The 56,570-nt window shown below is 70.0% G+C and carries 51 protein-coding genes (1 of these 51 running past the window's edge); 40 read left to right on the forward strand and 11 right to left on the reverse strand.

Annotated elements, in window-relative coordinates; translation table 11 throughout:
• Positions 1-305 precede the first annotated feature (305 nt).
• From EV671_RS04580 to EV671_RS04625, 10 genes are all read left to right on the forward strand, one after another.
• A complete protein-coding gene (locus EV671_RS04580; RefSeq protein ID WP_132570116.1) occupies positions 306-1,088 on the forward strand; it encodes an SDR family oxidoreductase in 783 nt (260 codons plus the stop codon).
• Positions 1,072-1,704 (forward strand): YceH family protein, encoded by a 633-nt coding sequence (locus EV671_RS04585; RefSeq protein ID WP_132570117.1) that lies wholly within the window; start codon positions 1,072-1,074, stop codon positions 1,702-1,704. The genes EV671_RS04580 and EV671_RS04585 overlap by 17 nt, the downstream gene beginning before the upstream one ends.
• Complete coding sequence (locus EV671_RS04590; RefSeq protein ID WP_132570118.1) at positions 1,701-2,120, forward strand: acyl-CoA thioesterase; 420 nt, start codon at positions 1,701-1,703, stop codon at positions 2,118-2,120. The genes EV671_RS04585 and EV671_RS04590 overlap by 4 nt, the downstream gene beginning before the upstream one ends.
• A gap of 71 nt (positions 2,121-2,191) precedes the next feature.
• A complete protein-coding gene (locus EV671_RS04595) occupies positions 2,192-3,658 on the forward strand; it encodes a cyanophycinase (protein ID WP_132570119.1) in 1,467 nt (488 codons plus the stop codon).
• A 143-nt stretch (positions 3,659-3,801) separates the two neighbouring features.
• Entirely contained in the window at positions 3,802-5,436 is a 1,635-nt protein-coding gene (locus tag EV671_RS04600) for a cyanophycinase (protein WP_132570120.1), read from the forward strand.
• A 16-nt stretch (positions 5,437-5,452) separates the two neighbouring features.
• Positions 5,453-5,872 carry a hypothetical protein gene (locus EV671_RS04605; protein ID WP_132570121.1) on the forward strand — a complete coding sequence of 140 codons (420 nt, stop codon included), beginning with the start codon at positions 5,453-5,455 and terminating at the stop codon, positions 5,870-5,872.
• Between the two features lie 35 nt (positions 5,873-5,907).
• Entirely contained in the window at positions 5,908-6,411 is a 504-nt protein-coding gene (locus EV671_RS04610; protein ID WP_132570122.1) for a YbaK/EbsC family protein, read from the forward strand.
• On the forward strand, positions 6,408-6,635 hold the full coding sequence (locus tag EV671_RS04615; RefSeq protein WP_132570123.1) for a DUF1289 domain-containing protein: 228 nt from the start codon (positions 6,408-6,410) through the stop codon (positions 6,633-6,635). Before EV671_RS04610 ends, EV671_RS04615 begins: the two co-directional genes overlap by 4 nt.
• Positions 6,632-7,291: a 2-hydroxychromene-2-carboxylate isomerase gene (locus EV671_RS04620; RefSeq protein WP_132570124.1), complete on the forward strand. Its 660-nt coding sequence runs from the start codon at positions 6,632-6,634 to the stop codon at positions 7,289-7,291. Before EV671_RS04615 ends, EV671_RS04620 begins: the two co-directional genes overlap by 4 nt.
• A 234-nt stretch (positions 7,292-7,525) precedes the next feature.
• A complete protein-coding gene (locus tag EV671_RS04625; protein ID WP_132570125.1) occupies positions 7,526-9,205 on the forward strand; it encodes an MFS transporter in 1,680 nt (559 codons plus the stop codon).
• Positions 9,206-9,368: 163 nt separating this feature from the next.
• On the opposite strand, the gene EV671_RS04630 is transcribed toward EV671_RS04625, so the two are convergent.
• Genes EV671_RS04630 through EV671_RS04640 form a run of 3 tightly spaced genes read right to left on the reverse strand, consistent with a single transcriptional unit; the run spans position 9,369 to position 15,485 of the window.
• Positions 9,369-10,880, reverse strand: a complete 1,512-nt coding sequence (locus EV671_RS04630; RefSeq protein WP_132570126.1) for a tryptophan halogenase family protein — start codon at positions 10,878-10,880, stop codon at positions 9,369-9,371.
• A 5-nt stretch (positions 10,881-10,885) separates the two neighbouring features.
• Positions 10,886-12,898, reverse strand: a complete 2,013-nt coding sequence (locus tag EV671_RS04635; RefSeq protein ID WP_132570127.1) for a Sip1-related alpha-galactosidase — start codon at positions 12,896-12,898, stop codon at positions 10,886-10,888.
• A gap of 58 nt (positions 12,899-12,956) precedes the next feature.
• Positions 12,957-15,485, reverse strand: a complete 2,529-nt coding sequence (locus EV671_RS04640; protein WP_132570128.1) for a TonB-dependent siderophore receptor — start codon at positions 15,483-15,485, stop codon at positions 12,957-12,959.
• 454 nt (positions 15,486-15,939) lie between these two features.
• Here EV671_RS04640 and EV671_RS04645 point away from each other — a divergent pair, with 454 nt between their 5' ends.
• From EV671_RS04645 to EV671_RS04710, 14 genes are all read left to right on the forward strand, one after another.
• Positions 15,940-16,851 (forward strand): carbohydrate ABC transporter permease, encoded by a 912-nt coding sequence (locus EV671_RS04645; protein ID WP_243655583.1) that lies wholly within the window; start codon positions 15,940-15,942, stop codon positions 16,849-16,851.
• Entirely contained in the window at positions 16,848-17,738 is an 891-nt protein-coding gene (locus EV671_RS04650) for a carbohydrate ABC transporter permease (RefSeq protein WP_132570130.1), read from the forward strand. The genes EV671_RS04645 and EV671_RS04650 overlap by 4 nt, the downstream gene beginning before the upstream one ends.
• 2 nt (positions 17,739-17,740) lie before the next feature.
• Positions 17,741-19,036 carry an ABC transporter substrate-binding protein gene (locus EV671_RS04655; protein WP_132570131.1) on the forward strand — a complete coding sequence of 432 codons (1,296 nt, stop codon included), beginning with the start codon at positions 17,741-17,743 and terminating at the stop codon, positions 19,034-19,036.
• Between the two features lie 19 nt (positions 19,037-19,055).
• Entirely contained in the window at positions 19,056-20,192 is a 1,137-nt protein-coding gene (locus EV671_RS04660) for an ABC transporter ATP-binding protein (protein ID WP_132570132.1), read from the forward strand.
• A gap of 14 nt (positions 20,193-20,206) precedes the next feature.
• Positions 20,207-22,357, forward strand: a complete 2,151-nt coding sequence (locus tag EV671_RS04665; protein WP_243655584.1) for an alpha-galactosidase — start codon at positions 20,207-20,209, stop codon at positions 22,355-22,357.
• A 20-nt stretch (positions 22,358-22,377) separates the two neighbouring features.
• Positions 22,378-23,391: a UDP-glucose 4-epimerase GalE gene (gene galE / locus EV671_RS04670; protein ID WP_132570134.1), complete on the forward strand. Its 1,014-nt coding sequence runs from the start codon at positions 22,378-22,380 to the stop codon at positions 23,389-23,391.
• Positions 23,388-24,428, forward strand: a complete 1,041-nt coding sequence (locus EV671_RS04675) for a UDP-glucose--hexose-1-phosphate uridylyltransferase (RefSeq protein ID WP_132570135.1) — start codon at positions 23,388-23,390, stop codon at positions 24,426-24,428. The genes galE and EV671_RS04675 overlap by 4 nt, the downstream gene beginning before the upstream one ends.
• Positions 24,425-25,573 carry a galactokinase gene (gene galK, locus EV671_RS04680; RefSeq protein WP_132570136.1) on the forward strand — a complete coding sequence of 383 codons (1,149 nt, stop codon included), beginning with the start codon at positions 24,425-24,427 and terminating at the stop codon, positions 25,571-25,573. The genes EV671_RS04675 and galK overlap by 4 nt, the downstream gene beginning before the upstream one ends.
• Positions 25,574-25,616: 43 nt before the next feature.
• Positions 25,617-26,681, forward strand: a complete 1,065-nt coding sequence (locus EV671_RS04685; protein WP_132570137.1) for a LacI family DNA-binding transcriptional regulator — start codon at positions 25,617-25,619, stop codon at positions 26,679-26,681.
• A 189-nt stretch (positions 26,682-26,870) separates the two neighbouring features.
• Positions 26,871-28,337: a glycoside hydrolase family 32 protein gene (locus tag EV671_RS04690; protein WP_165917471.1), complete on the forward strand. Its 1,467-nt coding sequence runs from the start codon at positions 26,871-26,873 to the stop codon at positions 28,335-28,337.
• A gap of 163 nt (positions 28,338-28,500) precedes the next feature.
• On the forward strand, positions 28,501-29,424 hold the full coding sequence (locus EV671_RS04695; protein WP_165917472.1) for a PfkB family carbohydrate kinase: 924 nt from the start codon (positions 28,501-28,503) through the stop codon (positions 29,422-29,424).
• Between the two features lie 2 nt (positions 29,425-29,426).
• The gene (locus tag EV671_RS04700) at positions 29,427-30,749 is read left to right on the forward strand and encodes an MFS transporter (protein ID WP_132570140.1); all 1,323 of its coding nucleotides are present in this window, start codon (positions 29,427-29,429) and stop codon (positions 30,747-30,749) included.
• Positions 30,746-32,242: a sucrose phosphorylase gene (gene gtfA, locus EV671_RS04705; RefSeq protein WP_132570141.1), complete on the forward strand. Its 1,497-nt coding sequence runs from the start codon at positions 30,746-30,748 to the stop codon at positions 32,240-32,242. Before EV671_RS04700 ends, gtfA begins: the two co-directional genes overlap by 4 nt.
• A gap of 55 nt (positions 32,243-32,297) precedes the next feature.
• A complete protein-coding gene (locus tag EV671_RS04710; RefSeq protein WP_132570142.1) occupies positions 32,298-32,480 on the forward strand; it encodes a hypothetical protein in 183 nt (60 codons plus the stop codon).
• Position 32,481: 1 nt separating this feature from the next.
• Here EV671_RS04710 and EV671_RS04715 read toward each other — a convergent pair whose 3' ends face one another.
• Positions 32,482-34,113 carry a sensor histidine kinase gene (locus EV671_RS04715; RefSeq protein WP_132570143.1) on the reverse strand — a complete coding sequence of 544 codons (1,632 nt, stop codon included), beginning with the start codon at positions 34,111-34,113 and terminating at the stop codon, positions 32,482-32,484.
• 168 nt (positions 34,114-34,281) lie between these two features.
• Here EV671_RS04715 and EV671_RS04720 point away from each other — a divergent pair, with 168 nt between their 5' ends.
• The 7 genes from EV671_RS04720 (at position 34,282) to EV671_RS04750 (ending at position 41,711) form a co-directional block, all read left to right on the forward strand.
• A complete protein-coding gene (locus EV671_RS04720; protein WP_132570144.1) occupies positions 34,282-35,400 on the forward strand; it encodes an ABC transporter substrate-binding protein in 1,119 nt (372 codons plus the stop codon).
• 200 nt (positions 35,401-35,600) lie between these two features.
• Entirely contained in the window at positions 35,601-36,389 is a 789-nt protein-coding gene (locus EV671_RS04725) for an SDR family oxidoreductase (protein WP_132570145.1), read from the forward strand.
• Entirely contained in the window at positions 36,389-38,752 is a 2,364-nt protein-coding gene (locus EV671_RS04730) for a penicillin acylase family protein (RefSeq protein ID WP_132570146.1), read from the forward strand. The genes EV671_RS04725 and EV671_RS04730 overlap by 1 nt, the downstream gene beginning before the upstream one ends.
• A 92-nt stretch (positions 38,753-38,844) precedes the next feature.
• Positions 38,845-39,792 (forward strand): CsgG/HfaB family protein, encoded by a 948-nt coding sequence (locus EV671_RS04735; RefSeq protein WP_132570147.1) that lies wholly within the window; start codon positions 38,845-38,847, stop codon positions 39,790-39,792.
• A 4-nt stretch (positions 39,793-39,796) separates the two neighbouring features.
• The gene (locus EV671_RS04740; RefSeq protein ID WP_132570148.1) at positions 39,797-40,597 is read left to right on the forward strand and encodes an SDR family oxidoreductase; all 801 of its coding nucleotides are present in this window, start codon (positions 39,797-39,799) and stop codon (positions 40,595-40,597) included.
• Between the two features lie 58 nt (positions 40,598-40,655).
• Positions 40,656-41,402: a substrate-binding periplasmic protein gene (locus tag EV671_RS04745; RefSeq protein ID WP_165917473.1), complete on the forward strand. Its 747-nt coding sequence runs from the start codon at positions 40,656-40,658 to the stop codon at positions 41,400-41,402.
• Positions 41,403-41,441: 39 nt separating this feature from the next.
• Positions 41,442-41,711 carry a hypothetical protein gene (locus EV671_RS04750; RefSeq protein ID WP_132570150.1) on the forward strand — a complete coding sequence of 90 codons (270 nt, stop codon included), beginning with the start codon at positions 41,442-41,444 and terminating at the stop codon, positions 41,709-41,711.
• Here the strand turns inward: EV671_RS04750 and EV671_RS04755 are convergent.
• The 4 genes from EV671_RS04755 to EV671_RS04770 form a co-directional block, all read right to left on the reverse strand.
• On the reverse strand, positions 41,708-42,385 hold the full coding sequence (locus EV671_RS04755; protein WP_132570151.1) for a DUF3047 domain-containing protein: 678 nt from the start codon (positions 42,383-42,385) through the stop codon (positions 41,708-41,710). The genes EV671_RS04750 and EV671_RS04755 overlap by 4 nt on opposite strands.
• Positions 42,385-43,296, reverse strand: a complete 912-nt coding sequence (gene rsgA, locus EV671_RS04760) for a ribosome small subunit-dependent GTPase A (protein WP_132570152.1) — start codon at positions 43,294-43,296, stop codon at positions 42,385-42,387. The genes EV671_RS04755 and rsgA overlap by 1 nt, the downstream gene beginning before the upstream one ends.
• Positions 43,297-43,378: 82 nt before the next feature.
• On the reverse strand, positions 43,379-43,711 hold the full coding sequence (locus EV671_RS04765; protein WP_132570153.1) for a 4a-hydroxytetrahydrobiopterin dehydratase: 333 nt from the start codon (positions 43,709-43,711) through the stop codon (positions 43,379-43,381).
• Complete coding sequence (locus EV671_RS04770) at positions 43,708-44,979, reverse strand: M48 family metallopeptidase (RefSeq protein ID WP_132570154.1); 1,272 nt, start codon at positions 44,977-44,979, stop codon at positions 43,708-43,710. Before EV671_RS04770 ends, EV671_RS04765 begins: the two co-directional genes overlap by 4 nt.
• A 52-nt stretch (positions 44,980-45,031) precedes the next feature.
• Between EV671_RS04770 and orn the strand changes: the two genes are divergently transcribed.
• The 5 genes from orn (at position 45,032) to EV671_RS04790 (ending at position 50,221) form a co-directional block, all read left to right on the forward strand.
• On the forward strand, positions 45,032-45,592 hold the full coding sequence (orn, locus tag EV671_RS04775; protein ID WP_132570155.1) for an oligoribonuclease: 561 nt from the start codon (positions 45,032-45,034) through the stop codon (positions 45,590-45,592).
• A gap of 2 nt (positions 45,593-45,594) precedes the next feature.
• Positions 45,595-45,981, forward strand: a complete 387-nt coding sequence (locus tag EV671_RS27200; protein WP_243655585.1) for a hypothetical protein — start codon at positions 45,595-45,597, stop codon at positions 45,979-45,981.
• Positions 45,982-45,992: 11 nt separating this feature from the next.
• Positions 45,993-47,750, forward strand: coding sequence for a chorismate-binding protein (locus EV671_RS04780; protein WP_243655586.1), 1,758 nt, complete (start codon positions 45,993-45,995; stop codon positions 47,748-47,750).
• Between the two features lie 299 nt (positions 47,751-48,049).
• On the forward strand, positions 48,050-49,702 hold the full coding sequence (locus tag EV671_RS04785; protein WP_132570157.1) for a DEAD/DEAH box helicase: 1,653 nt from the start codon (positions 48,050-48,052) through the stop codon (positions 49,700-49,702).
• Between the two features lie 30 nt (positions 49,703-49,732).
• Positions 49,733-50,221 (forward strand): GNAT family N-acetyltransferase, encoded by a 489-nt coding sequence (locus EV671_RS04790; protein WP_165917474.1) that lies wholly within the window; start codon positions 49,733-49,735, stop codon positions 50,219-50,221.
• On the opposite strand, the gene EV671_RS04795 is transcribed toward EV671_RS04790, so the two are convergent.
• Positions 50,215-50,856 carry an NAD(P)-dependent oxidoreductase gene (locus tag EV671_RS04795; RefSeq protein WP_132570159.1) on the reverse strand — a complete coding sequence of 214 codons (642 nt, stop codon included), beginning with the start codon at positions 50,854-50,856 and terminating at the stop codon, positions 50,215-50,217. The genes EV671_RS04790 and EV671_RS04795 overlap by 7 nt on opposite strands.
• A 99-nt stretch (positions 50,857-50,955) precedes the next feature.
• Between EV671_RS04795 and EV671_RS04800 the strand changes: the two genes are divergently transcribed.
• A complete protein-coding gene (locus EV671_RS04800) occupies positions 50,956-51,831 on the forward strand; it encodes a LysR family transcriptional regulator (RefSeq protein ID WP_132570160.1) in 876 nt (291 codons plus the stop codon).
• Positions 51,828-52,415 carry a cold shock and DUF1294 domain-containing protein gene (locus EV671_RS04805; RefSeq protein WP_132570161.1) on the forward strand — a complete coding sequence of 196 codons (588 nt, stop codon included), beginning with the start codon at positions 51,828-51,830 and terminating at the stop codon, positions 52,413-52,415. Before EV671_RS04800 ends, EV671_RS04805 begins: the two co-directional genes overlap by 4 nt.
• Here EV671_RS04805 and EV671_RS04810 read toward each other — a convergent pair.
• A complete protein-coding gene (locus tag EV671_RS04810; protein ID WP_132570162.1) occupies positions 52,405-53,085 on the reverse strand; it encodes a 2-keto-4-pentenoate hydratase in 681 nt (226 codons plus the stop codon). The two genes, EV671_RS04805 and EV671_RS04810, sit on opposite strands and share 11 nt — an antisense overlap.
• A gap of 175 nt (positions 53,086-53,260) precedes the next feature.
• Between EV671_RS04810 and EV671_RS04815 the strand changes: the two genes are divergently transcribed.
• On the forward strand, positions 53,261-55,678 hold the full coding sequence (locus EV671_RS04815) for an MGH1-like glycoside hydrolase domain-containing protein (RefSeq protein ID WP_132570163.1): 2,418 nt from the start codon (positions 53,261-53,263) through the stop codon (positions 55,676-55,678).
• 7 nt (positions 55,679-55,685) lie between these two features.
• On the opposite strand, the gene EV671_RS04820 is transcribed toward EV671_RS04815, so the two are convergent.
• The gene (locus EV671_RS04820) at positions 55,686-56,381 is read right to left on the reverse strand and encodes a Crp/Fnr family transcriptional regulator (RefSeq protein WP_132570164.1); all 696 of its coding nucleotides are present in this window, start codon (positions 56,379-56,381) and stop codon (positions 55,686-55,688) included.
• Positions 56,382-56,505: 124 nt separating this feature from the next.
• On the opposite strand from EV671_RS04820, the gene EV671_RS04825 reads away from it, so the two are divergent.
• A protein-coding gene (locus tag EV671_RS04825; RefSeq protein ID WP_132570334.1) for an HD domain-containing protein crosses the window boundary here: on the forward strand, positions 56,506-56,570 show its start. The gene runs 529 nt beyond the window's last position; 65 of the gene's 594 nt are visible here — the first part of the coding sequence; its start codon is at positions 56,506-56,508; the stop codon falls past the right edge of the window.

A 56,570-nucleotide genomic window follows, 5' to 3' on the forward strand; every position in this document is an offset into this window, starting at 1 on the left:
TAGCGCTCGAACTCCTGCAGTTCCTTCATCAAGGCTCACCTCTTGCTTGAAGAAGTGCGCATAATGCCTTGAATTTACTAACACAGTAAGACTAGGAGGCTGCGCGGCCGAGCGAGGCACCCGCGTTGGGCCTGGCAGGGGCGAGTTGCGGGACCATGCGGTGTTGCCGGCTCGTTGTGGGTCCCGACCCACGCCTCGCCGGCGCCTGGCCTGGCCCCGCAACTCGCCCCGGCTCGGGTGCCTCGCTCGGCCGCGCAGACTCCTGGACCGGTAGGATCGGTGCAACCCACTCAAAAGGCAGTCTCATGAGTTACTCCATCAACCTCGAAGGCCGCGTGGCCCTGATCACCGGTGCCTCCAGCGGCCTGGGGGCGCAGTTTGCCCGCACGCTCAGCGCGGCCGGTGCCTGCGTCGTGCTGGCCGGCCGGCGCGTCGAGAGGCTGAAGGATCTGCGGGCCGAGATTGAGGGCCGCGGCGGCGACGCCCATGTCGTGCAGCTCGACGTGACCGACCTCGCCAGCATCCGCGCCGCCGTGGCGCATGCCGAGACCGAGGTCGGCACGCTGGACATCCTGATCAACAACTCCGGCGTCAGCACCACGCAGCGCCTGACCGACGTCACCGAGAACGACTACGACTATGTGATGGACACCAACACGCGCGGCGCCTTCTTCGTCGCGCAGGAGGTGGGCAAGCGCATGCTGGCGCGTGCGCGCGGTGCGGCGCCGGGCACCTTCATCGGCGGGCGCATCGTCAACGTGGCCTCGATGGCCGGCCTGCGCGTGCTGGGCCAGATCGGTGTCTACGCGATGAGCAAGGCCGCCGTCATCCACATGACCCGCGCGATGGCGCTGGAGTGGGGCAAGTACGGCATCAACGTCAACGCGATCTGCCCTGGCTATATCGACACCGAGATCAACCACCACCACTGGGACACCGACCAGGGCAGGAAGCTCGTCGATCTGCTGCCTAGGAAGCGCGTCGGCCAGCCCCAGGACCTGGACACGGCGCTGCTGATGCTGTGCGCCAACGAGAGCCATTTCATCAACGGCGCGGTGATTCAAGCGGACGATGGCTTCGGTGTCTAAGCGAGACCTGACCCCGCTGGAGGCGCGCGTCCTCGCCGTTCTTGTCGAGAAGGAAGCCACCGTGCCGGACAGCTACCCGCTGTCGGCCAATGCGCTGACCGCCGGCTGCAACCAGAAGACGGCGCGCGACCCGGTCATGGATGTGGGCGAGGCCGAGGTACTGGCCACCGTGGAGGAGCTGAAGTCGCTCAGCCTCGTCAACACGGTGAGCGGCAGTCGTGTGCTGCGCTACGAGCACAACTTCGCGCGGGGCCTCGGCGTGCCGGGCGCCGCCCAGGCGCTGCTGACCCAGCTGATGCTCCGAGGCCCGCAGACGGCGGCCGAGCTGCGCCAGAACACCGAGCGCCTGCATCGCTTTGCCGATGTGTCCTCGGTCGAGGGCTTCCTCGAGGAGCTGGCCGGGCGCGAGCCGCCCTTCGCGATCCGGCTGCCCAAGGCTCCCGGCGCCCGCGAGGCGCGCTGGGCGCACCTGCTGTGCGGGCCGGTCGCCTCCGTCGAGCAGGCCGCCGTCGCGGCCATGCCGCGCGACGAGGAGGTGGCGCTGCTGCGCGCCGAAGTCGCCGCGTTGCGCAGCCTCGTCAACCGCATCGCCGCCGAGCTGGGCATCACGCCATGAGGTATGCGGTCCCTGCGGTCAAGAAGCTCACCTACGAGTGCCGCATCCCCATGCGCTGGGGCGACATGGACGCGATGGGCCATATCAACAACACGCTGTATTTCCGCTACCTGGAGATCGCGCGGGTCGACTGGCTGACGAGCATAGGCGCGCCGCCCAACCCGGGCGGCCAGGGGCCGGTCATCGTCAACGCCTTCTGCAATTTCTACCGGCAGCTCAAATGCCCGGGCGAGGTGATCGCGAAGCACTACGTCAGCGACCCCGGCCGCACCAGCTTCGAGACCTGGATCACGCTGGAGCGGGCCGACGAGCCCGGCCTCATCTGCGCCGAGGGTGGTGCGACGACGCTGTGGTTCGACGCGCAGACCGACAAGGCCATCGTGCTGCCGGACTGGGTGCGCGAGATCGTCGGTTGAGCGGCGGAAGCCGTGCTTGGTGCATGCCGGCTCTGTCATCATTCGCGGACTGATTGAGAAGGACGTTGGGCATGAGGGCATGGATCTGGGCGGGATGTGCGGCGTTGGCCATGGCCATGGGCGTGCAGGCAGCGCCGCCGACGGTGGCGCCGGCCTCGAGTGCGCCGCAGGGCTTCAAGCTGTTCCGGCCAGCAACGCCAGCCTCGGCGGCGCGAGGGACGGCGCCAGCCAAGCCGACGCCGGCAGCGCCGCCTCCTGTGGCGCCAGCGCCTGCAAGCGTCGACACCGAGCCTGCGATCCGCGGCTATGCCGTCCCCATCGGCGGTGCGCTCAAGGCGGACAACGACGAGGTCTGGCAGCGCATCGTGCACCTCGCCGGCGGCAAGGGCGCGCGCTTCGTCGTCTTCGGCACCGCCAGCGAAGACCCCGAAGCCAGCGCCAAGCAGGCGGTGGACCTGCTGCAGCGTCGCGGCGCCATTGCCGAGGCTCTGCCGGTGGCGCCCAAGTTCCTGTGGGTGGACCTGAACAAGGTCGTGCGCGACCCGGCGCTGACCGCCAAGGTCAAGGCCGCCAAGGGCGTGTTCTTCACCGGTGGCGCGCAGGAGCGCATCGTCGACGTGCTACAGCCCGGCGGCCAGAGCACGCCCATGCTGGAGGCCATCTGGGACGTCTACCGCAAGGGTGGCGTCGTGGCTGGAACGTCGGCCGGCGCGGCCATCATGAGCGCGGTCATGGTCCGCGACGGGCCGAGCATCATCGACATCCTGAAGGGCCGCTTCAACGATGGCAAGCAGGTCGACCGCGGGCTGGGTTTCGTCGGGCCCAACCTGTTCATCGACCAGCATTTCCTCAAGCGGGGCCGCTTCGGCCGCATGATTCCGCTGATGATGGCCAAGGGTTACAAGATCGGCCTGGGCGTGGACGAGAACACGGCGGCCATCATCCGCGGCGACGAGATCGAGATCATCGGCGACCGCGGCGCCCTGGTCGTCGACCTGACCGAGGCCAGGACCGACCCGTCGCTGGGTGCCTTCAACGTGCAGGGCGCGCGCCTGTCCTACCTGGAGCATGGCGACCGCTACCACGTGCGCGCCCGCGCCACCACGCCGTCGGCGCCCAAGCTGCGCGGCGAGCTGCACGACGCCGAGTCGCCCAGCTTCAAGCCCTACTACACCGACGACGTCTTCCACCTCGACATGCTGGGCGACTCGACGATCTCCAACGCGATGAGCCGCCTGATCGACAGCTCGCGCAAGGAGGTCAAGGGCCTGGCCTTCGACGTGCTGCCGCGCGCCAACGATCCGCTGGCCGAGCTGGGCTTCCTGTTCCGGCTCTACAAGTCCTCGGACTCCCTGGGCTGGAGCACCGAGGAGTTCGGCGGCGAGCAGTTCACCGTGGCCAACCTCTACCTCGACATCAGCCCGGTGCGCCTGCCCATGCCCCTGTATGGCAGTTGGGCGGCGCCCAGGCAGCCCGCAGCGTCGGCGTCCGAGCCGGCGGCCTCCGCGGGCGGCACGGGAGCTTCGGCGCCGCCCTGATCGTCACCGTTTGCGGTGCTTGTTCACCGACGCTTGCGTTTCCCCGGGCCGGCCCGCTGTCGCGGCGCCCGCCGAGCTGCCAAGATGGCGGCCCCTTCTGACTTCCCTGCGCCCGGCCGGCTGGCCGGGCCTTCCTGCCGATCTTGACCACCAACGCCCCGGCCGGCACCGTCATCGTCATCGGCGGCGCGCTCAAGGCCGACAGCGACGCCGTCTGGCAGCGCATCGTCGACGAAGCGGGGGGCGTCGGTGCGCCCATCGCGGTCTTCCCGACGGCGGCCTTTGAGCCCGAACGCATCGCGGCCCAGATCGTCGCCGCGCTGGGGCGCTGCGGCGCCCGCGCCGAGGTCATTCCGGTCGCGCCTCATCTGGAAGGCGTCGACCTACGGGCCCGGCTGCACGACCCGGCGCTGATCGCCCGCGTGGCCGCCTGCCGGGCCGTGTTCTTCTCGGGCGGCGCGCAGGAGTACATCGTCGACACGCTGATGCCTGGCGGGCGGGCCACGGCCATGCTGGACGCGATCCGGGCGGTCTTCGCGGCCGGTGGCGTCATTGCGGGCACCAGCGCCGGCGCGGCCGTCATGAGCCGCATGATGTTCCGCGACGCGATGGACAACCTGCTCGTCCTCAAGGGCCAGTGGCGAGCCGGGCAGGAGTACGACCGCGGCCTCGACTTCCTGGGCCCGGAACTGCTGATCGACCAGCATTTCATCAGGCGGGGCCGCATCGGCCGCATGCTGCCGGCCATGCGCTCGCTGGGCTATCGCCTCGGCCTCGGGGTCGACGAGAACGCGGCCGTCGTCGTCCGGGGCGGGCGGCTGGAGGTCGTCGGCGGCAGCGGGGCCGTGCTGCTGGACCTCTCCGAGGCCGTCAGCGACGCCGGCCTGCCGGCCTTCAACCTGCGCGGCGTGCGGCTGTCCCATCTCGCCGCGGGCGACTGCCACGACCTCGGCAGCGGCGTGACGACGCCGGCGCCGCACAAGTTGAACGAGCCCTGCATAGCCCCGGCCGTGGCCGGCTTCAAGCCGGGCCTGAAGGCCGACCGCTACTTCCTGGACTTCCTCGGCAATGGCTGCCTGCTCGACGCGATGCTGCTGCTGCTCGACGGCCCTGCGCCCGAGGTGCGCGGCCTGGCCTGCCGGGCCAGGCCGCGGCCCGGCGAGCCGGCGCCCGAGCTCGGCTTCGAGTTCCGCCTGCACCGCGGCGAGGGGCTGCGCGGTTGGCGCGGTGCGGCACTGGGCGGCGAGGACTGCACGGTGCTCGGCATGCGCCTGGACGTGATTCCCGTGCGTGTCGCCACCCCTTTGTTCACGCCGCTGGCTGTGCTGCCTCGTGCCGTGGTCGAATCGGCACAGGCGGGCCGCGGTGGCTCGGGGAGCATGGCGATGGCAAGGGTCAGTGGTGAATTCAGCGTCGGCATGGCGGCCCAGGCCGCCGAGGACGGCAGCGCAGGCATAGGCCGCATGGTGCTGGACAAGCGTTACCACGGCGCACTGGAGGCGCGCGGCGCCGGCCAGATGCTGGCCACGCATGGCAGCGTCGCCGGCTCGGCGGCCTATGTGGCGCTGGAGTCGGTGACCGGCACGCTGCAGGGGCGCGAGGGCAGCTTCGCCCTCGTCCACCATGGGCTGATGACGCGCGGCCAGCCCTCGCTGGAGATCGGCGTCGTGCCCGATTCCGGCGCCGGTGGCCTCGCCGGGCTGACGGGCCGCATGAGCATCCGCGTCGAGGGCCATCGGCACTTCTATGATTTCGACTTCAGCCTGCCTGAGGCTTGACCCCGGAGAAAGACCCATGAAAAAGATCCATCTGCTTGCCGCTGCCGCGGTGCTGCTGGCTGGCGCGGCCCAGGCCGCCGACGTCGGCGTATCCATCCAGGTCGGCCAGCCCGGCTTCTACGGCCGCATCGACATCGGCAATGCCGCGCCGCCGCCCGTCGTGATGGCCGAGCCGGTCTGGGTGCAGCGCCGGCCCGTGCGCGTCGAGCCCGTCTACCTGCGCGTGCCGCCCGGCCACCAGAAGCACTGGGAGAAGCACTGCGCCGAGTACAACGCCTGCGGCGTGCCGGTCTATTTCGTCCGCGAGGACTGGTACCAGCAGCGCTACGGCGAGCGTGACGAGCGCCGTCGCGACGACGATGACGACCAGGGCCACGGCCATGGCAAGGGACATGGCCGCGGCCATGACAAGCACGAGGGGCATGACCGCGACTGAAGCGCAGCAGCCCGCGCCGCGACACAATCGCGGCCATGGCTGAACCCGACTCCCGCCCCGAAGGCTTCCAACGCGTCAGCGCCGCACTCGCGGCCTCTGAACACCCGCACCCGCCGCTGTGGCTGGACGTCGCCGCCCGCACCGCCCAGGAGGCCGCCGATGCCCTTGGCGTCACGCTGGGGCAGATCGCCAAGTCCGTCGTCTTCCGCCGCAAGGCGGATGACTCGGCCGTCCTCGTCATCACCTCGGGCGACAGGCGCGTCGACGAGGCCAAGCTCAAGCCCCACACCGGCCCGCTGGGCCGCGCCGATGCCGACTTCGTGAAGGCCCGCACCGGCTTCTCCATCGGTGGCGTGTCGCCCGCCGGCTTTGCGCCCAGCGCCGGCGCCGCGCCGCCGGCGCTCTTCATCGACCGCGAGCTGTTCCGCTTCGACATCATCTGGGCCGCGGCCGGCCACCCGAACGGCGTGTTCAAGCTGACGCCGGCCGAGCTGGAGAAGATCACCGGCGCGCCGGTCATCGACGTCGTGCAGTCATGAAACCCGCGGTGGTTTCGCCCTGCGTCAACGTCTGCCAGATGGATGCGGCCAGCGGCTGGTGCCGCGGCTGCGCGCGCAGCATCGACGAGATCGCCGGCTGGGGCGGGGCGCCTGCAGACCGGCAACGCCACATCCTCGACCAGTTGCCCGAGCGCCGCGTCGAGATGCATCGCCACGGCCTGTGGCTGGGCCCGTGGCCGCACAGCGAGGACCAGGACCGATGAAGCAGCTGACCTTCTACTTCGACCCCATCTCGCCCTACGCGGCGCTGGCCTTCGAGGCCCTGCCCGAGGCGCTGGCCGGCCACAGCGTCGAGGTCGTCTACCGGCCCATCCTGTTCGCGGCCCTTCTGCAGGCACTGGGGCAGAAGGGGCCGGCCGAGATCGAGGCCAAGCGGCGCTGGACCTTCCGCCAGGTGGCTTGGCTGGCGCATGTGCAGGGCGTCGTGCTGGACCCGCCGGCCCAGCACCCCTTCAACCCGCTGCCGCTGCTGCGCCTGGCCTGGGCCTGTGCGGCGCCGCAGGGGCAGCCGGGCGACACGCCGGGGCGCTGGGTCGCAGAGCAGCTCTTCCACCACGTCTGGCGCGGCGCCGGTGCCGATGCCAACGAGCCGGCCCGCCTGGCCGAACTGAGCCGGCGCCTCGCGCCCGCGCAGGATCCGGCCGGCGAGGCCGTCAAGCAGCGCCTGCGCAGCGAGACCGAGGCGGCCCTGGGCCTGGGCGTCTTCGGCGTGCCCACCGTCGAGCTCGACGGCCGGCTGTTCTGGGGCCAGGACGCCTTGCCCATGCTGCGCGCGGCGCTGGACGGCGACCCGTGGTTTCGCAGCGGCATCTGGGAGTCGGCCGCCCAGCCCCGGCCTGGCGTCGCGAGGAAGCACTGAGGGCCTGTGCCAGGCGGGGGCCGGGGCGCTTCGCGCCGACGCAAACCGTCTCAGGATTTACCCGCTGACCGCATCGATTCCCGCATTGAGAAATGCTGACCCCGGGTTCCTGCGGAGTTTGTCAGCGTCGATTCAGACTCACGTCAGAACGGGGTCAGAGGCCATGTGAATAGTCGCACTGCAAGAGATGCCCCATCCCGCGGGCGTCTCGACATCAGACGGAGACTATTCATCATGGCAACTGCAGCAGCTTCCGCCGCGGCGCCGATGACCGCCGGCGAGAAGAAGGTCATCTTCGCGTCGTCGCTGGGCACGGTGTTCGAGTGGTACGACTTCTATCTCTACGGCTCGCTGGCGCCGATCATCGCGAAGCAGTTCTTCGCGGGGCTGGACCCCCAGGCCGCCTTCATTGCGTCGCTGCTGGCCTTCGCCGCCGGCTTCATCGTGCGGCCCTTCGGCGCGCTGGTGTTCGGCCGCCTGGGCGACATGATCGGCCGCAAGTACACCTTCCTGGTCACCATCCTGATCATGGGCCTGTCGACCTTCATCGTCGGCGTGCTGCCCGGCTACGCGACCATCGGCGCCGCGGCCCCGGTGATCCTGATCGGCCTGCGCCTGCTGCAGGGCCTGGCCCTGGGCGGTGAGTACGGCGGCGCGGCCACCTATGTGGCCGAGCACGCGCCACACGGCAAGCGCGGCGCCTACACCTCGTGGATCCAGACCACCGCGACGCTGGGCCTGTTCCTGTCGCTGATGGTCATCCTCGGCACCCGCTCGGCACTGGGCGAGAAGGAGTTCGGCGAGTGGGGCTGGCGCGTGCCCTTCATCGTGTCCATCATGCTGCTGGGCGTCTCGGTGTGGATCCGGCTGTCGATGAACGAGTCGCCCGCCTTCCAGAAGATGAAGGCCGAGGGCAAGACCTCCAAGGCGCCGCTGTCCGAGTCCTTCGGCCAGTGGAAGAACCTGAAGATCGTGCTGCTGGCCCTGTTCGGCCTGGTCGCCGGCCAGGGCGTGGTCTGGTACTCCGGCCAGTTCTACGCGTTGTTCTTCCTGACCTCGGTGCTCAAGGTCGATGCCTCCAGCGCCAACATCTGGATCGCGATCTCGCTGATGCTGGGCACGCCCTTCTTCGTCGTGTTCGGTTCGCTGTCCGACAAGATCGGCCGCAAGCCCATCATCATGGCCGGCCTGCTGCTCGCGGTCGTGACCTACTTCCCGCTGTTCAAGGCGCTGACCCAAGCGGCCAACCCCGACCTCGCCCGTGCGCAGGAAACCTCCAAGGTCACGCTGACGACCAACATCGCCAGCTGCTCCTTCCAGGGCAGCCCGACGGCGCGTGAGGTGGACTTCACGAGCGCCTGCGACATCGCCAAGCGCGCTCTGGCCGTGTCGTCCGCCAGCTCCGAGACCGTCGAGGCCGCCCCCGGCGGCCCGACCGTCGTGCGCATCGGCGACAAGGAGATCCAGGTGCCGACGGCCACCAAGCTGACCGAGCACAAGTTCGACGAGGCCAGCACCAAGGCCATCGCCGCCTTCAAGAAGGACCTGGGTGAAGCGATGAAGGCCGCCGGCTATCCGGCCAAGGCCGACCCGGCCAAGGTCAACGTGCCGATGGTCGTCGCCATCCTGTTCGTGCTGGTCATCTACGTGACCATGGTCTACGGCCCGATCGCGGCGATGCTGGTGGAGATGTTCCCGACCCGCATCCGCTACACCTCGATGAGCCTGCCCTACCACATCGGCAACGGCTGGTTCGGCGGCCTGCTGCCCTCCATCACCTTCGCGATGGTGGCGCAGAACGGCAACATCTACCACGGCCTCTGGTACCCCATCGTCATCGCCGCGATGAGCTTCGTCGTCGGCATGATCTTCGTGCGCGAGACCAAGGACGTCGACATCTACGCGAAGGACTGAGCAAGGACCGAGGACAGGCCCTTGAGGCCTGTCCGACGCCTTGCGAAGGCCATGCGGCATGCAGGCCGCATGGCATGACGCGGACCGAAGGCCAACCAGCATGCAGGCCGGTTGGCATGAGCGCAAAAAACAAAGAAGCCGGCTCGCGCCGGCTTCTTTCATTTCAAGCCGCGCAATGCCGCGCGACGAAGTCCTCGTGCGTGGGCATGCCCTGCGCCACCTGCGCCATCGCCTCGCGCTGCCGGCGCAGCATCGCGCTGCCATCGATGCCGCGCAGGTCCACCAGTGGGTCGTGCCGCTGCGGCCAGTTGAACTGGCCGATGTGCGCCGCCAGCCAGCTCTGGTTGCCGAACAGGTCGTTGCCCTCGGACACCAGCCGGCCATAGCGCCGGAAGTGGTCGATCTTCCACTGCAACGCGTCCGGGACGGGCATGGCCGCGCAGTAGCGCCACAGTTCGCCGTCGTCGCGTTCGGTCAGCTTGTAGTGCAGGATCAGGAAGTCGCGGATGCGCTCCCATTCCTGGATGCCGATGCGGTTGTATTCGGCGATGGTCAGCGGATCGAAGTCGCGGTCGGGGAAGAGGGCCAGCAGCCGCGAGATGCCCGACTGCACGAGGTGCAGGCTGGTCGATTCCAGCGGCTCCATGAAGCCGCTGGCCAGGCCCAGGGCCAGGACGTTGCGGTTCCAGAACTGGCGCCGCCGTCCGGCCGTGAAGCGCAGCGGTCGCGGTACCGACTGGGCCGGCGCGTCGAGATGGGCCAGCAGCGTCGCGGCGGCCTCGTCGTCGGAGATGAAGCGGCTGCAGTAGACATGGCCGTTGCCGGTGCGGTGCTGCAGCGGGATGCGCCATTGCCAGCCGGCCGCGTGGGCCGTGGAGCGGGTGTAGGGCGTGAAGTCGGGGCCGCGGTCGCAGGGCACGGCCAGCGCGCGGTCGCAGGGCAGCCAGTGGCTCCAGTCCTCGTAGCCGGTGTGCAGGGCCTCCTCGATGAGCAGGCCGCGAAAGCCCGAGCAGTCGATGAAGAAATCACCCTCGATCTCGCGGCCGTCGGCCAAGGTCAGGCGGTCCACATGGCCGCTGTCGGGGTGCAGTTGCACGGCGGCGATGCGGCCCTCGACGCGCTGCACGCCGCGGGGCTCGGCCATCTCGCGCAGGAAGCGGGCATAGAGGCCGGCGTCGAAGTGGTAGGCGTAGTCGTAGGTGGAGCGCACGTCGCGCGGGTCGCCCACGGGTGGCGCGAAGCGGTTCAGCCGCGCGGCGGCCCAGGCCATGGAGTGCTCGTCGATCGACGTGTCGCCGCCTTCGTGGCGGCTCTTCAGCCAGTGCTGGTGCAGCGGCGCGTAGTCGAAGGCCACGCCGTGCGGGCCGAAGGGGTGAAAATAGCGCTGGCCCTGGCGGCCCCAGTTCACGAACTGGATGCCGAGCTTGAAGCTGCCCTGGGTGCGGCGCATGAACTCGGCCTCGTCCAGGCCCAGGCTCTGGTTGAAGGTGCGGATGGGCGGGATGGTGGCTTCGCCGACGCCGACCGTGCCGATCTCGTCCGACTCGATCAGCATGATCGCGCAGCGGCGCGAGGCGAGGGCGGTGGCCAGCGAGGCTGCGGCCATCCAGCCTGCCGAGCCACCGCCGACGATGACGATGCGGCGCAGCGCGCGCGGGGAAGCGGTGTCGTGCATGTCGGTCATCCGAAGCTCAGGCTCAGCATTCTGGGGCCGCCCGTCGGCAGGTCGGCGCCCAGCAGGCCGTCCTGGTGGCGGAAGGGGTGGGGCGCGCCGTCGCAGTGCAGCGCCAGCGGTGCCTGCTCGCACCAGGCGAGGAAGCGGCCGCCGTCGCGCAGGGTCAGGTCGAGCCCGCTATCGCGCCAGCAGCGGCTGGCGACGGCCGCCGTGCTGTTGAACTTGTCGGCCAGGCCGATGACGGCGACGCCGCGTTCTATGGGCGCGAAGGACACGAGCTCCCACTCGCCCGGCGCGAGCTCGAAGCGCGGGGCCGTGTCGGTGCGGCAGCGCCAGGCGCGGCCGAGCCGGTGCGCGAAGGCGATGCAGTCGGCGCCAAGGCCTGGCACGTCGCCGGGCCCGGCATGGCCGGCCAGCGTGGCGGTCTCGCCGGCATTGAAGAGGCCGACGACGGCGGCGTCGCCGTTGCGGTTGAAGATCTTCAGCAGCGTCGCCTCGCGGGTCGGGTCGGCGAACAGGCTGTCGGGGCAGGGGAGGCCGGGGCCGTCGGCGCGCAGCACGCGGCCGTCGCTGAGCACGAGCTTGCGCAGCAGCGCGGCGTCGTGGCGGCCGATGCCGTCGGAGACATAGACCGGCCCGCCGGAGATCGCCCGAGCCGCCGCATGGAAGGCACCGCGCGGATGGCCGGACTGAAACATGTCCCAGTCCGGCAGCATGAACTCGCCGAACCACATCCCGGCCATCGCGTTGGCGAAGAGGTGCAGGCCGTGGCTTTCGGGGCGGTTGGGGAAGAAGTCGTCCGAGGTGCGCAGCAGCACGCTGTCACGGCTCTGGTAGAGGCACTCGGGCGTGCAGGCCATGCAGTTGATGAGGCGGCCGCCGAAGTGGCGCAGCGCCGAGGCTTCGAGTGCGCGACGGCTGGCGGCGCCGAGGGCGACACGCCCGCCCTGGCCGGCCGAGACGCCCTCGAGCAGGCCCTGGGCGTCGACCTTGACGCCGTCCACGCCCTGGCTGGCGAGGCTGCGATGCAGTTCATCGTAGAAGGCGGCGAAGCCCTCGGTGGAGGGGACGCCGAGCTGGGCGCCCCAGGGCCAGACGTTCCAGCGCGGCTCCTGGGCGAGCAGGCCCGGGCCGAAGGAGCGCGCGACGCGGCGCACGCCCCAGGCCGGGAAGGCCTCGGCGTCCAGGCCGCCCCAATAGCCGAGCAGCGCATGCCAGACGATGACGCGCTGCACGCCGAAGTCCTGCTTGGCGCTGCGCACCAGGGCATCGAGATCGCGGCCGAAGCGTGCGTTGGGCGCGAACGCGACGAGGCGCTCCTCGCCGCTGGCGGCCTGCCGCCACTGCTGCCAGCCATCGTCGAGGATGAGCCAGCGCGGCGGCACGCCGGCGTCCGTCAGGCTGCGCAGGCCGGCCAGCACGCGATCGGGCGAGACCTCCTTGTAGAAGGCATCCCAGGTGCACCAGCCGAACAGATCGACGAAGTCGGGCAATTCGCGCTGGGCGCGCAGCCGACCGCCGAGCCGGGCCGCGACGGCGCCGGCAGCGGCATGCACGAGGGCATGGGGATCACTGCCATGGGCAACAAAGAGGGCCGCGCCGCCGGTGCATGCCAGGTCGGGGTCGCCGGTCTCGGCGGCGACGGCGAGGCCGGCCGGCCCGGCGCGCAGCGAGAAGCGTGTGCGCTCGTCGAGCAGGGGCACGAGCAGCGTGCCGCCGCCGCGCGCATCACGGGCCAGCAGCCAGACGGTTTCGGGCTGCACGGCGGACTCGGCCATGCCGACGGCTGGCCGGGTCCAGAAGGGCGAGAAGCGCTGCAGGCTCGTGAAACGCTCCAGCGCTTCGAAGCGGCCGAGAGGGTGCTCGACATAGGCCGCGGGCTCCGCGTCGGGAGGCGCCAGGAAGCAGCCCACGCCGCTCGCATCGTCGAGCAGCCGCCAGCCCGGTGCGAGCCTCAAGAGGGTCCGGCCGGCGCTGCTCAGCGCAGCGTCGGCCGGATCGAGTTGCCAGTTGTGCATGAAGATGACCCGTGGGCCGCAAGGGAAGCCGGGCAGGCTTTCACCTGCCCGGGTTTCCTCAGAACGCGTAGCGCAGCGACGCGTTGATGGTGCGGCCGTTCTCGACACCGGCGCCGAACACCGTCGTCGAGCCCGGCACAAAGCCGCCACCGCCGGCGGGGTAGACCTTGTCGAACAGGTTGTTCACGTTCAACGCGCCGGTCAGGCCCTTGCCGAAGTCATAGTTGACGAAGGCGCTGACGACGTAGTGGCCGCCGATCCGGATCGTGTTGCCGCCATCGGCCCAGACGGAGTCCTGGCCACGGATGGTCGCGCCGAAGGTGGCCGGGCCGAACGTGTAGCGCGGCGAGATCGTGTAGCGCAGCTTGGGCAGGCCGGACTCGGTCTTGCCGATGAAGGCCGGGGCACCCAGGTTGGTCGTGATCTTCTCGTCCGAATAGACGAGGTTGACGTTCAGCGCGAAGTCGCCGATCGCACCCGCCGTCTCCAGCTCCAGGCCATCGGCCTTGTAGCCGACGACGTTGAGCTTGGGGCCCTGGTAGTTGGGCAGCGCGGGGTTGTCCTGGCGGGTCTGGTCGTAGTCGAACTCCTGCGTCGTGGAGTGGAACAGCGTGGCCGACACGCCGTAGTTCAGATGCTCGGTGTGGCCGCGGTAGCGCGCGCCGATCTCGTTCTGCCTGACCGGTGCCAGCGCCGCGTCGCGGTTGGCGAGCAGGCCGGTCTTGGCGTCGATGTTGGCGCTGAACAGCAGGCGGTCGGCGATGGCGCGGTTGCCCTTGCTGGTGCGGGCGAAGACGCTCAGGTCGGGCGTCAGCCGGTAGTTCACGCCGGCCGAGTAGTTCGTGTAGGAGACCTTGTAGTTCGACAGTCCGCGCGGCGTCGTCGCGTCGATCAGGAAGACGTTCTTCTCGGCGCCCGTGATCTGGCCGTCACCGTTCAAGTCGACGGCACGCGAGGTGCCGGCGGCATAGCTGGCGTTCGACGAGAAGTTCTCGCGGCGCACGCCGGCGTCGACGTCGAGGTCGCCGCGCTGCAGGTTCATCGACAGATAGGGGGCGTTGGTCGTGAAGTGGGCGTCGATGTCGCGGGCGCAGCAGCCGCCCCACTGGTTGTTGTAGCCGGTCAGGCCCGCGGTGGTCAGCGCGGCGCCGGTGCTGTCGTAGGCGTCGATGACGGCGCCGTTCTTGCCCACCTCGACGAGGCGCTCGCTGATGGCCCAGCGCTGCACGACGTTCTGGCGCGAATGGAAGATACCGCCCTTGAGGTCGATGGTGCCCAGGTCGAGCTTGAACTGCTTGTTGACCGACAGATCATTGACCAGGTTGCCCATGTCGGGCGTCTGCGTGTTGATGGCCGCGCCCTGGGACACCAGGCCGAGCTGGAGGTTGCTGGCCGTGACCGCCTGGCCGGTGTTGGGGCCGTTGTAGTACTTGACCGTCGTGCCCGCGCCGAAGCCCGACAGCATGTTGGCCAGCGTCATCACGTTCAGGAACTGGGTCTGGAAGGCGCCCGAGTTCTGCGACCTGCGGAACTTGTCGTCGATGGTGAAGCCGTTGTCCAGCGCGTTGTGGAACTCCAGGCCCACCGACTTGGAGTTGACGGTGATGCCGTCGGTCAGCGAGGTGTTGGTCAGCTGATGGGTGACGGGGTCGATGCCGGGCACGCTGGCGTTGTAGATGGACACGCCGGATTCGCGGGTCGCGTCATAGCCCGGCAGCTTGGCGAAGCCGCCGATGCTGTTGCCGTTCTGCGTTGCGCTGATGAAGGTCTGCGGGTTGGCCGGGGCGTGCTCGTCAAGCACCTTGAAGTAGGCGCGGACATAGCCCTTGCCGTCGTTGAACTCCTTGGTGATATTGCCCTTGAGCTGATAGCCCTGCAGCGCGTTCGGCGTGGAGCGGTGGGAGCCCTCGCCCTCGCGGTAGTAGCCGCCGATGTGGTAGTACAGGCCCTTGTCGAGGCGGTCGCCGTAGTCGGCGTCGACGCGCGTCTCGTTGTAGTTCAGGCCGCGTGACAGGGCCAGCGAGCCGCCCTTTTCCTTGCCGGTCTTGCTGATGTAGTTGATGACCGCGCCCGGGGCCTGCGATGCGAACACCGACGACGAGCCGCCGCGCAGCGTCTGGATGCTGTCGATGTTGTTGTCGAAGCGGATCCAGTAGTCGTTGTTCGAGAAGTTCATGTCGCCGAACTGAACGCCCGGCAGGCCGTCTTCCTGCAGCTGCACGTACTTGGAGCCGCCGGAGGCGATGGGCAGGCCGCGCACGGAGATGTTGGCGTTGCCGCCGGCGCCGGCCGTCGCGTCGGTGCGGATGCCGGGGATCAGCAGCAGCACCTCGGCCTCCGTGCGCGGGCCGAAGTCCTTGATCTGGTCCTGGTCGATGTCGGTGACGGTGACCGAGCTGCGCATCTTGGACTTCACGCTGGACGTCGCCGTCGTGACCACGCGGTCCAGGCTCGCGACGTCGGCCTTGGCCGCGTCAGGCGCCTCGGCGGTCTGCGCCAGGGCCGGCAGCGCCAGCGCCGCCAGGGACGTGGCCAGCAACTGGGCCAGCGGGGTCAGGGTGGGGTGTCGAGAGGATTGGGACTTCACGTTGTCTCCTTCATTGGAATGGTTTGCCTGGCAGTACCGGCCGCAGCACGGCCTTCTGTAACTGTTGGCTGAAGCATAGTGGTGCGAGTTTTTAAAAGCAATCGATTGCAATGCTAGGGAAAACCAGTGATGTTGGTGCGCGCCGACAGTTGCCCCGCCCCGGTCTGGGTTGCTCCCCTCTTGGGATGTGGTTCCGGCTTGCGGTCGCCGTCTCTTGGGATTTGTCGACGGTTTGGTCAATATTCAAGGGGAATTTGGCCTGTTCAGCCTGGGCGGTGCGTGATCTGGAAGCCGCGCCCGCTGGCCTTCAGTGCGCTGTGCGATGCGCCAATCCTGAGCGTAGGCCGTCGTATCGAGGTGCACGTCAGACTCGTTTCAGTCTTTCGGGATATCCCTGAATACAAACGATTGCATTGCGCCCAGAATGCGTGCACTCGCCGCTGCCATGGAACCCGTGAACCGCCTTCTCGCCTCATTTGCCTCCGCCCTCGGCCCCGGCCGCCGGGCGCAGACGCTGACCGCCTGGGCGCTGGTGGGGCCGGCCTTCGTCGGCTTCCTGCTGTTCCATGCCTGGCCGACCTGCCGGGCTCTGGCCATCAGCTTCACCGACTGGAACCTGCTGAGCGAGCCGCGCTTCGTGGGCCTGGACAACTATGCCCAGCTGCTGCGGGACGGCGGCTTCTGGCAGGGCATGAAGCTCAGCGCCTGCTATGTGCTGCTCAACATCCCGCTGCAGATCGCGTTCGGCCTCTTCCTGGCCGTGGCGATGGACCGCCTGGCGCGCTCGCTGTGGGTCAAGGCGGTCGTGCTGCTGCCCTATCTGCTGTCCAACGTGCTGGTGGCCATGATCTGGCTGTGGATGCTCGACCCGCTGCTGGGCTGGGTCAACGAGATGCTGGCCACGCTGGACATCGACCGTCAGCCCTTCTTCGGCGGCGTGGACCAGGCGCTGCTGACCGTGGCCGCCGTAAACATCTGGCGCCACATGGGCCTTGTGGCGCTGCTCTTCCTGGCCGGGCTGCAGAACATCCCGCGCTCGCTCTATGAGGCGGCCGGCCTGGAGGGGGCGTCGGAGTGGCAGATGTTCCGACGCATCACGCTGCCGCTGCTGCGGCCGGTCATGGTCTTCGTGCTGGTGACCAGCGTGACGGGCTCCTTCCAGATCTTCGACACCATCGCGGTGACGACCAAGGGCGGCCCGCTGGACTCGACCCAGGTCATCGTCTACTACATCGTGCAGAACGCGTTCAGCTTCTACAAGATGGGCTATGCGTCGGCGATGTCCATGGTGCTGTGCCTGGTGATGCTGGCCTACACGGTGCTACAGATGCGCGTCATGCGTGCCAACGAAAGCGATTTGGCATGAGCGCCGCCGGTCGCCGCTTGAGTCTCGGCCGTCTGCTCGCGTGGGCGGCGCTGCTGGGCATGCTGCTCGTCACGCTGCTGCCGTTGTGGTTCGCGCTGAAGACGGCGCTGGTGCCATCGCAGCAGCTCTACGAACAGTCGGCGACGCTGGTGCCGCACGACCCGACGCTGCTGAACTTCCGCCGCGTGCTGGGCCTGCTGTCGCCGGAGCAGAGCCTGGCCGTCGGCGGCTCGGGGGCCGAAATCAACTTCCTGCGGGCGCTGGGCAACTCGGTGCTGTTCACCGTCGTCATCGTCACGCTGCAGGTGGGCTGCGCGGCGATGGCGGCCTATGCCTTCGCGAGGCTGTGCTTCCCGGGGCGCGACCTGTTGTTCGCGCTTTTCGTCGGCACGATGATGGTGCCCGGCGTCGTCACCTTCATCCCCAACTTCATCCTCATTAAGGAGCTGGGCTGGCTGGACACCTATGCCGGCATGGTGGCGCCGTTCTGCCTGATGCAGGGCTTCTCGGTGTTCTTCCTGCGCCAGTTCTTCCTCGCCATCCCGCGCGACATCGAGGAGGCCGCGCTGCTAGAGGGCGCCTCGCAGGCCTACATCTTCGCCCGCGTCGCGCTGCCCCTGTCGTCCTCGGCCCTCGCCACCATCGCCATGCTGACCGGCATCAACATCTGGAACGAGTTCTTCTGGCCCTACCTCGTCGCCAAGGACGAGGCCCACCAGGTGCTGACCGTGGCCCTGCAGACCTTCAAGTCCCAGACGCCCCAGGGTCAGCCGGACTGGACCGGCCTGATGGCGGCCACCGCCGTCGCCGTGCTGCCGGTGCTGGTGCTGCTGCTGGCCTTTGGCCGGCGGATCATCGAGTCGGTGCAGCACAGCGGAGGCAAGTGACGATGAAGCGAATCCTTGCGATCACTCTTGCACTGGTCGCCTCGCTGGCCCAGGCCGCCGAGGTGCGCTACATGCTGTGGGACTCCGACCAGCAGCCCGCCTACCGCGAGTGTGCGCGGCGCTTCGAGCAGCAGCATCCGGACATCAGCATCAGGTTCCAGCAGGCCGGCTGGGCCGACTACTGGACAGCCCTGTCCACCGGCTTCATCGCCGGCACGGCGCCCGACGTCTTCGTCAACCATCTCGCCAAATTTCCGGAGCTGCTGAAGAACGGCCAGCTGCTGGACTTGGCGCCGCTGCTGCGCCGCGACCCCGTCGACCCACAGGCCTTCATGCCCGGGCTGTTCGGCATCTGGGGCCGCGATGGCGGCCAATACGGCCTGCCCAAGGACTGGGACATGGTGGCCCTGGCCGTCAACCTGGACATGGCGGAGCGGGCTGGCGTCACGCGCGAGGAGCTCTGGTCCATGACCTGGAACCCGGTGGACGGGGGCAGCTTCGAGCGCATCGCCCGCCGGCTCTCGCGCGACGTCGCCGGTCGCTCGGCGGCCGATCCCGGCTTCGACCGCCGCCGCGTGCGCGTCTATGGTTTCCAGACGCCCGGCCCCGGTGGCGCGCTGGGCCAGACCGAGTGGAGTCATTTCGCGGCCTCCATGGGCTTCACGCTGCAGGACCAGCCCTGGGCGCCGCGCCTGCACTACGACGACCCCCGCCTGGCCCAGACGCTGGCCTATATCGCCGGGCTGCCGGGCAAGGGCGTGTCGGCCCGCTTCGAGCTGACGCGCTCGCTGGGCTCGGCCGCGATGTTCATCGCCGGCAAGGCGGCCATGGTGCCCGATGGCTCGTGGATGGTGGCCAACTTCGCCCGCAACGCCCACTTCCGCCATGCCTGGGTGCCGCTGCCCGTGGGCCCCACGGGCCGGCGCGCCAGCATGATGAACGGCCTGGGCGACTCGATCTGGGCCGGCAGCAAGGTCAAGGAGCAGGCTTGGGCATGGGTGCGCTTCATGGCCTCGCCACAGTGCCAGCGCCTGGTCGCCGACGCCGGCGTCACCTACCCGGCCCTGCGCGGCATGGCCGAGCTGGCGGTGCAGGCCCAGGCGCGGCGCGGGGTCGACTCCGCGGCCTTCCTCGCCATGAGCCACGAGCGCAATTTCCCCATGCCCATCGCTGAGCACGGCGCCGAGATCAACGACTGGGTGGGTACGGCCATCGAGTCGGTGCTGATCGGCAAGAGCGATGCTGCCACCGCCATGCAGACAGTCGACGCCCGCGTGCTGCGCCTGCTGCAACCCTGAACGCACGCAAGAGAACTCCATGGCCGGCATCGAACTGTCCTCCGTCTGCAAGACCTACGCCGGCGGCGCGCCCGTCATCCGCAATGTCGACCTGCAGATCCGCGATGGCGAGTTCTGCGTCTTCGTCGGCCCCAGCGGCTGCGGCAAGTCCACGCTGCTGCGCATGGTGGCCGGCCTGGAAGAGATCAGCGCGGGCGAGCTGCGCATCGGCGGCCAGCGCATGAACGACACACCGCCCGCACGGCGCGGCGTGGCCATGGTGTTCCAGAGCTATGCGCTGTTCCCGCACCTGACGGTTCGGGAAAACCTCGCCTTCGGGCTGACGCTGGCCGGTGTCGACAAGGCCGTCATCGGCGCCAAGGTCGACGGCGTGGCCGCCAAGCTGCAGCTCGAGACGCTGCTGGAGCGCAAGCCCAAGGCCCTGTCCGGCGGGCAGCGCCAGCGCGTCGCCATCGGCCGCGCCATCATGCGCGAGCCTGGCGTCTTCCTGTTCGACGAGCCGCTGTCCAACCTCGACGCCGCGCTGCGTGTGCAGACCCGCTTCGAGATCGCCAAGATCCACCGCGAGTTCGGCAGGGCCTCGACCATCTACGTCACCCACGACCAGGTCGAGGCCATGACGCTGGCGGACCGCATCCTGCTGCTCAACGCCGGCGAGGCGGTGGCGCGCGAAGGCAGCGTGGCCCAGTGCGGCTCGCCGCTGGAGCTTTACCACCGGCCGCGCAACCTCTTCGTGGCCGGCTTCATCGGCTCGCCGAAGATGAATTTCCTGCCGGCGACCCTCGTCGAAGGCCGCAGCGACGGCGCTCGCGTGCGCCTGGCCACCGGCGAGCTGCTGGACGCGTCCGTCGACGCCGCCGCGCTGCCGGCCGGCGCGCCCGTCACCGTCGGCGTGCGGCCCGAGCATGCCGAACCTGGTGCCGTTGGCCAGCATGTCGTGCGCGAACTGCGCTGGCAGGAGCGCCTGGGCGAGGCGACCTATCTCTACCTCGACGGCGAACTGACCGTGAAGGCGCCCGGCCAGGCCCATGGCGACGCCGGCCAGCGCATTGCCGTCACGCTGCCGTCGACCCAGCTGCATCTATTCGACGCGGGAGGACTGGCGCTGCGGCGCTGCGTCCCCGCTCCCGACCTGCGCCTGCCCGTAGCCGCATGACGCCGCCTGAACTCATGAGCACCGACTACCTCTCCCTCCACGGCCGCAGCAGCAGCCTCGTTCTCGAACTGCCGCGCGGCGAGGCACCGCTGTGGCGCTACTGGGGCCCGCGCCTGCCCGACGGCGCGACGCCCGGCACGGCGCTGCGCGACACCCGCCCGCTGCCGTCCTTCAACCTGGACTTCGACCAGCCCCTGAGCGTGGCGCCGACCTTCGGCGTCGGCTGGTTCGGCCAGAGCGCGCTGCTCGCCCACCGGACGGGGCGTGACTTCGCGCAGGCCTTCACGCGCTGCGAGGTCGACTGGCAGCAACCGGGGCGGGCTGTCGTGCTACGCCTGACAGACGACGTGGCGCAGCTGCGGCTGGACCTGCATCTGCGCCTGGACGAGGCCAGCGACGTGCTGGTCGCGCATTCCGAGCTGAGCAATCTCGGCAGCAGCGATCTCGACGTGCAATGGCTGGCCGCCTTCACGCTGCCGCTGCCGGGCCGCTGCGATCAGGTGCGCTCTTATGCCGGCCAGCATATGCAGGAGTTCCTGCTGCAGGTGCAGCCGCTGGCGCGCAGCACCTGGCGGCGCGAGAGCCGACGCGGGCGCACCTCGCACGACTGCTTCCCGGGCGCGGTCGTGACGACGCCCGGCGCGACCGACGACGCGGGTCTGGTCTTCGGCGCCCATCTGGCCTGGTCGGGCAACCACCAGCAGAGCATCGAGTTCCTCCATGACGCTCAGTTCCAGTGGCAGCTCGGCGAATGGCTGGCGCCCGGCGAGGGCCGGCTGGCGCCGGGCGCCAGCCTGACCACGCCCGAGGTCGTCGCGAGCTGCTCCACGGGCGGGCTCAACGGCCTGGCCGCCAACTTCCACGCCGAGCTGCGCGCGCGGCTGAACTGGCCCGATGGCGCCATGCGCCCGCGGCCCGTGCACCTCAACACCTGGGAGGGTTTCTACTTCGACGTCCACCCCGAGCCCGTGATGGCGCTGGCCACGGCCGCCGCGGCCCTGGGCGTGGAGCGCTTCGTGCTCGACGACGGCTGGTTCCACGGCCGCCACCACGACCGTGCGGCACTGGGCGACTGGTGGCCCGACGAGGGCAAGTTCCCGCAGGGCCTGGGCGCGCTGATCGCGCATGTGAACGGTCTGGGCATGGAGTTCGGCCTGTGGGTCGAGCCCGAGATGGTCAACCCGGACAGCGAGCTGTTCCGCGCCCACCCCGACTGGGCCTTGCAGCTCGACGGCCGGCCGCTGATCACCGCGCGCAACCAGTTGGTGCTCGACATCTCGCGGCCCGAGGCGGCCGATTACCTGTTCGACAAGATCTCGGCCCTGCTCGCGGCCCACCCCATCGGCTATCTGAAGTGGGACCACAACCGCGACCTCACGACGGCCGGACTGCCCGGTGGCCTGCCCGGCTACCGCGCCCAGGTGCTGGCCGTCTATGCGCTGATGGACCGGCTGCGCCGGGCCCACCCTGGCGTCGAGATCGAGAGCTGCTCGGGCGGCGGCGGGCGCATCGACTTCGCCGTGCTGCGCCACACCCACCGCGTCTGGACCAGCGACTGCATCGACGCGCTGTCGCGTCTGGACATCCAGCGCGGCTTCCTGCAGTTCTTCCCGCCCGAGATCATGGGCGCCCATGTCGGCACCGCGCCGGCCCACACGACCGGCCGCAGCCAGAGCATGGCCTTCCGTGCCGCCGTGGCGCTGCCCGGCCACCTGGGCGTGGAGCTCGACGCCCGCCACCTGGGCGAGGCGGAAGCCGCCGAGCTGCGCGCCTGGATCGCGCTTTACAAGCAGCTGCGCGAGCGCCTGCACCAGGGCCAGGTCTGGCAGGGGCAGGGTGGCGACGGCATCGTCTGGCAGGTGCACGGCGAGGCGGATGCGAGCGAGCTGCTGCTGCTCGCCTACCGCGCCGCGCCCAGCAGCCTGCGCTATGCGCCGCCGCTGTGCCTGCCCATGCTGGATGGCGCGGCGCGCTACCGCGTGACGCAGCTGCTGCCCGAGGGCAGCAAGCTGCCGAGCGGCCGGCACGAGACCACGCCGCTGCACGACGCGCTGCGCAGCCCCGAGGGCCTGGTGCTGGACGGCGCCTGGCTGGCCCAGGCGGGTCTGCCGATGCCGCGCGTGCAGGCAGAGACGGCCTTCATCGTGCGGCTGCAGAAGCTGTGACGCGCAGGCGGAGCGGGCCCATGAACATCCTCGTCACCGGTGGTGCCGGCTATGTCGGCAGCCACTGCTGCGTGCAGCTGATCGCTGCGGGCCATAGGCCGGTCATCCTCGACAACCTCGCCAATGCCAAGCCCGGCGTGCTCGACCACATCGAGCGCGTCGCCGGCACGCGGCCGCAATTCGTGCGTGGCGACGTGCGCGACGGTGACCTGGTCGCAAAGCTGTTGCGCGATGAGGGCATAGACGCGGCCATCCATTTCGCCGGCCTGAAGGCCGTCGGCGAATCGGTACAGCGGCCGCTGGACTACTACGACAACAACGTGCACGGCAGCCTCGTGCTGCTGCAGGCCATGCGGGCCACCGGCGTGCGCACGCTGGTGTTCAGCTCCTCGGCCACGGTCTATGGCGACGCCGAGCGCATGCCGCTGCGCGAGGACGCGCCGACCTCGGCCACCAACCCCTACGGCCGCAGCAAGCTGATGGTCGAGCAGATGCTGGCTGATCTGGCCGCGGCCGACGCCGATCTGTCTCTGACCGCGCTGCGCTACTTCAACCCGGTGGGCGCCCACCCGAGCGGCCTGCTCGGCGAAGACCCCCAGGGGCTGCCCAACAACCTGATGCCCTTCGTGGCCCAGGTCGCCGTGGGCCGGCGCGAACGGCTGGCCGTGTTCGGCAACGACTACCCGACGCCCGACGGTACCGGCCTGCGCGACTACGTGCATGTGCTGGACCTCGCCGACGGGCATGTCGCCGCGCTGGGCCACGCCCACGGCCGGCCCGGCCTGCACGTCTTCAATCTCGGCACCGGGCGCGGCCACAGCGTGCTCGAACTGCTGGCGGCCTTCGGCCGCGCCTGCGGGCACGAGCTGCCCCATGCCATCGCCCCGCGCCGCGCCGGTGACGTGGCCGCCAGCTGGGCCGATCCGGCGCGGGCCGAAAGCCTGCTCGGCTGGCGCGCCCGCCGCGGCCTGGACGAGATGTGCGCCGACACCTGGCGCTGGCAATCCACCTACCCGAACGGATATCCCGAATGAGCGCCCCCTTCGACCCGGCAGAACACTCGCACCGCCGCCGCAACCCGCTGACCGGCCAGTGGGTGCTGGTCTCGCCCCATCGCGCCAAGCGGCCCTGGCAGGGGCGGCAGGAAACTGCCGCCGAGGCCGTACTGCCACGCCACGACCCGGCCTGCTACCTCTGCGCCGGCAACACCCGCGTCAACGGCCAGACCAACCCGGACTACCGCGGCCCCTTTGTCTTCACCAACGACCACGCGGCGCTGATGCCCGCCGTGCCCGATGCACCGGCCGGTGACGCGCTGTTCCAGTCCCAGGCCGCGCGCGGCACCAGCCGCGTCATCTGCTTCTCGCCCGACCACTCGCGCACGCTGCCCGAGCTGGCGCGGGACGAGATCGTCGCCGTCGTCGACACCTGGTGCGAGCAGAGCGCCGAGCTGGGGCGCGAGCACGCCTGGGTGCAGGTGTTCGAGAACAAGGGCGAGATCATGGGCTGCTCCCAGCCCCATCCTCACGGCCAGATCTGGGCCACCGGCTTCCTGCCCAACGAGGCCGCGACCGAGGATGCCCAGCAGCGCGACTGGTTTGCCGCGCACGGGCGGGCGTTGCTGCTCGACGTGGCCGAGCGCGAGGCGGGCGGCGAGCGCGTCGTCGTGCAGAACGACGACTGGCTGGCGATCGTGCCCTTCTGGGCCACCTGGCCCTTCGAGACCCTGCTGCTGCCGCGCTTCGCGGTGCAGCGCCTGCCGCAGCTGACGGCGGCGCAGCGCGCCAGCCTGGCCGATGCGCTGAAGCGCCTGACCTCGCGCTACGACAACCTGTTCCGCTGCTCCTTCCCCTATTCGATGGGCTGGCATGGCGCGCCCTTCGACGCGCGCGATGCGGCGCCGTGGCAGCTGCATGCCCACTTCTACCCGCCGCTGCTGCGTTCGGCCACGGTGCGCAAGTTCATGGTCGGCTTCGAGATGCTGGCCGAGGCCCAGCGCGACCTGACGCCCGAGCAGGCCGCCGAGAAGCTGCGCGCGGTGAGCGATGTCCACTACAAGGAGCCGGCATGACAGCGCGTGATCGGGCCGACGAGGCCTTCCGGGCCGCCTTCGGCGCCGAGCCGGCGCTGCGCGTGCAGGCACCCGGCCGGGTCAACCTGATCGGTGAGCACACCGACTACAACGATGGCTTCGTGCTGCCCTGTGCCATCGACTTCGGCACCCGCATTGCTGCGCGGCCACGCGACGATGACATGGTGCAGATCGTCGCGGCCGACTACGACGGCGCCATCGACCGCTTCCGCATCGGCACCACCATCTCGCACCGCGAGGACGCCGCCTGGGCCAACTACGCGCGCGGCATGGTGCAGATGCTGGCGGCGCGCGGCCTGCCGCTGCGCGGTGCCGACCTGGCCGTGGCCGGCGACGTGCCCCAGGGCGTCGGCCTGTCCTCGTCGGCCTCCTTCGAGGTGGCCGTCGGCCAGGCCTTCAAGTCGCTGCACGGCCTGGTGCTGGACCCGACGGAACTGGCACTGACCGCCCAGCGGGCCGAGAACGAGTTCGTCGGCTGCAACTGCGGCATCATGGACCAGCTCATCTCGGCCCGCGGCCAGGCCGGCCATGCGCTGCTGATCGATTGCCGCAGCCTGGGCGCCGAGCCGGTGCGGCTGCCGCCCGATCTCGCCGTCATGATCGTCCACTCGCGCGTGAAGCGCGGCCTGGTGGACAGCGAATACAACACGCGCCGCCGCCAGTGCGAGGCCGCGGCCCGCCACTACGGCGTGCCGGCGCTGCGCGATGTCGACCTGGCGCGCCTCGAGGCCGGGGCCGCGGGGCTGGACGAGGTCGTCTACCGGCGCGCCCGCCACATCGTCACCGAGAACGCGCGCACGCAGGCGGCCGCCGTCGCGCTGGCCCGCGGCGACCTGGCGACGCTGGGGGCGTTGATGGCCGCATCGCATGCGTCCATGCGCGACGACTTCGAGATTACCGTGCCCGCCGTCGACCGCCTCGTCGAGATCCTGCAGCAGGCCATAGGCCCACAGGGCGGGGCGCGCATGACGGGCGGCGGCTTCGGCGGCTGCGCCGTCGGCCTGATGCCGCTCGCGCGCGTCGATGCGGTGCAGGCGGCCGTCGAGGCGGGCTATCGCGCGCCAGATGGCGCGCGGCCGACGGTCTGGGTCTGCCGGGCCAGTGAGGGAGCCGGCCCGGGTTGACGCTGCTTGTCGTTTGCGGTGAGCCCTGCGAGGATGCCGGCCAATGTCCAAGCCAGCCCCTAAAGAACCAGCCGCCCCCAGCGCCGGCGAGCAGCGCCGCCTGCAGATGGTCGACATCGCCCGCCTGGCCGGCGTGTCGGTGTCCACCGTGTCGCGGGCCCTCAACGGCAGCGAGCTCGTCAACGCCGAGACCCGCCAGCGCGTCGCCGAGCTCGCCCGCTCGCTGAACTACTCGATCAACTTCGGCGCGCGCAATCTGCGCCTGCAGGAGAACAAGACGGTGGCCGTCGTCGTGCCCTATGACGCCAAGTCGCGCCAGCACATCTCCGACCCCTTCTTCCTGTCCATCGTCGGCGCGATTGCCGACGCGCTGACCGACCGCGGCTACGACATGCTGCTGTCGCGCGTCGATGCCGAGCATCTCGACCTGGCCTCGCACTGGTTCGACTCCGGCAAGGCCATCGGCGTGATCCTGATCGGTCAGTGGCGCCACCACGACCAGCTCAACGAGATGGCCGCGCGCAAGCTGCCGCTGGTGGTGTGGGGCAGCGAGATGCCGCAGCAGCTCTACTGCAGCGTCGGTGGTGACAACGTGCTCGGCGGCAGCCTGGCCGCGCGTCACCTGCTGCAGCTCGGCCGGAGTCGCGTCGCCTTCGTCGGCGACGCGCGGCTGCCCGAGGTCTGGCTGCGCCGCCAGGGCTATGCCCAGGCGCTGCGCGAGTTCGGCGTCGATGTGGACCCGGCGCTGGAGCTGGCCGCGCCGTTCGAGCCCAGTGCGGCGACCGACATCGTGCACGAGTTCTGCACCAGGCGCCGTGACTTCGATGCCGTCGTCTGCTGCAGCGACGTGCTGGCCCTGTTGATGATCCAGGCGCTGCGCGCCGCCGGCCGCAGTGTGCCGGGCGATGTCGCCCTGGTTGGCTACGACGACATGCCGCTGGCCGCCTACTGCGATCCGCCGCTGACGACGGTGCACCAGCCCGTCGCGGAGGCCGGCGTCGAGCTCGTTGAGACCTTGCTGTCGCAGCTGCATGGCGAGCGTCTCGGGCCGCGCACCCTTCCCGTCTACCTGAAGCTGCGCGAGAGCGCGCCCGACCCTGCGGCTTGAACGCCTGCGGGCGCAGGGGCGGGCGCGCCGCTCATTCGAGCGCTGCTTTCGGCTCCCGGAGAAGGGGATTTCCTGCCAGGAATTTGCGGCAGGTCCTGGCAGTTGTGCAATCGATTGCATATCGCATGGATGTCGTTCAGAATTGCGCCGCCGCATCAATCAAGGCAGCGCCAGGGCCTGCATCCCTCCATGAAAACCATCCCGTCGACATCACAGGACTGCTGGCGCCCGGCGCTGCATTTCACCGCCGAGCGCTTCTGGATCAATGACCCCAATGGCCTGGTGTTCGCCGGTGGCCAATGGCATCTGTTCTTCCAGCACAACCCCCAGGGCAACACCTGGGGGCATATGAGCTGGGGCCATGCCGTCAGCGACGATCTGCTGCACTGGCGGCATCTGCCGCTGGCCATTCCCGAAGACGAATCCCATATGGCGTTTTCCGGCTCGGTCGTGATCGACGACAGGGGATCGAGCGGGCTGGGCGCCGACGGGCAGGCGCCGTTTGTGGCGATCTACACCGCCTGCGCGCAGCAGCCGGTGCGTCATCAGGCCCAGCACCTGGCGTTCAGCAGCGACGGCGGGGTTCGCTGGACCCAGTACGCCGGCAATCCGGTGCTGGACATCGGCGCCCAAGACTTTCGCGATCCCAAGGTGTTCTGGCACGAGTCCAGCGGCCGCTGGGTGATGGTCGTGGTGCTGCCGCACGAGCGCAAGGCCAGCTTCTATGCGTCGCCGGACCTGAGGCACTGGTCCCACCTCAGCGACTTCGGGCCGGCAGGCGGCGTGGAAGGGATCTGGGAATGCCCGGATCTGATTTCCGTGCCGGTGCAGGGGCAACCCGGGCGTCGGGCCTGGGTGTTGAAGGTGGATGCGTTCGAGGGGCATCCGACCGGAGGCTCGGGCGCGCAGGTATTCGTCGGCGATTTCGATGGCAGCCGGTTTCGGGCCACGCAGCCTGCTCGCTGGGTCGACCATGGCAGCGACTTCTATGCGGCCATCTGCTGGGCGCATGTGCCCGCCGAGGATGGGCGAGCCGTCTGGCTGGGCTGGATGAACAACCACCGCTACGCCGCCGCGACGCCCACGCAGGCCTGGTGCGGGGCGATGAGCATCCCGCGCAGGCTCAGCGTGCGCGACGACGCCGGCGCCCTGGTGCTGTGCCAGGAGCCGGTCGCCGAACTTGCAACGGCGCGGCGCGAGCGATGGCAATGCGGGCCTTTTGCACTGGGTGCGGGCGGTGTGGACGAAGTCGTCCGGCTGGGTGCGGGCGATGTGCTCGACCTCGAAATCGCCTGGCGCCCCGGCACGGCGACCGAGTTCGGCTTGCTGCTGCGCTGCGGCGGGCAGGAGGCGACGCGTGTCGGCTGGGACGCCGAGCGTCGCGCCCTGTTCGTCGACCGCAGCCTGAGCGGCCTCGGCCCGGACGATCCGGTCTACCGGCTGCCCCAGTACGCGCCCTTGGCCCCGCAGGCCGATGGCAGGGTGGTGTGGCGAGTGCTGCTGGACCGCTGCAGCGTCGAGTTGTTCGCCGACGGCGGTGCCGTCGTGTTGACGAACCTGATCTTCCCTTCGCCCGAGAGCCTTGAGCTGAGGGCCTTCGTGCGCGGGGGATCGGCGGAATTGCTGTCGCTGGAATGCTGGGCCCTTGAGGCCTAGCGGCGCGTGGCGCCGAAAGGGCTGACAAGCGCGTGCCGCCTAGGCTTGATTGCGCGTTTCCCCTCACGTGCAATCGATTGCAAAATCACCGGGAATAACCGAAAATTGACTCATCCGTGAAGCCCAGGATGGGCTGATGGGCGCAACAACAACAGGAGACAACATGCCCCAAGAGCAGGTGGCCCCACGCACCGTCCTTGTGCTGGGAGAGGCCCTGATCGACGAGTTCCACGACGGCCCGGTGGTCGGTGGCGCGCCGTTCAATGTGGCACGCTCGTTGGCCTTGCTGGGGGCGCCGGTGCACTTCGTCAGCCGTATCGGCGCCGAAGACGCCGCGGCGGCCCTGGTGCTGGAAAGCGCCCGTGAATACGCGCTCCCGGTCGCCGGTCTGCAGCGCGATGACCGGCATGCGACGGGGCGTGTCAGCGTGTTCGAATCTCCCGGCGGCGGGCATGAGTTCAGGATCCACGCCGATGCGGCCTGGGACTACATCGAGGTGCCGGAGCTGGAGCCGCGCTGGACCGAGGGCTGGCTGTATTTCGGCAGCCTCGCGCAGCGCAGCCCGGTGTCGCGGCACAGCCTGCGTGCCCTGGCCAAGCGCCACCGCGGGCCGGTGTTTCTGGACCTGAACCTGAGGCCCGGCGAGGCTATGCGCGAGCTCGCCGCCGAGTCGCTGATGCTGGCCGACTGGCTCAAGGTCAACGAAGACGAGCTCGCACAGTTGGTCGCGTGGTTCGCCCCCGACGGGGTGGCCGCGCTGATGGCCCGCTTCGCGCTGGCCCGCCTGCTGGTGACGCGCGGTGCCGAGGGCTATGAGCTGTTCGGCGCGGGCGGGCGCTTGCTGGAAAGTGGCGCCGGCGTGCTGCAGCCGCAGCTGAGGGACACGGTCGGTGCAGGCGACGCCTTCACCGCGATGCTGCTTGCCGGCCTGTGCCTGTGCCTGGGCCGGCCGCTGAGCGGCACCTTGGGCCTGGCCAACCGCTACGCCGCCGGGATCTGCGGCCTGCGCGGGCCGCTGCCGGCCGATCCGGCGGTGCTGGCCCCCTGGCGTGCGGCTCTGCACGCGCTGCCTGCTGCGGAGGGCTGAACATGAGCCACGCCCTCACGATGGACAAGCCCCGCCTGTCGGTCTCGCAGATCGTGAACATGAATGTCGGCTTCCTCGGCATCCAGTTCAGCTTCGGCCTGCAGCAGGCCAGCATGAGCCCGATCTACCAGATGCTCGGCGCCGAGGGCAAGGACCTGCCCTATCTCTGGCTGGCTGGGCCGATCACGGGCCTGTTGGTGCAGCCCCTGATCGGCGCGATGAGCGACCGCACGACCCACCGCCTGGGCCGGCGCACGCCTTACTTCCTGATCGGCGCGCTGCTCTGCTCGCTCGGTCTGCTGCTGATGCCCTTCAGCCCGACGCTGTGGTTCGCGGCCGGCCTGCTATGGATCCTCGACGCGGCCAACAACGTGACGATGGAGCCCTACCGCGCCTACGTCAGCGACCGCCTGCGCGAGGAGCAGCATGCCAGCGGCTTCCTGACCCAGGCCGCCTTCACCGGTCTGGCCCAGACCCTGGCCTACCTGACGCCCAGCATCCTGGTCGGCCTGGGGCTGAGCAAGGATGCGCTCGGGGCCAACGGCATCCCGGTCGTCACGACGCTGGCCTTCATGGTCGGCGCGCTGCTGTCGTTCACGACGGTCTACTGGTCCACCCGCCGCGTGCCGGAGCTGCCGCTGCCGCCCGAGGAGGTGGCGCGGCTGCGCGCTCTGCCGCGCGGCTTCGGGCCGGCGCTGGCCGAGATCTGGCAGGCACTGCGCGAGATGCCGCAGACGATGCGGCGGCTTTGGTGGATGGCGCTGTTCCAGTGGTACGGCATGGTCTGCTACTGGATCTACATCGTGCCGACGCTGGCCGCCACCGTCTTCGGCACCGACGACCCGCACAGCGCGGGCTTCCGCGACGCGGCGCTGTTGAATGGCCAGATCGGCGGCTTCTACAACGTCATCGCTTTCGTTGCCGCCTTCGCGATGCTGCCGTTCACGCGCCGCCTCGGCGCGAAATGGGTGCATGCCTTCGCGCTTGCCTGCGCGGCGGCCGGCATGTGGGCGCTGCCGGGCATCCACGACAAGGTGCTGCTCTTCGTGCCCATGGTCGGCATCGGCCTCGCCTGGGGTTCCATCATGGGCAATCCCTATGTGCTGCTCGCCGGCAGCATCCCGCCCGAGCGGGCCGGGGTCTATATGGGCATCTTCAACATGTTCATCGTGATCCCGATGCTGATCCAGTCGCTGACGCTGCCGCTGTTCTACGACAGCCTGCTGGGCGGCCGGCCCGAGAACGTCATCCGCCTCGCCGGCGTGCTGCTGGCCCTGGCCGCGCTGTGCGTGCTGGCCGTGAAGACTCCGAAATCAAGCTCATGAAGAACCAAGTCCAACTCATCACCTACGTCGATCGCCTTGGCGGCCAGCGCGACGGCGCCGACCTGGCTCGGCTGAAGAAATTGCTCTGCGAGCCTGGCCAGCCGCTGGCGGATGTGTTCGGCGGCGTGCATCTGCTGCCCTTCTTCCATGCCATCGACGGTGCCGATGCCGGCTTCGACCCCATAGACCACACCCTGGTCGATCCGCGCCTGGGCGACTGGTCCGACATCAAGGCCCTGACCGAGGGCCTCGAAGTGATGGGCGACGTCATCGTCAACCACATGTCCAGCGAGTCGCCGCAGTTCCAGGACTTCTCCGCCAAGGGCCGTGAATCGGCCTACGACGGTCTGTTCCTGACGTTGGACGCGGTATTCCCGAACGGCGCGACCGAGCGGGACCTGCTCACTGTCTACCGCCCCCGCCCCGGCCTGCCGCTGAGCTATGCGACGCTGAAGAACGGCGAGCGCCGCATCCTGTGGACCACCTTCACGGCGGCGCAGATCGACATCGCCGTCCACCACCCGCAGGGGCGCGCCTACCTGGAGAGCATCCTGCAGACCTTTGCCGCCAACGGCATCCGCATGGTGAGGCTGGATGCGGTCGGCTACGCGATCAAGAAGGCCGGTGCGAGCTGCTTCATGATGCCTGAGACGTTCGGCTTCATCGCCGAGTTCGCGCAGGCAGCCAGGGCGCTGGGCATCGAGGTGCTGGTCGAGATCCATGCCTACTACCAGCGCCAGATCGAGATCGCCTCCCAGGTCGACTGGGTCTACGACTTCGCGCTGCCACCGCTGGTGCTGCACGCTTTCGAGTTCAAGACCGCCGGCGCGCTGAAGCGCTGGATCGCCGTTCGCCCGACCAATGCGCTGACCGTGCTCGACACCCATGACGGGATCGGCATCATCGACATCGGCGCCGACGCGAGCGACCGCGCGGCCCATCCCGGCCTCGTACCGCCCGAGGAGCTGGACGCGCTGGTCGAGCGCATCCACGCGGCCAGCCAGGGTCAGAGCCGCAAGGCCACGGGTGCGGCGGCCAGCAATCTCGACCTCTACCAGGTCAACTGCAGCTTCTTCGATGCGATGGGCCGCAACGAGACGGCCTATCTGCTGGCCCGCGCGATCCAGTTCTTCCTACCCGGCGTGCCCCAGGTCTACTACGTCGGCTTGCTGGCCGGCCACAACGACATGGAACTGCTGGCGCGCACCCAGGTCGGACGCGACATCAACCGCCACTACTACGACGCCGCCGAGATCGCCAGCGACTGCGAGCGCCCCGTCGTGCGGCGCCTCATCGAGCTGATTCGCCTGCGCAACCGTCATCCGGCCTTCGGCGGCGTCTTCAGCGTCGAGGCCGGCGGCGATGACGAACTGCATCTGCGCTGGCAGCAGGGCGGCGACTGGGCCGCGCTGCGCGTGAACTTCGCCAGCCTCGATCACGAGCTGAGCTGCAGCGCCGACGGCGGCGCGACCGAGCGCTTCGCCTTCAGTTGAGCGTCAGCCTCGCTGCCCAGAATCCCGGCCAGTTCAATAGCCGGGAGTTCCGAGCATGTGGAAGATCATTGTTGGCTTCGTCGTCTTTGCCGCACTGGCGCTGTTCGTGCTGATGAAGAGCGGCGGCAGCATCGACATGGGCGACGAGAAGCACGACGTGGGCGCGGCCCACGAGCCGGCGGCCTCTGCCGCCGTTGCCGAAGCGGCGTCCGCGCGGACCTCGGCCGCGTCGCAGTGATTCAGTGAGCCTTTGAGGCGTCGCCGGCGGCGCGCTGCGGCGCCAGCAGCGGCAGCCTCATCAACATCTGCGTGCCTTGGCCCGGCGAGGACTTCACCTCGATCTGGCCGCCCAGCACATTCGTCACGATGCTGTGCACGATGTGCATGCCCAGGCCCGAGCCGCCGGTGCCGAGCTTGGTCGTGAAGAAGGGGTCGAAGATGCGCCGCCGCACGGATTCGTCCATGCCGCGGCCGTCGTCGTGCACGCTGAGCTCGACCTCGGTGTCGCTGAGTCTGGCGCAATGCACCTGCACATGGCCCTGCTCGCGGCCGTCGAAGCCGTGCAGCAGCGCGTTCATCAGCAGGTTGGTGAGCACCTGGCCGAGCGCGCCGGGGTAGCTGTTCATGATCAGGCCGCGGCTGAGTTCGGTGTCGATGACGAAGGGCGTGTGCTTGAAGCTGGGTTCGACCATGACGAGCACATCCTCGACGACCTTGGCGAGGTCGAAGTCGCGCCGCAGGTCGGCGGTCTGGTCGATGGCCACCTGCTTGAAGTCGCGCACCAGGTCGGCGGCCTTCTGCACATTGCGCTGCAGGATGTCCTGGCCGCGGCGCGTGTCGCGCGCCAGCTCCTCCAGCGTGCTGCGGCGCAGCTGCGTCGTGCCGGCCAGCATCGTCTCGAGCTGCTTGTAGCGGTCGTTCAGCGCCGATACCACCGTCAGTGCATTGCCCAGGGGCGTGTTCAGCTCGTGGGCAACGCCGGCGACCAGCCGGCCCAGCGAGGCCAGCTTCTCCGATTCGACCAGCTCGCGTTGCGCCTTCTGCAGCGTCTGCAGCGCCTCCGACAGCTCGGCGTTGCTGGTGGTCAGCTCGGCAGTGCGCTGGGCCACCGTCGCCTCCAGGTTCACGTTGTGCTGGCGCAGCGCCTCGAAGGCCGACAGCAGGGCCTGCCGCATTCGCTCCATCGCCATGCCGACGCGGGCGATCTCGTCCGCACCGCCGACGTGCAGGGGCTGGTCCAGCCGGCCGGCGGCCAGCGCCTCGGCCGCGCCGGTCAGCTCTGTCATCGGGCGCAGCACGAAGCGCTGCAGCACCCACAGCATCAGCACCAGCGACAGGGTCAGTGTCAGGCCGCTGCGCCAGAAGGTGCGCCAGACCTCGGCCTGCTTGGCCTGCAGCAGCGGTGCAGCGCTCATGCTGACGGTCAGCTTGGCGATCTCACGGCCGTCGCGCTGGATGGGGCGGGTCTGGCTCAGCACGAGGTCTTCGTCGCCGCGCTCGCCGGGGCGCTGTTGTGACAGGAAGGGCGCCGACGCCGCCGGCTCCACCACCAGCACCGACACGAAGCGCGGGTCGTCCATCTGCGCCTTGACCATCGGGTCGGCCAGGTCGGGCGAGACCTGCCAGACCGGCTCGGCCAGCGACAGCGCCATCACTTCGGTGGCACGGCCGAGGTCGCGCCTGAGGTCTTCCATCGCCGTGGTGCGGGTCTTCTGGCCGTCGTAGAGCAGCACCACCGTCGTCGGCAGCAGCAGGCCCAGCAGCAGGGCCAGCACGACGGCGATGGTCAGCGAATCGCTGCGCAGGCCGAACAGGTTGCGCGGCGCGGCGGGTGGCTTGGGGGCGGTGGGCGGGGCAGGGCTTTCGGACATGGTCTTGCGGCCAAGGGCCGGGCGAGTGTAGGCCCAGGAATCCGGTCGAAATGCGCGTTTGGAGCCGATCAGGCCCGGGTTTTTCCCGGGAGAACGGGGCTGCGGCCGGCGGGGGGGGAGGCCCCACAATCTGCCGCCACGAAAGCGCCGCAGGCGCAAGGGCTGGAGATGACAGTGAAACCTTGGGTCGGCCTGGCGGCATTGCTTGCTGCCTGTTTTGGGATGCAGGGCGCGTTCGCCGAAGGCAGTTTGCGCATCGGCATGGTGGCCGGGTTCACCGGGCCCGTCGCCAGCCTCGTGCAGGAGAGCGCCGAGGGCGCCAAGCTCTACTTCGATTCGGTCAACGCCCAGGGCGGCATCAAGGGCCAAAACATCGAGCTCGTCACCCAGGACGACAAGTACGACCCGGCGACGGCGGTGGCCGCGGCCAAGTCCCTGGCCAGCCAGGGTGTGCTGGCGCTGATGCTCAGCCGCGGCATCGGGCCCACCGAGGCCCTGCTGCCCGTGCTGAAGGAAAACCGCCTGCCGCTGATCGCCCCGGCCGTCGGCGACATCAACCTCTACGAGCCCGCCCAGCCCTACGTCTATCTGCTGCGCGCCAGCTACCAGCGCGAGGCGCAGCGCGCGGTCAGGCACCTCGCCGGCATCGGCGTGAAGCGCATCTCCATCGTGCAGGTCAATGACCCCTTCGGCAACGACGCCGGCAAGGGCGCCATCAAGGGGCTGGACGAGATGAAGCTGCGCGCGTTGTCGCGCCTGCGTTTCGACCGCAACCGGCCCGACCTCGCGCCCACCATGCAGGCCATCGCCAAGGCCGGCATCGAGGCCCTGGTGATGATCGGCCCCGGCTATGCCGTCGTCGAGGGCGTCAAGGCGCTGCGCGCGGCCGGGTCGACGGCCCATGTCGCGACGCTGTCCAACAACGCCTCGGCCGACTTCGTGAAGTCGCTCGGCAACGACGCCCGCGGCATCATCGTGACCCAGCTCTTCCCCTACGAGCGCTCGACCGCCAGCCCGCTGGTACGTGAGGCCCTGGGCCTGGCCAAGTCCGCCGGCCGCGACGAGCTGACGCCGGCCCAGCTGGAGGGCTTCGCCGCCGCCAAGCTCGTCGTCGAGGCACTCAGGCGTGCCGGCAAGGACGTGAGCCGCGAGAACCTCGTCAAGTCGCTCGACGGCGCGCGCTTCGACCTTGGCGGCCTGCAGGTGCACTACACCGAGAAAGACCACAGCGGCCTGGAGTTCACCGACGTGTCCATCGTCGGGCCTGACGGCAAGTTCTGGAGATAGAGCTCACCCCCTACGGCCTGACGGCCGCCCCCGTCGAGGGGGGCTGAGCCCGGACACAAACAGTCCTGAGGACTGTTTGTGCCTGGCGAAGGCCAAGGCCTCTGGCCTTGGCAACTGCCAGCGGCCCGGCAAAGCCGGTTCCGCGGCAGTCGCGCGATGATGCGGCGTGCTGTGCACGGCCTCAGCAAGAAGGAGTCGTTATGGATCTGGGATTGAAGGGTCGCTGGGCGCTGGTCTGTGCGGCGAGCAAGGGCCTGGGCCGCGGCTGTGCCGAGGCACTGGCGGGCGAGGGCGTCAATGTCGTCATCACGGCGCGTGGCGAGGGTGAGCTGCTGGCAACGGCGGCGGCGCTCAAGTCCGCGCATCCGCAGGTCGAGGTGCTGGCCGTCGTCGGCGACATCGCGACGCCCGAGGGCCGCGCCGCGGCGCTGGCGGCCTGCCCGCAGGTCGACATCCTCGTCAACAATGCCGGCGGCCCGCAGCCCGGCGATTTCCGCGACTGGGACCGCGCGCAATGGATCGCCGCGCTGGACGCCAACATGCTGGCACCCATCGAGCTCATCAAGGCCACCGTCGACGGCATGGCTGCGCGTGGCTTCGGCCGCATCGTCAACATCACCTCGGGCGCGGTGAAGGCGCCCATCGACGTGCTGGGCCTGTCCAACGGCGCCCGCTCCGGGTTGACCGGCTTCGTTGCGGGCGTCGCCCGCCAGCCGCGCCTGGCGGGCGCCAACGTGACCATCAACAACCTGCTGCCCGGTGCCTTCGACACCGACCGGCTGCGCAAGACCTTGGCGGCCGGCGCGGCCAAGGCCGGCCTGGGCGTCGACGAAGTGGCCGCCAAACGTCGTGCGGCCATCCCGGCCCAGCGCTTCGGCACCGCGGCCGAGTTCGGCGCCATCTGCGCGATGCTGTGCAGCGCCCAGGCCGGCTACCTGACCGGCCAGAACATCCTGCTCGACGGCGGCAACTACCCGGGGACATTTTGATGACCAAGTGGCTGAAGCGAATCCTCGGCGGCCTGCTGCTGCTCGTCCTGCTGCTCGCGCTGGCCCTGTGGCTGGCGCTGCGCGGCAGCCTGGCCCAGCTGGACGGCGAGCGCACCGTGCCGGCCATGAGCGCGGCCGCCGAGCTGCAGCGCGATGCGCGCGGCTACCTGACCATCACGGCAGACAGCCGCCTCGACGTGGCGCGCGCGCTGGGCTTCGTGCATGCGCAGGAGCGTTTCTTCCAGATGGACCTGATGCGCCGCAACGCGGCCGGCGAGCTGTCGGCCCTGGTCGGCCCCAAGGCACTGCCGCTGGACAAGGCGCGTCGCCTGCACCGCTTCCGCCACCGCGCCGAGGTGGCCATTGCCGCGCTGCAGCCCGCGGAGAAGGCGCTGCTGGATGCCTATGTCGATGGCGTCAACGCCGGCCTCGGCGCGCTCGGCGGCCGGCCGCCCGAATACCTGCTGCTGCGCCAGGCGCCCCGGCCCTGGGTCGGGGCGGACACCGTGCTGGCCGCCTATGGCATGTACCTGGACCTGCAGAACGCGCAGGGCCGCGACGACCTCGCGATGGGCCTGCTGCATGACAGCGTGCCGGCCGACTGGTATGCCTTCCTGACCCAGCACAGCGCGGACTGGCAGGCCGCCATGGACGACAGCCGCATGAGCGCCGTGCCCGTGCCGGCCGGTGCGCTGCCGGACGCGCTGCGGGCGACCAGGACGGCCTGCAGCGACTGCAGCCTGCGCGACGCGCGCGACATCGGCAGCAACAACTTCGCCGTGGCCGCCAGCCACGGCGCCCAGGGCCAGGCCATCGTGGCCAACGACATGCACCTGGACTTGCGCGTGCCCGGCACCTGGTTCAAGGCCCGCATGAAGTGGAAGGATGCCGCCGGCTCCCACGACATCGCCGGCGTTACCTTGCCCGGCACGCCCTTGCTCGTCGTCGGCAGCAATGGCCGCGTGGCCTGGGGCTTCACCAACACCACGTCGGACTGGGCCGACGTCGTCGCCCTCAAGCTCAACGCGGCGGGCACCCACTACCTGGCCGGTGGCGCGGAGAAGCCGCTGCAGCGCAGCGTCGAGCGCATCGAGGTGGCCGGCGGCGATGCGGTCGACCTGACCGTGCTGGAAAGCGAATGGGGCCCGGTCATGCCGCAGAAGGCGCCCGCCGGTCAGGCCTATGTGCTGCGCTGGGTGGCGCACGACGCCGAGGGCATGAACCTGCGACTGATGCGGATGGAGACGGCCGCCAATGTCGACGAGGCCGTGCAGCTCGCCGCCGGCACCGGCGTGCCGGCCCAGAACCTGATGCTGGCCGACGCCGGCGGCCGCATCGCCTGGAGCGTCATCGGCGCGATGCCTCGCCGCGTGGGCGGCGAAGACATGGACCGCCCGCAGGACTGGAGCGACGGCCGCTCGCGCTGGCAGGGCTATCTGCCGGCCGCCGAGCAGCCGCATATCGCCGACCCGGCCGACGGGCGGCTGTGGACGGCCAATGCCCGCATGATCGGTGGCGACGGCCTGAAGACGCTGGGCAACGGTGGCTACGACCTCGGTGCCCGTGCCCAGCAGATCCGCGACGACCTGCGCGCCCGGGATAAGTTCGACGAGGCCGGCCTGCATGCCATCCAGCTCGACCACCGCGCGCTCTTCCTGCAGCACTGGCGCCAGCTGCTGCTGGACAAGGTGCTGACGCCCGACTTCGTCGCGGCCAATGGCCTGGACGACTACCGTGACGAGGTCGAGAAGAGCGCCGACGCGGCCCGACCCGACGCGGTCGGCTACCTGCTCGTGCGCAGCTTCCGCCTGCAGGCGCTGAAGAGCCTGTTCGCGCCGCTGGCCGGCCTGCTGGAGGCCAACGGGCTCAAGCTCGCCGACCTGAAGATGGTGCCCGAGACGCCCGGCTGGGCGCTGATCCAGGCCGGCCGGCCCGACACGCTGCCGGCGGCCTTCAAGAGCTGGCCCGAGCTGCTGCAGCGCGCCGTGCTCGACAGCCGCAAGGAGCTGCTCGGCAGGTACGGCAGCCTCGCCGCCGCGACCTGGGGCGCCGACAACCCGACGCTGATGCGCCACCCGCTCAGCGCGGCCCTGCCGGCGCTGTCAAGCTGGCTGGACCAGGCCTCCCAGGGCATGGCCGGCGACAGCCACATGCCGCGCGTGCACAACCACGGCCACGGCCAGAGCGAGCGCATGGTGGTCTCGCCCGGCCACGAGGAGCGCGGCATCCTGGTCATCCCGGGCGGGCAGAGCGGCCATCCGCTTTCGCCCTTCTTCCGCGGCGACCATGCCGCCTGGCTGGCCGGCGAGCCCCTGCCTTTCCTGCCCGGCGAAACCACGCACCGCCTCGTGCTGCGCCCCTGATCCAGGCGACACCGATCGCGTGGGCTGAGGATGCGCCGGGCCGCGGGCGCTGGGCAAAATGTGCGATTCGAAAGATCTCTCGGAGGACTGCAATGAACAAGATCCTGTGCGCACTCGCCGTCGCCAGCCTGGGCGCGGCCATGACCGCTCGCGCCGACGATGCCGGCTCGACCGTCGAGAAGTGTTCCAAGAAGCTGGGCGTTCTCGCCGTGGCCGAGCCCCAGCATGGCTGGAACTACCTGTCCCAGTACGGCCTGGGCTCGCCCGCCGCGCTGCTGCGCATGATGGTCCAGCAGTCGGGCTGCTTCGACGTCGTCGAGCGCGGCCAGGCCATGCAGAACATCCAGCAGGAGCGCCAACTGGCGGCGGCCGGCGAGATGCGCCAGGAGTCCAACATCGGCAAGGGCCAGATGCAGGCGGCCGACTTCGTCATGACGCCCAATGTGCAGATCGGCGCCAACACCAGCGGCGGTCTCGGTGGTTTCCTCGGCGGCAGGCTGGGCATCGTCGGCGCCATTGCCGGCGGCCTGAAGTTCAAGGATGCCTCCACCAGCCTGCTGCTGGCCGACGTGCGCTCCAGCATCCAGGTCGCGGCGGCCGAGGGCAAGGCCAGCAAGATGGACTTCTCCATCGGCGGCTGGGGCTTCGGCGGCGGCGCCGTCGGCGGCCTGGGCGGCTACACCAGCACGGCCGAGGGCAAGCTGATCGCAGCCAGCTTCCTCGACAACTACAACAAGATCGTCCAGACCGTCCGGGATCAGGACAGCCTGGTGCGAACCGGCAGCGCCTCCGGCGATGCGAATGCCGCCGCGTCCACCCAGGCCGGTGCACCGGTGCCTGCCGGCCAGATGCTCGTGGCCAAGATCTCCAATGTGAAGGCCTACGCCGAGGCCTCGCGCGACAGCAAGGTCGTGGCGACGCTGAATCGCAGCGACGAGCTCGTTGCAACCGGCGAGGTCAAGAACGGCTTCGTCAAGGTCGACGCCGCCAACTTCAGCGGCTGGGTGCAGCGCACCCTGGTCTCGCCCTCGGGCCGCTGATGACATGTCGACCCCCACGCTCGCGTCGCTCGCTGCCCCCCGAGGGGGCGCCTCAGAGGCTTCGGACGGCCGGGCGCCACTGAGGATCGCCCTCGTCACCGGCGCAGGCTCCGGCATCGGCCGCGCGGTGGCCCGCGCTCTCGCGGCCGACGGCTGGACTCTGGCCCTGATGGGCCGCCGCGAGGCGCCCCTGCGCGAGACCCTGGCCGACGCCCTCGTGCTGGCGGCCGACGTGGCCCACGAGGCCCAGGTCGACGCGGCCTTCGCGCGGCTGCGCGAGCGTTTCGGCCGCCTCGACCTGCTGTTCAACAACGCGGGCATCTCCGCGCCGCCCGTGCCCATCGACGAACTGACGCCGGGCCAGTGGCGTGCCGTCGTCGACACCAACCTGACCGGCAGCTTCCTGTGCGCCCGCGCGGCCTTCGCACTGATGAAGGCCCAGGCCCCGCGCGGCGGCCGCATCATCAACAACGGCTCGATCTCGGCCCATACGCCGCGGCCCTTCTCGGCGCCCTACACCTCGACCAAGCACGCCGTCACCGGCCTGACCAAGGCCCTGAGCCTGGACGGCCGCGCCTTCGACATTGCGGCCGGCCAGATCGACATCGGCAACGCCGCGACCGACATGACCCTGCGCATGCGCCAGGGCATCCTGCAGGCCAACGGCGAGGTCGCCGTGGAGCCGACGATGGCCGTCGAGGACGTGGCCCGCGCCGTCGTCTACATGGCCTCGCTGCCGCTGTCGGCCAATGTGCAGACGATGACGGTGATGGCGCGGGACATGCCTTTTGTCGGCCGCGGCTGAGGCGTTGCGGCCCTGGAGCGGCCGGCCTATGCTTCGCCGGCCACTTCAGGAGCAGGGCATGCAGGCTCAGAGCTTGTTCAGGTCGGTGGGCAGACTGGTCGCCGCCTTGGCGGTCTCGGGGAGTGCGCTGGCCCAGGCCAGCCCCTTCAGGCTGGTGCTCGCGACCGAGGAGTACCCGCCCTACAACATGAGCGGCCCGAACGGCACGGTGACCGGGATCTCGACCGACATCGTGCGCGCGCTGCTGGACACGGCCGGCTACGAGTACGAGATCACCGTCTATCCCTGGGCCCGCGCCATCGCGCTGGCGCGCACCCAGGTCAATACCTGCGTGTACTCGATGTCGCGCACGCCGGAACGCGAGGCCCTCTACAAATGGGTGGGCCCGCTGGTCTCCAACGACTGGGCCCTGTTCGCGCGCAGCGGCGCGAGCCGGCCGCAGACGCTGGACGAGGCGATGATGATGCGCATCGGCAGCTACCAGGGGGACGCCATCGTGGCCTTCCTGCAGACTCGCGGCCATCTCGTGGACGTGGCGCCGAGCGACGACGTGAACCCGAGGAAACTGCTCGCCGGCCGGATCGACTTCTGGGCCACGGGCCGGCTGATCGGCCAATACCGGCTGAAGCAGCAGGGCATCGAGGGCGTCGAGCCGGTGCTGAACTTCAACCACACGGAGATGTACCTGGCCTGCCAGATCCAGCTGCCCGACGCCCAGGTGCTCAAGCTCAACCAGACGCTGCATGGACTGGAGAAGTCGGGCGCGATCAAGAGGATTTACGCCGGCTACGGCTACACGCCGTAAGCCCCGCAGCCTCGCCGTCGCTGGCCGCACAATGCGGCCATGCGCCTGTTCTCCCTGTTGCTCCGCGTGCTGATCCTCGTGGCCGGTGCCGTCATCGGCCTGGGCCTTTTCCTGTTCGCGGTCATCGCCTTCGTCGGCTTCCTGCTCGTCAGCCTGCTGAGGGGCCGCAGGCCCAATCTGCAGTTCCGCGTGAACAAGAACCCCTGGGCCCAGCACCGGCCGCCGGCCGCGGATGTCGTGGATGTCGAGGCCCGCGAGATCAGCGAGGTCAACGACGCGGCATCGCTGCCGCCACCACAGCAGCGCTAGTTCAGTTCCACCGCGCCGTACCAAGTGTGGGCCGAGCTGCGGCAGTTGTCGCTGTCGGTCATCACGGCCATCGAGGTCAGCGGCCCCGGCTCTTCGCCGAAGGCCAGCCGGAAGTCGGCTGCGAGGTCGCGCCGGTGCTCGCGCCAATGGCGCAGCTCGGCCAGGCCGGAGTCGACGACGATCTTGCGGATGCGGTCGCTGCGCGGGTTGATGACGACGCTGCCGACCGGCAGCCGGGTGTCCCACACATACATCAGCGTCGCATAGGGCGGCAACTCGCCGGTCAGGGCCTGGGCGAGCTCGAACTTCATGCGCGTGCGTAGCGGCAGGCTGTCGACGTCGCCGCCGAAGCCGAAGACGACGCGGGCGACCGCGTCCTCGCGGTCGATGTCGGCCACGCTGGCATCGGGCATCAGATGCTCCACCCACCAGGAGAAGCGCACCTCGCCCGCGGCGGGCAGCGGCGGCGCCAGTTTCCGGCGCCAGATGCTGGCGGAGCGTTCGGAGATGGCCTCCAGCGCCGGCCGGCCGTCCTTCTCGGTCCAGGCGTATTGCGTCGGCCTCTTGCCGGGCAGCGTGAACGGCTGCCAGCCTTCGGCGGCGGATGGTGGCGGCGTGTGGGTGGCGCAGCCGGCCAGCAGGGCCAACGCACAGAGGCGGAGCGGGGCGCGCATCACCAGGTCTTGCGCTGCAGCTCTTCGAGGATTTCGCCGTAGATGCGGTACCGGCTGGCGCTGATCTGCCCGGCCTCGACGGCCGCGCGCACGCCGCAGCCCGGCTCGTGGATGTGGCTGCAGTTGTGGAAGCGGCAGTCGGCGTGCTCGCGCAGGTCGGGCATATAACGCCACAGCTCGGCGGCGTCGATCTGGCGCAGGCCGAACTCCTGGAAGCCGGGCGAGTCGATCAGTGCCGTGCTGCGCGTGGCGTCGGTCCAGTACCACTGCGTTGTCGTCGTCGTGTGGCGGCCGGAGTTCAGTGCCTGCGAGATCTCGCCGACCTGGGCCTGTGCGTCCTGCACGAGCAGGTTGATCAGCGTGCTCTTGCCCGTGCCGCTGGGGCCGAGCACGAAGCTGCGCTGGCCGTCCAGCCAGGGCCCCAGCGTCGCGCGCGAGCCCTCGCGGTCGGCCTTGAGAGCCACCTCGAAGACGGTCAGCCCCATGCAGGCCTCGCGGTAGGGCGCCAGGCGCTCGCGGGCCGTGTCGCGGCCGGGCAGGTCGGTCTTGTTCAGCGCGATGGCGGCGCGGATGCCGGCCGACTCGGCGGCAATCAGCGCGCGGCAGAGCTGGCTTTCGCTGAACACGGGCTCGACGGCGACGAGCACGAGCAACTGATCGAGGTTGGCCGCGAAGCTCTTGGTCTTCCACTCGTCCTGGCGGAACAGCAGGTTGCGCCGCGGCTCGACGGCCTCGATGACGCCCTCGTCGGCGCTGGCCTCGGCAAAGCGCACCTGGTCGCCGACGACGGCGTCGCTCTTCTTGCCGCGCGGGTGGCAGACGAAGCGCCGGCCGTCCGCGTCCTCGACGATGTAGTGGCGGCCATGGCCGCGCACGACAAGTCCCAGGTCCAGCGCCTGGAATTTGCTCATTGGAGCCCCTCGGCCGATGAGTACATCGACCGATCCCCCGGGGGGATGCGGGCCGGCTTGGGAGCGGCCCTACGCTCGGCCCTCATGTGCCCGACGCTTCGGGCAGCGCGCTCACCTGGGCCGCACAGATCGCGTCGTTCAGCGTCAGGCCGCCGCGCGAGTGCGTCGTCCAGCTGACGGTGCAGGCGTTGTAGCCGACCAGCATCTCGGGGTGGTGGTCCTGGGCGTGGGCGATCTCGGCGACGGCGTCGACGAAGGCCATGACCTGGTAGAAGTTGTCGAAGCCGAAGCGGCGGCCGATGACCTTGGCCTCGGCGTCGGGCAGCCAGCCGGGCAGGGCGGCCAGCACGCGCTCGCGCGTGTCGGCGTCCAGCAGCGGGGCCTTGGGGTCACATTGGGCGAGCAGCAGGTTCATGCGGTGAGCGCTGCGAGCCGTTCGGCAGCGGGTGGGTGTGAGTAGTAGAAGCGCGCGTAGACCGGGTCGGGCGTCAACGTGCCGGCGTTGTCCTCGTGCAGTTTCAGCAGCGCCGATGACAGATCGCTGGCATTGGCCTGCGCGCGCGCATAGGCGTCGGCCTGGAACTCGTCGCGGCGCGAGAAGTGGCTGGCCAGCGGTGTCACGAAGAAGCCGAACACCGGGCCGACGAGCAGGAAGAGGATCAGGGCCAGCGCGTCGTTGGGCGCCGCCAGCGAGGGCTGCACGCCAAGACCCAGGTAGAAGGCCGGCTGCTGCTGCAGCCAGCCCAGCAGCGCGAAGCCGGCCAGGCTGAACGCGAAGCCCAGCGCGATGCGCTTGGTGATGTGGCGGTGCTTGAAATGGCCGAGCTCGTGGGCCAGCACGGCCTCCACCTCGGGCCCGTTGAGCTTGGCCAGCAGCGTGTCGAAGAACACGACCCGCTTTGCCGGGCCGAAGCCGCTGAAATAGGCGTTGCCGTGGGCCGAGCGCCGGCTGCCGTCCATCACGAACAGGCCCTTGGCCGCAAAGCCGCAGCGGGCCATCAGGCGCTCGACGCGCTCCTTCAGCGCCGCATCGTTCAGCGGCTCGAACTTGTTGAACAGCGGCGCGATGAGGCTGGGGTAGAGCACCATGACGAGGAGCTGGAAGCCCATCCACGCGCCCCAGGCCCACAGCCACCAGTGCGGGCCGGCCGTGCCCATCAGCCAGAGGATCAGCGCGACGATGGGCAGGCCTAGCAGCGCGCCCACGAGCAGGCCCTTGGCCATGTCGGCGAAGTACAGGCCCAGCGTCGTGCGGTTGAAGCCGAAGGCCTGCTCGATGCGGAAGGTGGACCACAGCTCCCAGGGCAGGTCCAGCAGCGAGCCGGCCAGCACGAAGGCGGCGATCAGGCCGAGCTGATAGCCCATGGCCGCCCAGCCTGCCGGCAGGGCCTGGCTGGCGTCCAGCAGCCAGCCGTTCAGCGCGTTCAGGCCGCCCAGCAGCGTCCAGCCCAGCAGCACGGCCGCATTGAAGCCCAGGGCCAGCAGGCCGAAGCGGGCGCGGGCGATGGTGTAGTCGGCCGCCTTCTGGTGGGCGGCAAGCGTCACGCTGCCGGCAAAGGCCGGCGGCACCTGGCCGCGGTGGGCGGCGACATGGCGGATCTGGCGCGAAGACAGCCAGAACTTGGCAAGGGTCGAGACGGCCAGCGCGACGGCGAACGCGAGGGACAACAGCGTGGGAGACATAGCCCTCAAGTTTAGGCTGCGAGAATTCGCAGCTCTTCAGAATGAGCCCACCATGTCCGACACCCTCCCCATCAGCGACAGCAACCTGATCTGGATCGACCTCGAGATGACCGGTCTATACCCCGACAAGGACCGCATCATCGAGATCGCCGTCGTTGTCACCGATGCCAACCTCGACAAGCGCGTCGAAGGCCCGGTCTTCGCCGTGCACCAGAGCGACGCGACGCTGGACGCCATGGACGCCTGGAACAAGGGCACCCACGGCAAGAGCGGCCTCATCGACCGCGTGAAGGCCTCCACCGTCTCCGAGGCCGAGGCCGCCGCCCAGACCATCGCCTTCCTGAAGCAATATGTGCCCAAGGGCAAGAGCCCGATGTGCGGCAACAGCATCTGCCAGGACCGTCGCTTCCTCGCCAACTACATGCCCGAGCTGGAGGACTTCTTCCACTACCGCAACCTCGACGTGTCCACGCTGAAGGAGTTGGCCAAGCGCTGGAAGCCCGCCGCGCTGGAGGGCTTCAAGAAGGCCCAGGCCCACACGGCGCTCGCCGACATCCACGAGTCCATCGACGAACTCATCCACTACCGTGGCAATTTCCTGAACCTGGCATGACGATGCGCCGTCTTCTCCTGCTGCTGCCGCTGCTCGCAGCGGTGGCCACCTCCCAGGCGGCCGAGACCGCGGCAAGCGCGCCGCACCTCGTGCAGAAGGTCGTGCGCAGCGCGGACTTGCGCCGCGAATGGGAGCTGGCCTACACGTTGCGCGACCACCAGCTCAGCCTGCGCTGCGTGAAGTCCATGACGGGCCGCTGCGGCGTGCGCCTGGTGGATGCCCCGCGCGCCGATGCGCCCGAGGCGGAACTGCATGTCGAGTGGATCGGCGTGCCCGCCGGCGCCACCATCGACCGCAGGATCCAGGGCCGGGCCTATGCGCTGTGCTTCCGGCCCGACGTGGGCGACGACAAGGCCTGCGAGCCGCTGTCCGCGCTGACTGCCTTCTGAGGCCGGGCCGCGTGCTGCACGCCGCCTTCGACTTCCCCCGCCACCCTCTGGCCCGCGAGGACGGCGAGCGCGTGCGGGGTTGCTGGACCACGCCGCCGTCACGCTGGCTGCGGGCCGCGCGGTTGGACGAGGTGGGCCCGGTCATCGACGAGGCCGAGGCTGCGGCCCGTGCCGGCGCCTGGGTGCTGGGCGGCCTGCGCTACGAGGCCGCCGCGGCCTTCGACGCGGTGCTGGCCACGCACGACGCCACGGCGCCGCTGGCCGAGTTCGCCGTCTACGACACGCCGCCCGAGCCCTGGCCGGAAGAACGGCGCGCCTGGACCGGGCCGCTCGGCTGGGCCGATGCGGAGCCCGACGCGAGCGCCGCCATCGAGCGCATCCGCGACTACATCCGCGCCGGCGACTGCTACCAGGTCAACCTGACGACGCGGCTGCGCGCGCCGGCTGGCGGGCTCGACCCCGGCCAGCTCTTCCTCGCGCTGCACGCCAGCCAGCCGGGCGGCTTCAGCCTGTTCCTGCGCGAGGCGGGCGCGGCCAGCGTGTCGCCCGAGCTGTTCTTCGACTGGCGGCCCGTGCCGGGCGCCAAGGCGAGCTGGCTGCTGGCGGCCCAGCCAATGAAGGGCACGGCGCCGCGCGGCCGCGACCGGGTGGACGACGAAGCCGCCCAGCAGCACTTGCGCACCAGCGAGAAGGAGCGCGCCGAGAACCTGATGATCGTCGACCTGCTGCGCAACGACCTCAGCCGTGTCGCCCAGTTGGGCACGGTGCGCGTGCCGCGCCTCTTCGAGCTGCATGCGCTGCCCACCGTCTGGCAGATGACGTCCACCGTCACGGCCGTCAGCCGCGCCGGGTTGACGCTGGCCGAGGCCTTCGCGGCGCTCTTCCCCTGCGGCTCGGTCACCGGCGCGCCCAAGGTGAGGGCGATGCAGATCATCCGCGAGCTGGAGCCCACGGCGCGCGGCTGGTATTGCGGCGCGCTTGGCCTGATCCAGCCTGGCGGCGTGGCGACCTTCAACGTGCCCATCCGCACGGTGGAGTTCCATGGCGAGACCTTGACCTGCGGCCTCGGCAGCGCCATCACGCTGGACAGCGAGCCCGCCGCCGAGATCGCCGAATGGCGGGCCAAGTCGCGCTTCCTGGCGCGTGCCGAGGCGCCCGTCGAGGCGCTGGAAACGCTGCGCCTGGAGGCGGGCGTCGCGCTGCGCGGCGAGGCCCATCTGGCGCGCATGCAGCGCACAGCGCGGCATTTCGGCCTGCGCTTCTCGCTGGCCGAGGCGCGCGCCCATCTGAAGCAGGTCGCCGCAGCCCAAGCCGAGGGCAGTTGGCGCCTGCGCCTGACATGCGACGCCAACGGCCATTTCACGCATGCGCTCATGGCCTTCACGCCGACGGCCGAGCCGGTCCAGCTCGCGCTGGCCGACAAGCCCATCGCGACGCGCGGCCCGGGCGCCGAGTTCCTGGCCCACAAGACGACGCGCCGCGAGGCCTATGCCGGCTTCGACAAGCCCGCCACGGCCTTCGACGTGATCCTGTGGAACGAGGTCGGTGAGCTGACCGAATGCAGCTTCGGCAATCTCGCGCTGCGCATCGGCGGCGAATGGCTGACGCCGCCGCTGGCGGCCGGCCTGCTGCCCGGCGTGCTGCGCGCCGAGCTGCTGGGCCAGGGCCGCATCAAGGAAGCGCGTTTGACCCACGACGACCTGGCACGCGCTTCAGGGCTGGCCTTTTTCAACAGCCTGCGCGGCTGGCTGGCGGCTGGACTTGCGTGAAAACCCTGATTCGGTCTAGAATCGCGGCTTCGCCTGTGGGCAACCCCAGGTGTGAAACGTCTCCTCTGACCTCGTTTGATCATTCGCATCAAACTCCGAACACGGATCGGTCGGCGGCGATGAAGCCGTCGCTTTGACTGACTGTTCCCCCGCGCCGCACCCGGGCTGCTGTAACTAGCCCGAGCCGCACGACGCGAGCTGATCTATCTCCCAGCGACTTTTGATGATTCCGAAGGGCTCGACGCCCCTCGGCGCCGCGCCTTTGCCTGTGCGGCGTGAATGTGAATGAAAGAACGAAGATGAGTTTCGAGACCCTGGGCCTGAGCCCCGCCGTGCTGCAAGCCGTGAAGGATTCCGGCTACGAGAACGCCACCGACGTGCAGGCCCAAGCCATTCCCGCAGCCATCGCGAACAAGGACCTGATGGTCTCGTCGCGCACCGGCTCGGGCAAGACCGCCGCCTTCATCCTGCCGGCGCTGGAGAAGATCCTCGCCGCCCGCGGCGACAACACCAAGCGCCGCGAGAAGGGCGTCATCTACGGCCCGCGCGTGCTGGTGCTGGCGCCGACCCGCGAGCTGGCCATGCAGGTCAGCAAGGCGGCCCAGACCTATGGCCGCCACGTCCCCGGCCTGAAGGTCGCGACGGTGCTGGGCGGCATGCCCTATCCGCTGCAGATCCGCCAGCTGACCGGCCCGCTGGACATCCTGATCGCCACCCCCGGCCGCCTGCTGGACCACCTGGCCAGCGGCAAGTGCGTGCTGGGCAATGTCGAGATGCTGGTGCTGGACGAGGCCGACCGCATGCTGGATATGGGCTTCATCGACGACATCAACGTCGTGACCAGCCACACGCCCGACACCAAGCAGACGGTGATGTTCAGCGCCACCTTCGCCGGCCATGTCGGCCGCCTGGCGCAGCAGCTGCTGAAGGACCCGCAGCGCATCGAGGTGGCCTCGCACACCGACACGCACGAGAACATCGAGCAGCGCCTGCACTGGGCCGACAACCCCCACCACAAGGACCAGCTGCTGGAAGCCATCCTGGCCCAGCCGGAGCTGGACCAGGCCGTCGTCTTCACCAGCACGCAGCGCGATGCCGACTGGCTGGCCGAGCGCCTGGCCGAGATCGGCCACGCCGTGGCACCGCTGCACGGCGCCATGCCGCAAGGCAAGCGCAACCGCGTGCTGATGGGCCTGCGCCGCGGTGACCTGAAGGTGCTGGTGGCCACTGACGTCGCCGCCCGCGGCATCGACGTGCCCACCATCAGCCACGTCATCAACTACGGCCTGCCGATGAAGGCCGAGGACTATGTGCACCGCATCGGCCGCACCGGCCGCGCCGGACGCCAGGGCCTGGCGATCACGCTCGGCCTGCGCGATGACGTGTCGATGATTCGCCGCATCCAGCAGTTCACGACGCAGACCATTCCGGTGCAGCACATCGCCGGCCTGGAGCCCAAGACCCAGGAGCCGCGCATCTTCCCGCCGCGCCCCGCCGGTTCCTTCGACGATCGTGGCCCGCGTGGCCACTTCGGCGGCGGCCGCCCGGGCTTTGGCAACAAGAGCTTCCGCCGCGAAGACGGCGGCCGCCCCTTCCACGGTGGCGGCAAGCCCTTCGGCCAGGACCGTGGCTTCGCGCCGCGCCAGGACGGCTTCCAGCCGCGTGGCGACGAGCGTGGCTTCGCGCCGCGTGAAGACCGCGGTTTCGCCCCGCGTGGCGAAGGCCGTGGCTTCCAGCCGCGCCAGGACAACAACGGCTTCCAGCCGCGTGAAGAGCGTGGCTTCCAGCCCCGTGACGACCGTGGCTTCCAGCCGCGCGGCGACCGCCCCTTCCACGGCGGCGGCAAGCCGGCCTTCGGTGCCAAGCCTGCCTTCGGCGGTGGTGATCGTCCGTCCTTCGGCGGCGAGCGCCGCGGCCCGGCCGGCCCGCGCAAGGGTGGCTTCGGCCGCTGATCAGGCATGCGTCGCGTGGCCCTCCACGCGATGACTCCTGACGATCTCGACGCCGTACTGGCGCTGCAACAGCGCTGCTACGGCGTCGGTTTTTTGGAGCGTCGCGAGGCCTTCGCCGCCAAGCTGGCGGCGACCGAAGGCCTGGGCTGCTGCTGGATGGTCGCCCGGGAGGGCGAGCCGCTGGCCTATGTTGTCAGCCTGCCCGTCTGCGAGGCCACGCTGCCGGCGCTGGACGCGCCGCGCTGCGAGCGCCCGGCGAAGCCGACGCTGCTCTATCTGCACGACATGGCCGTCGCCCCCGAGGCGCGCTCGCTGGGCCTGGCCGCGCGCCTGCTGGCGCGGCTGCGCGAACGCGCGCAGGCGCTGGGCCTGGCGCGTATCGGCCTGGTGGCCGTGCAGGGCTCGGTGCCCTACTGGCAGCGCCGGGGCTTTGTCGAGGCGGCTGAGATGTCAAAAGGCCTCGTCGCCAAGCTCGCGAGCTTTGGCGCCGAGGCCCGTTTCCTGAGCTGCGATCAGTAGCCGGCGGTGAAGCGGCCGCGGCGGTGCTGCGGCGACTCGATCTCGTTGACGATGGACGCGGCCAGGTCGGCCACCGTGATGTGGCTCTCGCCCTGGGCGTCGAACACCGGCTCCTCGCCGCCGAGGCGGAACTTGCCGGTGCGCTCACCGGGCACCAGGTGCATGGCGGGGGAGACGAAGGTCCAGTCCAAGGCCGTGGTGTCGGCGCGCAGGCGGTTCAGCGCCTCGCGGGCGGCCAGGGCGCCTTGCTTCCATTCGGCCGGGAAGGCCGGCGAATCCACCAACTGCTGGCCCGGCGCGATGAAGAGGCTGCCGGCGCCGCCGACGACGATCAGGCGCACGCCGGCATCGCGCGCCGCCGCCGCGATGGCGTCGCTGCCGCGCAGGAAGTCGTCGTGCAGATTGGGGTTGCCCCAGCCGGCGTTGTAGGCGCTGACGATGGCGTCCACGCCCTTGAGCTCGGACGCAAAGCCGCCCTCGGCCAGCACGTCCACAGCGCGCGCTTCCAGGCCGGTGCGGGCGGGCAGCTTGGCCACGTCGCGCTGCAGCGCGCGCACGCTGTGGCCGCGGCTCAGCAGTTCTTCCAGCAGGGCCTTGCCGACAAAGCCGGTGGCGCCGATCAGGGCGATGTTCATGAGGTTCTCCATCATCTGGGTTGCGATGGCGCTATTGTTCTTGCTTCACAATCAACCGATAAGCCGGCCTTGGTTGTGAACACTGTTTAGAAAAACTTCATGCTCGACCAGCTCAAACGCATGGCCGTCCTGGCCGCCGTCGTGCGCCACGGCAGCTTTGCCGCGGCGGCGCGGGTCTTGCGCACCAGCACCTCGGCCGTCAGCCAGCAGGTGAGGGCGCTCGAAAAGGACATGGGCGTCACGCTGCTGCACCGCTCCACGCGCAAGCTCAGCCTGACGCCGGCCGGCGAGCGCTTCCATGCCGGCTGCGCGGCCATGGTGGCCGCCGCCGAGGCCGCCCAGGCCCAGTTGCTGCAACTGCGTGACGCGCCCGAGGGCGAGCTGCGCATCGCGATGGCGGTCGGTTTCGGCCGCCAGTTGGGGCCGGCGCTTGCGCCGCTGCTGGCTGCCCACCCGGGCCTGCGCCTGCATCTGCAGGTGGAGGACGGCTTCACCGACCTCGTCGCCCACCGCATCGACCTCGCCATCCGCTTCGGCCGCCTGCCGGACAGCAGCTGGGTGGCCCAGCGCATCGGCACGCTGCATACCGGCCTCTATGCGGCGCCGGCCTACCTCGCGCAGCGCGGCGTGCCGGCCACATGGGATGCGCTGCGCCAGGCCGACTGGCTGTTGCTGCAGGACGGCACCGACCAGGCGCGCCGCTTCGCGGGCAGCGAGCTCAGCGTGCAGCCGCGCTACACCAGCAACAACCAGCTGACGCTGCAGCAACTCTGCGAAGCCGGCCTCGGCCTGGCGCCGCTGGGCGACGAGGACGTGGCCGAGGCCGTCGCCGCCGGCCGCCTGCTGCGCGTGGACACCGAGCTGGCCCTGCCCGAGCTGCCCGTCTGGGCGCTGACGCCGCAGCGCGACGCCCAGCCGGCCAAGGTCCGCCATGCCATCGCCGCACTGAAGTTGCAGCTGGCGGAGGCGCGATGAAAAAGGGCAGCCTCGCGCAGTGGGACGACGCCAAGGGCTATGGCTTCATCTCGCCCGACGACGGTGCGCCCAAGCTCTTCGTCCACATCAAGGCCTTCGGCCTGCGGCCCGGCCGGCCCTTCGTCGGCGAGCGGCTCGGCTACCGGGAAGGCCAGGATGCCCAGGGCAAGCGCCGCGCGCTCGACGTGCGCAGCCTGCAGCCTCGCGCCGCGCCGCCGGCACCCCGGCCGCGCGACGGCGGTCGCGTGCTGCTGCTGGTGCCGGCTTTCGCGGGCCTGGTGCTGGCCGTGTATCTGCTGTGGGGGCTGCCGAACTGGCTCTGGGGCCTCTACTCGGCCATGAGCATGGCGAGCTTCATCGTCTATGCGCTGGACAAGCGGGCCGCCACGCGCGGCGACTGGCGGGTGAAGGAGGGCACGCTGCATGCGCTGTCCCTGGCCTGTGGCTGGCCCGGCGCCTTGCTGGCCCAGCGCCTGCTGCGCCACAAGAGCGTGAAGCCGCGCTTTCGCCGTGTCTTCTGGCTGACCGTCGTGCTGAACATCGCGGCCTTTGTCGCGCTGTTCACGCCGCTGCTCAGAAGCTGAACTCGCCCAGGCCCTCGATGCCCAGGCGGCCGTGGGCGGCGCCGGCGAGCGAATGCAGGCCGCCCCAGGCGCCGGTCGTCACGACGGCGCCGGCCGGCAGGCTTGCGCCATTGCGCGTCGCGTGCTGCTGCCAGGCCGGCAGCACGCCCGCCGGGTCGGCCAGCGAATGCCCGCCGCGGCGCACGATGTCCGGCTGGCCGGGCAGGGCCAGGCGCCATTCCAGCTGCGCCCAGTCCAGCGCCTCGTAGGGCTGCCAGGTGCCTAGCAGCAGGCCGCCGTTGGATTGGAAGTCGGCCATGCGCAGCAGGGCCGGAGCGTCCAGGCCTTCGGCCCAGCGCGAGGCGATGAGCTCGACGGCGATGCAGATGGCTTCGGGGGCGCCTTGCGCGTCGACGCGCAGCGCCACCTCGGCCTCCACGCCGAGCAGTGCGGTGCCGGCGAGCGGGCTCACCGGCGAATGGCTGAAAGGCCCCTGCGTGCCGGCGCCGCCGGACTTCCAGCGGTCCAGCGGCCAGCCCAGGGCCGCGGCCACGCCGTCCTGCACCGCATAGGCGTCCGCCTCGTCGCGCACGGCATGCACCCAGTTGGCGGCGCGCAGCCTTGCGCCTTCGCGGTGGCAGGCGGCCAGCGCATGGATCAGGGCCGTGATGGGCGTGGGGGCAGCGGTCATGGGCGGTCCGGTCGTGGAGCGTCAGTGTCGGCGATGGGCCGATGCCGCTTGAAGTTGCGATGTAACGGGTGGCCTTCGAGAATGACCTATCTTGATGCCCCCTCACCACCCGCCAGCGCCCGGCGCCGCATCACAGCGCCGAGCCATCGCCCGCCGGGCCGCCCTCGCGCTGTTCATGCCCCTGGCCGTTCTCGCCGCCCCCAGCGCCTCCATGAAGCAGACCTTCCCCGCCTACCCGACAGAACCGAATGGCCGCGTCGAAACCGTGTCGGTCGACACGCTGCTGCGGCCCGACGGCGGGCGCAGCTTCATGCTGCGCTCGACTCAGGCGCAGCGCGACGGCGCCGCGCAGCAGCGGGTGGTGGACGAGCGGGCTGATGCTCCCCAGGTCCGTTCGCCCAGCGCGCTGTTCGACGCGCTTTTTGCGATGGCCGTCGATGACGCGCGGCTGAACAGCGTCGACGAGATCCGCGACGCGGCCTACAACGGCGGCCGCCCCATCGCCTGCCGCTGCTTCCAGACCGGCGAGTTCTGGCACTACGTCTGGACGCGCGACGTCTCCTACGCGACGAACCTGGGCCTGGCCTGGCTCGACCCGCAGCGCAGCGCGACCTCGCTGCTGTTCAAGACCAGCGGCTGGCGGGCGGGCCTGGCCGCCGTGCCGGGCCTGCCGGCCGGTAGCACCCAGATCGTGCAGGACACGGGCTCGGGCGGCAGCTGGCCGGTCAGCACGGACCGGGTCAGCTGGGCCTGGGCCGCGCGCAGCGTTCTGGACAATCTCGACGGCGACGAGCGCAAGGCCTTTGCCGCCCGGGCGAGGGCGGCCCTGCAGGGCACCGTCGAGGCCGACCGGCTCGCCGCCTTCGACGCCGCCTCAGGGCTGTATGGCGGCGAGCAGTCCTTCCTTGACTGGCGCGTGCAGAGCTATGCGCCCTGGATCACCGACCACCTGGCGCGCATGGCGGGGTCGCGCGCCTTGTCGACCAATGTGTCGCACTACCAGGCACTGCGCCTGCTGGCCCAGCTGTTCGCGGCCGAGGGCGATGCCGCGATGGCGGCGCGCTACGGCGGCTGGGCGGATCAGCTGCAGGCGGCCATCGACCGCGCGTTCTGGCTCGAGGATGAGCAGCAGTACGCCAGCCTGACCAGCGACGACGCCCGGCCAATTCCGCTGCACAAGTTCGATCTGCTGGGCACGGCGCTGGCGGTGGTCAGCGGCGTGGCGCCGCCGCAGCGGGCCGCGCAGGCCCTGGCCCGCTATGCGCACGCGCCCTTCGGCGCGCCGGTGATCGCGCCGCAGCAGCCGGGTGTGCCGGTCTATCACAACCGGGCGATCTGGCCCTTCGTCACCGCCTATGCGCTGCGCGCCGCGGCCCAGGTGGGCAACACCGCCGTGGCCGGGCATGCCTTCGACTCGCTGTACCGGGGCGCCGCGCTCAACCTGTCGAACATGGAGAACCTCGAATGGCTGACCGCCCGGCCTCGCTTTGACGACGGCCCGGTCATCAATTCGCGCCGACAGCTTTGGTCGGTGGGCGCCTATCTGAGCGCCGTCGCCGAGAGCGTCTTCGGCTGGCAGGTGGGCAGCGAGGGGCTGCGCATTGCGCCTTTCCTGACCACGGCCTCGCGGCGCGCGCTGGGCGATGGCGAGCAGGCCAGCCTGTCCGGGCTGCGCTGGCGCGGCCACCAGGTCGAGATCGTGCTGGCCCTGCCGCCCCTGCCCGCGGCCACGGCCGGCCCGGCGCATTACCCGGTCCAGCAGGTCTTGCTGAACGGCAAGGTCGTGATCGGCGTGATCGGGCCGCAGCAGCTGTCCTCCGGTCCCAACCGCGTCGAGGTCAGCTTCGCGGCGGCCGAGGCCGGCGACATGCGCATCACGCAGGTCGCCAGCGTCGACCCGCTGGACCGCAAGGAGCCGCGCGTGTTCGCGCCGGATGTGCCGCGGCTGCTGCCGGTCGCGGCCGAGGCCGATGGTGGCGTGCTGCTGCGCTTCGAGGCGCCGGCCAGCCGCGAGGCGCTGCGATTCAACATTTACCGCGATGGGCGCCAACTGGCCGCAGACCTGCAGCAGACCCGCTGGACGGACCGCTCCGCCCGGCCGGGCGTGGCCCATGTCTATGCGGTCGAGGCCGTCGGCGCCGCGTCGGGCCACCGCTCCCACCTCAGCGAGCCCGTGCGCCTGGACGCCGGCGCGGTGCAGCGGCTGGCGCTGGGGGAGGGGTTCGTCCGCGCGGCAGCCGGGCGCGTCGGCTTCGAGCTGCTCTACGACAACCATGCCCACGAGACCCAGACCGGCGTGACCAATGCGGTCAAGCTGCTGCGGGTGCTCGACGAGCAGGGCCGCGAGGTGGCGCGGGGCGTCGTGCAGATGCCGCATGTCGAACCCGTTGGCGGCCAGCATCCGAAGCGGCTGTCGACCCAGCTGAGGGTCACGCTGCTGGCGGGGCGCTACCGGGCCGAACTGCTCGACTTCTTCAACATGAGCTATCTGCAGTCCAACGCCAACTACGGCGGTGCTGGCGGTGTTGGCGGCCCGCTCAATGCCGCCGACATCGAGGCGTTGCAGGTGGTCACGCTGCCGGACGAAGACTGATCTGGCCTCAGGGCTCCTGCTCGAAGGCGCTGAGGCGCTCGGCAGACTCGATCTCGATGCGGCCATAGCCCACGGAGATGGCGCCGCCGGCCGCCAGCGCCTTCAGCTCCAGGGCCAGGGTCTGGCGCGTGATGCCCAGCATCATGGCCAGGTTCTCCTGCGTGGCCGTGATGGCCCGGCGCGGCGTGTTGCCGGGTGACACGTCCCCGCAGGCGAGGCGGCTCAGCCGGCGCGCGACGCGCGCACGCGTGGAGCGCAGCGTGGCGTCTTCGATCAGCGCGAAGGTGGAGCGCAGGTGCATGGACTGCAGGCGCAGCAGCGCCAGCGCGACGCCTTCCTCGCGCAGCAGCACATCGAGTTCGCGCTGGCCGATGTGCAGCAGCGTGCAGGGCAGCAGCGCGATGACGTCGTGGCGGCGCGGCTCATGGTCCACGCAGGAGGTCTCGCCGAACCAGTTGCCGGCTTCCAGCACGGCGAGGATGGCCTCCTTGCCGTCCGAGCGCAGCGTCGAGGCCTTCAGCATGCCGTGCACGACGCCGAGCATGCCGTCGGCCGCGGCGCCCTGGCGGAATGCATAGGCCCCAGGCTCGAGGGTGACGGGCCGGGCGGCATCGAGCAGCAGGCGGCGTATGCCGGCATCGAGCCGGCTGAACCAGGGGTCGGCGCTGAACTGCTCAGGCAGATCGACGTGGCCGCCGCCCATTGGATATCTCCTTGTCTAGGGTCAACCCGAAATTGTAAGGATTCGGGCAGTCGCGCGAGGGGCGCATTCCTAGCATCCACCTCGCTTCCCTTGCACCCAGCTCTCAAAGGACCCGCCCATGGACATGCACGCAAAAGCCAGCTTCACCCGCATGCAGAACGGCACTGCACAGGACTGGCAGATGATCGG

It is taken from the genome of Roseateles saccharophilus (assembly GCF_004342485.1).
Taxonomy (GTDB): Bacteria; Pseudomonadota; Gammaproteobacteria; order Burkholderiales; family Burkholderiaceae_C; genus Pelomonas; species Pelomonas saccharophila.

Bases quoted from the DNA above. Each gene is read 5' to 3' on its own strand.
- EV671_RS04585 (WP_132570117.1), top strand. From the start codon at position 1,072: ATGGCTTCGGTGTCTAAGCGAGACCTGACCCCGCTGGAGGCGCGCGTC.
- EV671_RS04605 (WP_132570121.1), top strand. From the start codon at position 5,453: ATGAAAAAGATCCATCTGCTTGCCGCTGCCGCGGTGCTGCTGGCTGGC.
- EV671_RS04790 (WP_165917474.1), top strand. From the start codon at position 49,733: ATGACTCCTGACGATCTCGACGCCGTACTGGCGCTGCAACAGCGCTGC.
- EV671_RS04615 (WP_132570123.1), top strand. From the start codon at position 6,408: ATGAAACCCGCGGTGGTTTCGCCCTGCGTCAACGTCTGCCAGATGGAT.
- EV671_RS04795 (WP_132570159.1), bottom strand. From the start codon at position 50,856: ATGAACATCGCCCTGATCGGCGCCACCGGCTTTGTCGGCAAGGCCCTG.
- EV671_RS04700 (WP_132570140.1), top strand. From the start codon at position 29,427: ATGAGCCACGCCCTCACGATGGACAAGCCCCGCCTGTCGGTCTCGCAG.
- EV671_RS04580 (WP_132570116.1), top strand. From the start codon at position 306: ATGAGTTACTCCATCAACCTCGAAGGCCGCGTGGCCCTGATCACCGGT.
- EV671_RS04590 (WP_132570118.1), top strand. From the start codon at position 1,701: ATGAGGTATGCGGTCCCTGCGGTCAAGAAGCTCACCTACGAGTGCCGC.
- EV671_RS04610 (WP_132570122.1), top strand. From the start codon at position 5,908: ATGGCTGAACCCGACTCCCGCCCCGAAGGCTTCCAACGCGTCAGCGCC.
- EV671_RS04685 (WP_132570137.1), top strand. From the start codon at position 25,617: ATGTCCAAGCCAGCCCCTAAAGAACCAGCCGCCCCCAGCGCCGGCGAG.
- EV671_RS04595 (WP_132570119.1), top strand. From the start codon at position 2,192: ATGAGGGCATGGATCTGGGCGGGATGTGCGGCGTTGGCCATGGCCATG.
- EV671_RS04675 (WP_132570135.1), top strand. From the start codon at position 23,388: ATGAGCGCCCCCTTCGACCCGGCAGAACACTCGCACCGCCGCCGCAAC.
- EV671_RS04635 (WP_132570127.1), bottom strand. From the start codon at position 12,898: ATGCACAACTGGCAACTCGATCCGGCCGACGCTGCGCTGAGCAGCGCC.
- EV671_RS04695 (WP_165917472.1), top strand. From the start codon at position 28,501: ATGCCCCAAGAGCAGGTGGCCCCACGCACCGTCCTTGTGCTGGGAGAG.
- EV671_RS04750 (WP_132570150.1), top strand. From the start codon at position 41,442: ATGCGCCTGTTCTCCCTGTTGCTCCGCGTGCTGATCCTCGTGGCCGGT.
- EV671_RS04665 (WP_243655584.1), top strand. From the start codon at position 20,207: ATGAGCACCGACTACCTCTCCCTCCACGGCCGCAGCAGCAGCCTCGTT.
- EV671_RS04630 (WP_132570126.1), bottom strand. From the start codon at position 10,880: ATGCACGACACCGCTTCCCCGCGCGCGCTGCGCCGCATCGTCATCGTC.
- EV671_RS04690 (WP_165917471.1), top strand. From the start codon at position 26,871: ATGAAAACCATCCCGTCGACATCACAGGACTGCTGGCGCCCGGCGCTG.
- EV671_RS04785 (WP_132570157.1), top strand. From the start codon at position 48,050: ATGAGTTTCGAGACCCTGGGCCTGAGCCCCGCCGTGCTGCAAGCCGTG.
- EV671_RS04625 (WP_132570125.1), top strand. From the start codon at position 7,526: ATGGCAACTGCAGCAGCTTCCGCCGCGGCGCCGATGACCGCCGGCGAG.
- EV671_RS04820 (WP_132570164.1), bottom strand. From the start codon at position 56,381: ATGGGCGGCGGCCACGTCGATCTGCCTGAGCAGTTCAGCGCCGACCCC.
- EV671_RS04770 (WP_132570154.1), bottom strand. From the start codon at position 44,979: ATGTCTCCCACGCTGTTGTCCCTCGCGTTCGCCGTCGCGCTGGCCGTC.
- EV671_RS04620 (WP_132570124.1), top strand. From the start codon at position 6,632: ATGAAGCAGCTGACCTTCTACTTCGACCCCATCTCGCCCTACGCGGCG.
- EV671_RS04740 (WP_132570148.1), top strand. From the start codon at position 39,797: ATGTCGACCCCCACGCTCGCGTCGCTCGCTGCCCCCCGAGGGGGCGCC.
- EV671_RS27200 (WP_243655585.1), top strand. From the start codon at position 45,595: ATGCGCCGTCTTCTCCTGCTGCTGCCGCTGCTCGCAGCGGTGGCCACC.
- EV671_RS04710 (WP_132570142.1), top strand. From the start codon at position 32,298: ATGTGGAAGATCATTGTTGGCTTCGTCGTCTTTGCCGCACTGGCGCTG.
- rsgA (WP_132570152.1), bottom strand. From the start codon at position 43,296: ATGAGCAAATTCCAGGCGCTGGACCTGGGACTTGTCGTGCGCGGCCAT.
- EV671_RS04655 (WP_132570131.1), top strand. From the start codon at position 17,741: ATGAAGCGAATCCTTGCGATCACTCTTGCACTGGTCGCCTCGCTGGCC.
- galK (WP_132570136.1), top strand. From the start codon at position 24,425: ATGACAGCGCGTGATCGGGCCGACGAGGCCTTCCGGGCCGCCTTCGGC.
- galE (WP_132570134.1), top strand. From the start codon at position 22,378: ATGAACATCCTCGTCACCGGTGGTGCCGGCTATGTCGGCAGCCACTGC.
- EV671_RS04725 (WP_132570145.1), top strand. From the start codon at position 35,601: ATGGATCTGGGATTGAAGGGTCGCTGGGCGCTGGTCTGTGCGGCGAGC.
- EV671_RS04650 (WP_132570130.1), top strand. From the start codon at position 16,848: ATGAGCGCCGCCGGTCGCCGCTTGAGTCTCGGCCGTCTGCTCGCGTGG.
- EV671_RS04765 (WP_132570153.1), bottom strand. From the start codon at position 43,711: ATGAACCTGCTGCTCGCCCAATGTGACCCCAAGGCCCCGCTGCTGGAC.
- EV671_RS04735 (WP_132570147.1), top strand. From the start codon at position 38,845: ATGAACAAGATCCTGTGCGCACTCGCCGTCGCCAGCCTGGGCGCGGCC.
- EV671_RS04805 (WP_132570161.1), top strand. From the start codon at position 51,828: ATGAAAAAGGGCAGCCTCGCGCAGTGGGACGACGCCAAGGGCTATGGC.
- orn (WP_132570155.1), top strand. From the start codon at position 45,032: ATGTCCGACACCCTCCCCATCAGCGACAGCAACCTGATCTGGATCGAC.
- EV671_RS04745 (WP_165917473.1), top strand. From the start codon at position 40,656: ATGCAGGCTCAGAGCTTGTTCAGGTCGGTGGGCAGACTGGTCGCCGCC.
- EV671_RS04810 (WP_132570162.1), bottom strand. From the start codon at position 53,085: ATGACCGCTGCCCCCACGCCCATCACGGCCCTGATCCATGCGCTGGCC.
- gtfA (WP_132570141.1), top strand. From the start codon at position 30,746: ATGAAGAACCAAGTCCAACTCATCACCTACGTCGATCGCCTTGGCGGC.
- EV671_RS04730 (WP_132570146.1), top strand. From the start codon at position 36,389: ATGACCAAGTGGCTGAAGCGAATCCTCGGCGGCCTGCTGCTGCTCGTC.
- EV671_RS04755 (WP_132570151.1), bottom strand. From the start codon at position 42,385: ATGCGCGCCCCGCTCCGCCTCTGTGCGTTGGCCCTGCTGGCCGGCTGC.
- EV671_RS04815 (WP_132570163.1), top strand. From the start codon at position 53,261: ATGCCCCTGGCCGTTCTCGCCGCCCCCAGCGCCTCCATGAAGCAGACC.
- EV671_RS04720 (WP_132570144.1), top strand. From the start codon at position 34,282: ATGACAGTGAAACCTTGGGTCGGCCTGGCGGCATTGCTTGCTGCCTGT.
- EV671_RS04715 (WP_132570143.1), bottom strand. From the start codon at position 34,113: ATGTCCGAAAGCCCTGCCCCGCCCACCGCCCCCAAGCCACCCGCCGCG.
- EV671_RS04800 (WP_132570160.1), top strand. From the start codon at position 50,956: ATGCTCGACCAGCTCAAACGCATGGCCGTCCTGGCCGCCGTCGTGCGC.
- EV671_RS04660 (WP_132570132.1), top strand. From the start codon at position 19,056: ATGGCCGGCATCGAACTGTCCTCCGTCTGCAAGACCTACGCCGGCGGC.